General features: G+C 63.3%; 55 protein-coding genes and 1 pseudogene (2 of these 56 only partly in view). 27 read left to right on the top strand and 29 right to left on the bottom strand.

Translation table 11 applies throughout. The annotated features are described in order from the left end of the window. Positions 1-1376, top strand: partial view of an adenosylmethionine--8-amino-7-oxononanoate transaminase gene (locus J3P89_RS01640; protein ID WP_434627430.1) — the 3' portion only. Its footprint begins 31 nt before the window's first position; 1376 of the gene's 1407 nt are visible here — the last part of the coding sequence; its start codon lies beyond the left edge, outside the window; it ends in the stop codon at positions 1374-1376. A gap of 181 nt (positions 1377-1557) precedes the next feature. Next, complete coding sequence (locus tag J3P89_RS01635) at positions 1558-2277, top strand: 16S rRNA (uracil(1498)-N(3))-methyltransferase (protein ID WP_434696547.1); 720 nt, start codon at positions 1558-1560, stop codon at positions 2275-2277. Positions 2278-2403: 126 nt separating this feature from the next. On the opposite strand, the gene J3P89_RS01630 is transcribed toward J3P89_RS01635, so the two are convergent. Together J3P89_RS01630 and J3P89_RS01625 are read right to left on the bottom strand one after the other, a co-directional pair. Next, entirely contained in the window at positions 2404-3306 is a 903-nt protein-coding gene (locus J3P89_RS01630; protein WP_434696546.1) for a transporter substrate-binding domain-containing protein, read from the bottom strand. 23 nt (positions 3307-3329) lie between these two features. Next, positions 3330-4571, bottom strand: coding sequence for a D-amino acid dehydrogenase (locus tag J3P89_RS01625; RefSeq protein ID WP_434696544.1), 1242 nt, complete (start codon positions 4569-4571; stop codon positions 3330-3332). Positions 4572-4676: 105 nt separating this feature from the next. Here J3P89_RS01625 and J3P89_RS01620 point away from each other — a divergent pair, with 105 nt between their 5' ends. Further along, entirely contained in the window at positions 4677-5600 is a 924-nt protein-coding gene (locus tag J3P89_RS01620; RefSeq protein WP_434696542.1) for a LysR family transcriptional regulator, read from the top strand. On the opposite strand, the gene trhA is transcribed toward J3P89_RS01620, so the two are convergent. Then, positions 5588-6205 (bottom strand): PAQR family membrane homeostasis protein TrhA, encoded by a 618-nt coding sequence (trhA, locus tag J3P89_RS01615; RefSeq protein WP_305498208.1) that lies wholly within the window; start codon positions 6203-6205, stop codon positions 5588-5590. The genes J3P89_RS01620 and trhA overlap by 13 nt on opposite strands. Before the next feature lie 282 nt (positions 6206-6487). Here trhA and J3P89_RS01610 point away from each other — a divergent pair, with 282 nt between their 5' ends. Further along, positions 6488-7402, top strand: coding sequence for a LysR family transcriptional regulator (locus tag J3P89_RS01610; protein WP_434696541.1), 915 nt, complete (start codon positions 6488-6490; stop codon positions 7400-7402). 112 nt (positions 7403-7514) lie between these two features. On the opposite strand, the gene madM is transcribed toward J3P89_RS01610, so the two are convergent. The 15 genes and pseudogenes from madM to J3P89_RS01535 form a co-directional block, all read right to left on the bottom strand. Then, positions 7515-8279, bottom strand: coding sequence for a malonate transporter subunit MadM (gene madM / locus J3P89_RS01605; protein ID WP_434627413.1), 765 nt, complete (start codon positions 8277-8279; stop codon positions 7515-7517). 5 nt (positions 8280-8284) lie between these two features. Then, on the bottom strand, positions 8285-8677 hold the full coding sequence (gene madL, locus J3P89_RS01600) for a malonate transporter subunit MadL (RefSeq protein WP_434696540.1): 393 nt from the start codon (positions 8675-8677) through the stop codon (positions 8285-8287). A 66-nt stretch (positions 8678-8743) separates the two neighbouring features. Then, positions 8744-9664: a malonate decarboxylase subunit epsilon gene (gene mdcH / locus J3P89_RS01595; RefSeq protein ID WP_434696539.1), complete on the bottom strand. Its 921-nt coding sequence runs from the start codon at positions 9662-9664 to the stop codon at positions 8744-8746. Continuing rightward, complete coding sequence (locus tag J3P89_RS01590; RefSeq protein WP_434696538.1) at positions 9661-10284, bottom strand: malonate decarboxylase holo-ACP synthase; 624 nt, start codon at positions 10282-10284, stop codon at positions 9661-9663. The genes mdcH and J3P89_RS01590 overlap by 4 nt, the downstream gene beginning before the upstream one ends. Beyond that, positions 10278-11081 (bottom strand): biotin-independent malonate decarboxylase subunit gamma, encoded by an 804-nt coding sequence (mdcE, locus tag J3P89_RS01585; RefSeq protein WP_434696537.1) that lies wholly within the window; start codon positions 11079-11081, stop codon positions 10278-10280. Before mdcE ends, J3P89_RS01590 begins: the two co-directional genes overlap by 7 nt. Beyond that, complete coding sequence (locus tag J3P89_RS01580; RefSeq protein ID WP_434696536.1) at positions 11078-11929, bottom strand: biotin-independent malonate decarboxylase subunit beta; 852 nt, start codon at positions 11927-11929, stop codon at positions 11078-11080. The genes mdcE and J3P89_RS01580 overlap by 4 nt, the downstream gene beginning before the upstream one ends. Continuing rightward, positions 11922-12221, bottom strand: a complete 300-nt coding sequence (locus J3P89_RS01575) for a malonate decarboxylase subunit delta (RefSeq protein WP_434696535.1) — start codon at positions 12219-12221, stop codon at positions 11922-11924. The genes J3P89_RS01580 and J3P89_RS01575 overlap by 8 nt, the downstream gene beginning before the upstream one ends. Then, positions 12221-13096, bottom strand: a complete 876-nt coding sequence (locus J3P89_RS01570) for a triphosphoribosyl-dephospho-CoA synthase (protein ID WP_434696534.1) — start codon at positions 13094-13096, stop codon at positions 12221-12223. The genes J3P89_RS01575 and J3P89_RS01570 overlap by 1 nt, the downstream gene beginning before the upstream one ends. Beyond that, positions 13097-14768: pseudogene (mdcA, locus tag J3P89_RS01565) on the bottom strand (malonate decarboxylase subunit alpha). Positions 14769-14986: 218 nt separating this feature from the next. Next, entirely contained in the window at positions 14987-15460 is a 474-nt protein-coding gene (locus J3P89_RS01560; RefSeq protein ID WP_434627390.1) for a chemotaxis protein CheW, read from the bottom strand. After that, a complete protein-coding gene (locus J3P89_RS01555) occupies positions 15453-21374 on the bottom strand; it encodes an Hpt domain-containing protein (protein WP_434696533.1) in 5922 nt (1973 codons plus the stop codon). Before J3P89_RS01555 ends, J3P89_RS01560 begins: the two co-directional genes overlap by 8 nt. A 171-nt stretch (positions 21375-21545) precedes the next feature. After that, a complete protein-coding gene (locus J3P89_RS01550) occupies positions 21546-23606 on the bottom strand; it encodes a methyl-accepting chemotaxis protein (protein ID WP_305498193.1) in 2061 nt (686 codons plus the stop codon). A 156-nt stretch (positions 23607-23762) separates the two neighbouring features. After that, the gene (locus tag J3P89_RS01545) at positions 23763-24302 is read right to left on the bottom strand and encodes a chemotaxis protein CheW (protein WP_434571202.1); all 540 of its coding nucleotides are present in this window, start codon (positions 24300-24302) and stop codon (positions 23763-23765) included. 10 nt (positions 24303-24312) lie between these two features. Then, on the bottom strand, positions 24313-24678 hold the full coding sequence (gene pilH / locus J3P89_RS01540) for a twitching motility response regulator PilH (protein WP_186612056.1): 366 nt from the start codon (positions 24676-24678) through the stop codon (positions 24313-24315). A 48-nt stretch (positions 24679-24726) separates the two neighbouring features. Then, the gene (locus J3P89_RS01535; protein WP_434571200.1) at positions 24727-25155 is read right to left on the bottom strand and encodes a response regulator; all 429 of its coding nucleotides are present in this window, start codon (positions 25153-25155) and stop codon (positions 24727-24729) included. 225 nt (positions 25156-25380) lie between these two features. Here J3P89_RS01535 and gshB point away from each other — a divergent pair, with 225 nt between their 5' ends. The 7 genes from gshB to J3P89_RS01500 all read left to right on the top strand — a co-directional run bounded on the left by gshB (position 25381) and on the right by J3P89_RS01500 (position 31390). Continuing rightward, complete coding sequence (gene gshB / locus J3P89_RS01530; RefSeq protein ID WP_434627385.1) at positions 25381-26334, top strand: glutathione synthase; 954 nt, start codon at positions 25381-25383, stop codon at positions 26332-26334. A gap of 76 nt (positions 26335-26410) precedes the next feature. Continuing rightward, a complete protein-coding gene (locus J3P89_RS01525) occupies positions 26411-27307 on the top strand; it encodes a TonB family protein (protein ID WP_434571196.1) in 897 nt (298 codons plus the stop codon). 190 nt (positions 27308-27497) lie between these two features. Beyond that, positions 27498-28067: a YqgE/AlgH family protein gene (locus tag J3P89_RS01520; protein ID WP_305498183.1), complete on the top strand. Its 570-nt coding sequence runs from the start codon at positions 27498-27500 to the stop codon at positions 28065-28067. Beyond that, complete coding sequence (gene ruvX, locus J3P89_RS01515) at positions 28067-28504, top strand: Holliday junction resolvase RuvX (RefSeq protein WP_434696532.1); 438 nt, start codon at positions 28067-28069, stop codon at positions 28502-28504. Before J3P89_RS01520 ends, ruvX begins: the two co-directional genes overlap by 1 nt. A gap of 82 nt (positions 28505-28586) precedes the next feature. After that, entirely contained in the window at positions 28587-29093 is a 507-nt protein-coding gene (pyrR, locus tag J3P89_RS01510) for a bifunctional pyr operon transcriptional regulator/uracil phosphoribosyltransferase PyrR (protein WP_305498180.1), read from the top strand. Between the two features lie 24 nt (positions 29094-29117). Beyond that, positions 29118-30122 (top strand): aspartate carbamoyltransferase catalytic subunit, encoded by a 1005-nt coding sequence (locus J3P89_RS01505; protein WP_003177495.1) that lies wholly within the window; start codon positions 29118-29120, stop codon positions 30120-30122. Further along, on the top strand, positions 30119-31390 hold the full coding sequence (locus J3P89_RS01500; protein WP_434696531.1) for a dihydroorotase: 1272 nt from the start codon (positions 30119-30121) through the stop codon (positions 31388-31390). The genes J3P89_RS01505 and J3P89_RS01500 overlap by 4 nt, the downstream gene beginning before the upstream one ends. A 132-nt stretch (positions 31391-31522) precedes the next feature. Here the strand turns inward: J3P89_RS01500 and J3P89_RS01495 are convergent, their stop codons facing one another. After that, entirely contained in the window at positions 31523-31951 is a 429-nt protein-coding gene (locus J3P89_RS01495; RefSeq protein ID WP_434571190.1) for an NINE protein, read from the bottom strand. A 249-nt stretch (positions 31952-32200) separates the two neighbouring features. Here J3P89_RS01495 and J3P89_RS01490 point away from each other — a divergent pair, with 249 nt between their 5' ends. Beyond that, positions 32201-32812, top strand: coding sequence for a C40 family peptidase (locus J3P89_RS01490; RefSeq protein ID WP_305498175.1), 612 nt, complete (start codon positions 32201-32203; stop codon positions 32810-32812). Between the two features lie 152 nt (positions 32813-32964). On the opposite strand, the gene J3P89_RS01485 is transcribed toward J3P89_RS01490, so the two are convergent. Then, complete coding sequence (locus tag J3P89_RS01485) at positions 32965-33999, bottom strand: type IV pilus twitching motility protein PilT (RefSeq protein WP_434571187.1); 1035 nt, start codon at positions 33997-33999, stop codon at positions 32965-32967. Between the two features lie 55 nt (positions 34000-34054). On the opposite strand from J3P89_RS01485, the gene J3P89_RS01480 reads away from it, so the two are divergent. The 9 genes from J3P89_RS01480 (at position 34055) to J3P89_RS01440 (ending at position 40809) form a co-directional block, all read left to right on the top strand. Next, the gene (locus J3P89_RS01480; RefSeq protein WP_434696529.1) at positions 34055-34747 is read left to right on the top strand and encodes a YggS family pyridoxal phosphate-dependent enzyme; all 693 of its coding nucleotides are present in this window, start codon (positions 34055-34057) and stop codon (positions 34745-34747) included. Positions 34748-34775: 28 nt separating this feature from the next. Then, positions 34776-35594 (top strand): pyrroline-5-carboxylate reductase, encoded by an 819-nt coding sequence (gene proC, locus J3P89_RS01475; RefSeq protein WP_434571183.1) that lies wholly within the window; start codon positions 34776-34778, stop codon positions 35592-35594. Between the two features lie 10 nt (positions 35595-35604). After that, positions 35605-36195 carry a YggT family protein gene (locus J3P89_RS01470; RefSeq protein WP_434696528.1) on the top strand — a complete coding sequence of 197 codons (591 nt, stop codon included), beginning with the start codon at positions 35605-35607 and terminating at the stop codon, positions 36193-36195. A 254-nt stretch (positions 36196-36449) separates the two neighbouring features. After that, complete coding sequence (metX, locus tag J3P89_RS01465) at positions 36450-37589, top strand: homoserine O-succinyltransferase MetX (protein ID WP_434696527.1); 1140 nt, start codon at positions 36450-36452, stop codon at positions 37587-37589. Between the two features lie 7 nt (positions 37590-37596). Next, a complete protein-coding gene (metW, locus tag J3P89_RS01460; protein ID WP_305498166.1) occupies positions 37597-38217 on the top strand; it encodes a methionine biosynthesis protein MetW in 621 nt (206 codons plus the stop codon). Between the two features lie 26 nt (positions 38218-38243). Next, complete coding sequence (locus J3P89_RS01455; RefSeq protein ID WP_305498164.1) at positions 38244-38678, top strand: DUF4426 domain-containing protein; 435 nt, start codon at positions 38244-38246, stop codon at positions 38676-38678. After that, complete coding sequence (gene rdgB, locus J3P89_RS01450; RefSeq protein WP_186612071.1) at positions 38675-39271, top strand: RdgB/HAM1 family non-canonical purine NTP pyrophosphatase; 597 nt, start codon at positions 38675-38677, stop codon at positions 39269-39271. Before J3P89_RS01455 ends, rdgB begins: the two co-directional genes overlap by 4 nt. Continuing rightward, complete coding sequence (hemW, locus tag J3P89_RS01445) at positions 39268-40467, top strand: radical SAM family heme chaperone HemW (protein ID WP_434696526.1); 1200 nt, start codon at positions 39268-39270, stop codon at positions 40465-40467. The genes rdgB and hemW overlap by 4 nt, the downstream gene beginning before the upstream one ends. An 18-nt stretch (positions 40468-40485) precedes the next feature. After that, on the top strand, positions 40486-40809 hold the full coding sequence (locus tag J3P89_RS01440; RefSeq protein ID WP_014340681.1) for a DUF3392 domain-containing protein: 324 nt from the start codon (positions 40486-40488) through the stop codon (positions 40807-40809). Positions 40810-40956: 147 nt separating this feature from the next. Here J3P89_RS01440 and trmB read toward each other — a convergent pair whose 3' ends face one another. From trmB to thiS, 3 genes are read right to left on the bottom strand one after another with little or no spacing between them, the layout of a single operon-like run. Continuing rightward, positions 40957-41682 carry a tRNA (guanosine(46)-N7)-methyltransferase TrmB gene (gene trmB / locus J3P89_RS01435; RefSeq protein WP_434696524.1) on the bottom strand — a complete coding sequence of 242 codons (726 nt, stop codon included), beginning with the start codon at positions 41680-41682 and terminating at the stop codon, positions 40957-40959. Positions 41683-41691: 9 nt separating this feature from the next. Next, complete coding sequence (locus J3P89_RS01430; RefSeq protein ID WP_305498159.1) at positions 41692-42486, bottom strand: thiazole synthase; 795 nt, start codon at positions 42484-42486, stop codon at positions 41692-41694. A 54-nt stretch (positions 42487-42540) separates the two neighbouring features. After that, the gene (gene thiS, locus J3P89_RS01425) at positions 42541-42741 is read right to left on the bottom strand and encodes a sulfur carrier protein ThiS (RefSeq protein WP_434696522.1); all 201 of its coding nucleotides are present in this window, start codon (positions 42739-42741) and stop codon (positions 42541-42543) included. Between the two features lie 242 nt (positions 42742-42983). On the opposite strand from thiS, the gene J3P89_RS01420 reads away from it, so the two are divergent. Next, positions 42984-44969: an acyltransferase family protein gene (locus J3P89_RS01420; protein ID WP_434696521.1), complete on the top strand. Its 1986-nt coding sequence runs from the start codon at positions 42984-42986 to the stop codon at positions 44967-44969. 3 nt (positions 44970-44972) lie between these two features. On the opposite strand, the gene J3P89_RS01415 is transcribed toward J3P89_RS01420, so the two are convergent. After that, positions 44973-45344 carry a DUF423 domain-containing protein gene (locus J3P89_RS01415; protein ID WP_434654952.1) on the bottom strand — a complete coding sequence of 124 codons (372 nt, stop codon included), beginning with the start codon at positions 45342-45344 and terminating at the stop codon, positions 44973-44975. A gap of 73 nt (positions 45345-45417) precedes the next feature. Between J3P89_RS01415 and mtgA the strand changes: the two genes are divergently transcribed. Further along, on the top strand, positions 45418-46140 hold the full coding sequence (mtgA, locus tag J3P89_RS01410; RefSeq protein ID WP_434696520.1) for a monofunctional biosynthetic peptidoglycan transglycosylase: 723 nt from the start codon (positions 45418-45420) through the stop codon (positions 46138-46140). 194 nt (positions 46141-46334) lie between these two features. On the opposite strand, the gene rpoH is transcribed toward mtgA, so the two are convergent. From rpoH to ftsY, 4 genes are all read right to left on the bottom strand, one after another. Further along, a complete protein-coding gene (gene rpoH, locus J3P89_RS01405) occupies positions 46335-47189 on the bottom strand; it encodes an RNA polymerase sigma factor RpoH (protein ID WP_305498153.1) in 855 nt (284 codons plus the stop codon). A 112-nt stretch (positions 47190-47301) separates the two neighbouring features. Further along, a complete protein-coding gene (ftsX, locus tag J3P89_RS01400; protein ID WP_305498152.1) occupies positions 47302-48324 on the bottom strand; it encodes a permease-like cell division protein FtsX in 1023 nt (340 codons plus the stop codon). After that, positions 48321-48992, bottom strand: a complete 672-nt coding sequence (gene ftsE / locus J3P89_RS01395; protein ID WP_024778908.1) for a cell division ATP-binding protein FtsE — start codon at positions 48990-48992, stop codon at positions 48321-48323. Before ftsE ends, ftsX begins: the two co-directional genes overlap by 4 nt. Next, positions 48989-50422 carry a signal recognition particle-docking protein FtsY gene (gene ftsY / locus J3P89_RS01390; protein ID WP_434654949.1) on the bottom strand — a complete coding sequence of 478 codons (1434 nt, stop codon included), beginning with the start codon at positions 50420-50422 and terminating at the stop codon, positions 48989-48991. The genes ftsE and ftsY overlap by 4 nt, the downstream gene beginning before the upstream one ends. Before the next feature lie 343 nt (positions 50423-50765). Here ftsY and J3P89_RS01385 point away from each other — a divergent pair, with 343 nt between their 5' ends. The 4 genes from J3P89_RS01385 to J3P89_RS01370 are packed head-to-tail and all read left to right on the top strand — an operon-like array spanning position 50766 to position 55277. Beyond that, positions 50766-52121 (top strand): M16 family metallopeptidase, encoded by a 1356-nt coding sequence (locus tag J3P89_RS01385; protein WP_434696519.1) that lies wholly within the window; start codon positions 50766-50768, stop codon positions 52119-52121. Beyond that, positions 52114-53604 carry a M16 family metallopeptidase gene (locus J3P89_RS01380; protein ID WP_434696518.1) on the top strand — a complete coding sequence of 497 codons (1491 nt, stop codon included), beginning with the start codon at positions 52114-52116 and terminating at the stop codon, positions 53602-53604. Before J3P89_RS01385 ends, J3P89_RS01380 begins: the two co-directional genes overlap by 8 nt. Further along, positions 53604-54215, top strand: coding sequence for a 16S rRNA (guanine(966)-N(2))-methyltransferase RsmD (gene rsmD / locus J3P89_RS01375; RefSeq protein ID WP_434654940.1), 612 nt, complete (start codon positions 53604-53606; stop codon positions 54213-54215). The genes J3P89_RS01380 and rsmD overlap by 1 nt, the downstream gene beginning before the upstream one ends. Before the next feature lie 27 nt (positions 54216-54242). After that, the gene (locus J3P89_RS01370; protein ID WP_434696517.1) at positions 54243-55277 is read left to right on the top strand and encodes a hydrolase; all 1035 of its coding nucleotides are present in this window, start codon (positions 54243-54245) and stop codon (positions 55275-55277) included. A 62-nt stretch (positions 55278-55339) separates the two neighbouring features. Here the strand turns inward: J3P89_RS01370 and J3P89_RS01365 are convergent, their stop codons facing one another. Next, positions 55340-55681 carry the 3' end of a sulfurtransferase gene (locus J3P89_RS01365; RefSeq protein ID WP_434696516.1) on the bottom strand. The gene runs 513 nt beyond the window's last position, so 342 of the gene's 855 nt are visible here — the last part of the coding sequence; its start codon lies beyond the right edge, outside the window — the gene reads right to left on this strand; its stop codon occupies positions 55340-55342.

The following is a 55681-nucleotide window of genomic DNA, read 5'->3' as shown; positions in this document are numbered from 1 at the left end:
ATCTTGCCGTGCTATGGCACCCCTGCACCCAGATGAAAGATCACGAACAGCTGCCGCTGATTCCTATCCGGCGCGGCGAAGGCGTGTGGCTTGAGGACTTCGAAGGCAAGCGCTACCTCGATGCGGTGAGTTCCTGGTGGGTCAATGTGTTCGGCCACGCCAACCCGCGCATCAACCAGCGCATCAAGGATCAGGTCGATCAGCTTGAGCATGTGATCCTCGCCGGTTTCAGCCACCAGCCGGTGATCGAGTTGTCCGAACGCCTGGTGAAGATGACGCCCGAAGGCCTGACCCGGTGCTTCTATGCCGATAACGGCTCGTCCTGCATCGAAGTGGCGATGAAGATGAGCTTTCATTACTGGATCAATCGCGGCCGGCCCGACAAGAAACGCTTCGTTACCCTGAGCAACAGCTACCACGGCGAAACCATCGCGGCGATGTCGGTGGGCGATGTACCGCTGTTCACCGAAACCTACAAGGCGTTGTTGCTGGACACGCTCAAGGTGCCGAGCCCCGACTGCTACCACCGCCCCGAAGGCATGGGCTGGGAAGAACATTCGCGAAACATGTTCGCGGCCATGGAGCAAACCCTGGCCGAGCACCACGACACGGTGGCGGCGGTGATCGTCGAACCGCTGATCCAGGGCGCCGGCGGCATGCGCATGTACCACCCGGTGTACCTGAAGCTATTGCGTGAAGCCTGCGACCGCTATGGCGTGCACCTGATCCACGACGAAATCGCGGTCGGCTTCGGCCGCACCGGGACGATGTTTGCCTGCGAACAGGCCGGTATCACGCCAGACTTCCTTTGCCTGTCCAAAGCCCTGACCGGCGGCTACCTGCCGCTGGCGGCGTGCGTGACCACCGATGAGGTCTACAGCGCGTTCTACGACGACTACCCGACCCTGCGCGCCTTCCTGCATTCCCACAGCTACACGGGCAATCCGCTGGCTTGCGCGGCGGCGCTGGCGACCCTGGATATTTTCGAAGACGACAACGTCATCGAAACCAACAAGGCCCTGGCCCAGCGCATGGCCAGCGCCACCGCCCACCTGGTCGACCACCCGAACGTGGCCGAAGTGCGCCAGACCGGCATGGTCCTGGCCATCGAGATGGTCAAGGACAAGGCGAGCAAAACCGCGTACCCATGGCAGGAGCGGCGCGGCCTGACGGTCTTCCAGCATGCCCTGGAGCGCGGCGCCCTGCTGCGGCCGCTGGGCAGCGTTGTATATTTCCTGCCGCCGTATGTCATTACGCCGGAGCAGATCGATTTCCTCGCGGAAGTTGCCAGCGAAGGGATCGATATCGCCACCCGGGACAAGGTCAGCGTGGCGGTGCCGAAGGATTTCCACCCGGGGTATCGCGATCCGGGCTGATACGTCTGTGAACGAATTTCTCCGTGGCGAGGGAGCTTGCTCCCGCTCGATTGCGCAGCAATCGCAAGAATGGGGCCGCTTCGCAGCCCAGCGGGAGCAAGCTCCCTCGCCACAAAAGCTTGCTCACCGCAAAGCCCCCGACCACGCAGCAATGCGCAATCCGATTGTGTAGAGACCAAACATGAGACTCTCCCGCTTTTTCATCGACACGCCCCTGAGCCTCGGCGATCACGAGCTGCCCGAAGCCCAGGCCCACTACATCGGCCGGGTGCTGCGCATGGCCGAGGGCGACGCGGTGCAAGTATTCGACGGCTCCGGACAGGAGTTTCGCGGCACCCTGGCCGAGGTCGGCAAAAAGCGCGTGCGCGTGCAGCTCGACGAGCAATTTGCCGGACAGGCCGAGTCGCCCTTGCGCATTCATCTCGGTCAGGGCCTGTCCCGGGGCGAGCGCATGGACTGGGCGATCCAGAAGGCCACGGAACTGGGCGTCAGCGAGATCACCCCGATATTCACCGAGCGCTGTGAAGTGCGCCTCAAGGACGAACGCGCCGACAAGCGTCTGCTGCACTGGCGCCAGGTGGCGATCAGCGCTTGCGAGCAATGCGGGCGTTCCAGCGTGCCGGTGATCCACCCTCCGCTGTTGCTGGCCGACTGGTTGAAACAGACCGATGCCGAGCTGAAACTGGTCCTGCACCCGGTCGCCGAACCGCTGGTCAGTCATGCCAGGCCGTCGACCCTGGCGTTCCTGATCGGCCCCGAGGGCGGGTTGTCGGATGCAGAAGTCGAACAGGCCAGGACCGCCGACTACCACGCCGCCCGCCTCGGTCCCCGCGTGCTGCGTACCGAAACCGCGCCAGTGGTGGCGCTGGCGGTGGCGCAGCAGTTGTGGGGGGATTTCTAAGGCTCCGCGACCACTGAAGATCACCTGTGGGAGCGAACCTGCTCGCGAAGGCGATTCAACATTCAGCATCAATGCAAGCTGATCCACCGCATTCGCGAGCAGGCTCTCCCACAGGTCTCCCAAAGGCTACTGCACCGGCTCGCTGGTCGGCCTGGCGATGATCGCCTTCAACTCGCTGGTCATCGGAAATTCCAGATTCAGGCCCTTGGGCGGGATCGGCTTCTGGAACCAGCGATCGTAGATGGCATTGATTTCCCCTGACTTGTACAAGTCCGCCAGGGTCGCGTTGACCAGCGCCAGGAATTGCGGATCGTCCTTGCGCACCATGCAGCTGTAGATTTCCCGCGACTGCTCTTCTCCGACCACCACCCATTTATGCGGATCGCGCGCCTTGGCCCGTTCGCCGTAGAGCAGCGCGTCATCCATGTAGAACGCCGCCGCCCGGCCGGTCTCGAGCATCTGGAAGGCTTCGCCGTGGTCCTTGGCACTGATGACGAACATGTCGATTTTGTTGTCCTGGTTGTAGCTCTTCAGGAACCGCTCGTTGGTCGTGCCGGCGGTGGTCACCACGTTCTTGCCGCGCAGGTCGGCGAAGCTGTTGATGCCGCTGTCCCTGGCTGTCAGCAACTGGCCCTTCACGTAAATGAAACCGTAGGAAAACGCCACCTGCTTCTGCCGCTCGGCGGTCACGCCGGTGGAGCCGCATTCCAGATCCACGGTGCCGTTCTGCACCAGCGGGATCCGTGTCTGGGAAGTCACCAGGTTGTACTTCACGTTCAGTTGCGGCAGGGCCAGTTGCTGCTTGATGCGCTCGACGATCTTGCCCGCCAGCTCCACCGAATACCCCATCGGTTTGCCGCTGTTGTCCCCGACATAGGAAAACGGCACCGAGGCGTCACGATAGCCCAGCGTGACGCTTTTGTTGCTGGCGATCTTTTCCAGCGTGCCGGCCGGAGGCGCTTCATTGGCAAAAGCCTGGGCGCCGAGCAGCAGGCTCAAGGTACAGCCGATCAACGTGATTTTCTGCATTGTTGTTCTCCGTTGCGGGTGGGTCAGGCGGCGCGGGGCGTGAGGCCCTGCAGGTCGATGGAAGGTGTGCGTTGGCGGATCATTTCACTGAGCAAGCGACCGCTGCCGCAGGCCAGGGTAAAACCCAAGGCACCATGGCCGAGGTTGAGCCACAGGTTGCGGTAAGCGCTGGCACCGATCAGTGGCACGCCGCTAGGCGTCGCCGGGCGCATGCCCGCCCATTCCACAGCGCGATCGTAATCACCGGCCATGGGAAATGTTTCCATGGCCTGGCGCCGAATCAGAGCCAGGCGTCTGGGATCCGGCGCCGGGTCGAAGCCGACGATGTCGACCATGGCCGCCACCCGCAGCTGCTCACCGATGCGCGCGTAGACGACCTTGCGGTCGTAGTCGGTGATGCTCAGTTCCGGCGCCCGATGCCGGGCGTCGATCGGCACCGTCAGGCTGTAGCCCTTGAGCGGATACAGCGGCATCCGCACGCCTGGCAATGCCAGCGCAACGCTGCGGTGGCCGGCGGCGATTACCAGGTGCTCGACCTCCACACGCTGCTCGCCCAGGTTGATGGCGTGCACCGCGCCGTCGGCATGCTCGATAGCGGTCACCGCGCGCCCCAAGAGGAATTCGCAGCGCCCCGAAGCGCGCAGCCGCGCCGCGAGTTGCAGGCAGAAGCCATGGCAATCGGCGACTTCCTCATCAGGTGTGTAGATGCCGCCCACGAACGGCACGCCGGCCAGCGCAGGTTCCAGCGTCGTGCATTCGTTCGGGCCCAGTACCTGCTGATGAACAGCGTCGGCCACACGTTGCCGGGCATGCGCAAAATGGCTGGCACTGCGAAACGTCACCAGCTTGCCGTTGCGCCGCCACTCGAAGCCATCGAGATGATCCTCTTCGCGCCAGATCCGCAGCGTCGTCTGGCTCAACAGCGCCAGGCGCAACAGATGGGCGCCGTTGCGCCGGTTGACCGAAGTCCGGCATGCGGCGATGAACGCTGCCATCCAGCGCCACTGGGCCGGGTCCAGGCGCGGACGCAGCTTGAGCGGCGAATCGCCGCGCAACATCCAGCCCAAGGCCTGCCACGGCACCCCGGCGTCGGCCAGCGGCGTGACGTAGCGATAGGATAATTGGCCGCCGTTGGCGAAGCTGGTCTCGCTGCCCAATGCATCGCGCGCCTCCACCAGCGTGACGTCGATCCCATCGCGGACCAGCGCGTAAGCCGTCGCCAGGCCGACCACGCCGCCGCCAATGATGCATACCCGCTGAGCCATGTCCGCCTCACATCCGTTTCGAATGACCCGAGGTTAGGGCCAGGTGACAGCGTTCGAACAATGAATAAAGATGAGCTTCCTATAAACAAAGGTTATGGGCACGCCATGCGCCTTCGTCATATCGAGATTTTCCAGGCGATTCGCCAGACCGGCTCCATCAGCGGCGCCGCCCAGTTGCTGCACGTTTCCCAGCCGGCGGTGACCAAGGTGCTGCAGCATGCCGAGCAGCAATTGGGGTTTGCGTTGTTCCTGCGGGTGCGCGGCAAGTTGCAGGCCACGCCCGAAGCGCTGGAGCTAGAACGCGAGGTCGACAAGGTCAGCGAAAGCCTGCAAGGCGTGCGGCGCCTGGCCCAAAGCCTGCGCCGCGAGCCGGGGCACAGCTTGCGAATTGGCGCCACACCGGCCTTGGCCCTGTCGCTGCTGCCCACGGCTATCCACCAATGGACCCGACGCTACCCGGACATCGTCTGCGAGTTGTCGAGCGCCCACAGCCGCGAACTGACGCAAAACTTGCTGATGCGCGAGATCGATGTAGCCCTGAGCTTGCAATTGCCCGATCACCCTGGCCTCAAGGCCGAGCGCCTCGCCAGCGGCGTATTGGTAGCCCTGGCACCGAGCGGTCACTGGCCCGAAGCGGTAATCGGCACGCCTATGCCGTTGCAGGAGCTGGCCGGCGCGCCGTTGATCGGCTTGTCCAGCACCGACCCGCTGTCCGCCAGGCTGGACGGCTACCTCAAGTCAGTGGAGCCGCCGCCCCGAGTGAGCATTGCCGTACAGACGTATTCACTGGCCCGGGCCATGGTCGAATCCGGCGCCGGGCTGGCGGTCATCGACCCGTTTACCGCCTTGGGGGCTTCACGCGCCCGTACGGCCATCCGGCCATTGTCGCCGCCGTTGCCCATTGCCTTGTACGCCGTAACCCGCGCCAATGAAGCCCCGCCCCACACCGTGGGGGCCTTGCTGGAAATTGTCGCCAGCCAGGCCCAGGCGCAACTTGATCGCCTGTTTGCGACCGCTCAAAGCACGTAGAACAGAATCGCCACGAAATGCAAAAGGCTGCCGGCGATGACGAAAAGGTGCCAGATGCCATGGGCGTGGCGCAGGCGATGGTCGAGCGCGAAGAAGATGATGCCGACGGTATACAGCACGCCTCCCGAGGCCAGCCAGGCAAACCCGGCGCTGCCCAGCGCCGCCAGTAGCGGTTTGACCGCCACCAGAACGATCCAGCCCATCACCGCATAGATGACGATCGAGAGGATCCGCGCTTCGGAACGCGGCTTGATTTCCTGCAGGATACCGATCACCGCCAGCCCCCAGACGATCCCGAACAATGTCCAGCCCCACGGCCCGCGCAGCGTTACCAGGCAGAACGGCGTGTAGCTGCCGGCAATCAGCAGATAGATCGAAAAGTGATCGACCTTCTGCATGATCTCTTTCTTGCGCCCGCGCACGCTGTGATAAACCGTCGATGCGCTGTAGAGCACCAGCAAGGTGAACCCGTAGATCGCCACGCTGACGATCTTCCACGGATCGCCGGCCATCCCGGCAATCACCAGCAGCCACACCGCACCGATAAACGCGGCGACCGCGCCCACCAGGTGCGTCCAGGCGTTGAGCCGTTCCCCGTGATACATCCAGACCCACCCCCCTATTACGAATTTGGCGCCAAGGCTCAGGCCTGGCGCCTGAAAGTGCAATGTTTTGCTTTCAGCATCGAACACAACCCCCGTGGCGAGGGAGCTTGCTCCCGCTGGGTGGCGCAGCCGCCCCAAAGACTTTGTGAGCGCTACGCACTGGAGAGCCAGCCCGATCAAGCGGGAGCAAGCTCCCTCGCCACAAAAGCTCTCCAGCCACATAAATCGCGTCGCCAGGAAGACATGGGGCACAATCAGCCCATACGAACAAGAGTCCGCCCCATGCTCATCGACGAAGAATTGACCCTGAAGAAACTCGAGGTGTTCCTGGCGTTCATGCGCACCGGCAACCTGGCGCGGGCGGCGGTCGAGTTGCAGACCAGCAATGTCAGCGTGCATCGGGCCATTCACTCGCTGGAGAGCGCGTTGCGCTGTCCGTTGTTCAAGCACGAAGGCCGCAACCTCACGCCGCTGGAAAGCGCCTATGTGCTGGAGGAGCGCGCGCAGAAGCTGATTCAGGACGTGGTCGAAAGCGTACGCCTGACCCGCGAGGCGGCCGGCTTTTCCGCCGAGCGTTTCAAGCTGGGATCCTTGTATTCACTGACCGTCAAGACCGTGCCGCAACTGATCATGGGCCTGAAGATCCGGCGCAGCGAGCTCAACATCGATCTGATCATGGGCTCCAACATCGACCTGTTGTACAAGCTCAAGAACATGGAGGTCGATGCGATCCTGGTGTCGCTGGACGACAGCGTCAACGACCCGGATTGCGAGCAGATCGCGCTGTTTTCCGATGACATTTTCCTCGCCACGCCCGCCGACTCGCCCTTCGCCCAACGCAGCGAAGTCGACTTGGCCGAGGTCCGCGACGAGACCTTCATCACCCTGACCCAGGGCTTCGCCACGCATCAGGACGGTGTACGGGTGTTCAAGCAGGCGGGGTTCGAGCCGAAAGTGGCGATGCAGGTCAACGACATCTTCACCCTGCTGAGCATGGTCAGCTCCGGGGTGGGCTACGCCTTGCTGCCAGGCCGGATTGCGGCGGTGTATGAAAACCGGGTGAAGCTGATCCCGTTGCAGGAAAAGTACCGGTTGCAGCAGCACATCGGCGTGGTGTTCCTCAAGGCCAAGGAGCGCGACCCGAACCTGCTGGCGTTGTTGGCGGAATGCCGGATGTACGCCAATCGCCAGGCTTGAGACCGAGTCGCGCGTTTCGCGAGCAGGCTCGCTCCCACAAGGGTGAACCCAATCAATGTGGGAGCGAACCTGCTCGCGAAGGCGCCAGCGCGGTAAGCGAAAAGCCGAAGTCCTACCCCATCAGTCCCCGCATGATCAGGAACAACAGCGAAGGCCCGAGCAAGCAGCCAAGCGCGGTATAGAACGCCGCCGTCAGGCAACCATACGGAACGAGCTTGGGATCCGTCGCCGCCAGGCCGCCGGCAACGCCGCTGGAGGTGCCCATCAGCCCACCAAAGATCACCGCGCTACGTGGGTTGTTGAGACCGATGAATGGCGCCACGAACGGCGTCGCCACCATGACCAGGATCGCCTTGATCAACCCGGCGGCAATCGACAATGCCATCACCTCGGAACTGGCTCCGATGGCCGCCCCGGTCACCGGCCCGACGATATAGGTGACCGCTCCGGCACCGATCGTGGTCAGGCTCACCACATCGGTATAACCGAAGGCCATCGCCACGCCGACGCCGGCAATGAACGAGGTGCCGACTCCAACGAACAACGCCAGCACCCCGACGAAACCGGCGCGCTTGAGCTCCTCGACACTCACGCCGAACGCCGTGGCGACAATGGCGAAATCCCGCAGCATGGCGCCGCCCAGCAAACCAATCCCGGAAAGCAGTGGAATGTCCACCACACCTTTTTGCCCCCCGGTCATTGCGCCGCCGATATACGAGAGCACCAGCCCCAGCAGGATCGCGATGGCCGAACCATGCAGGCGACCTTTGGTGAAGGTATTGCTGATCCAGTAGGACACCCACATGGTGATGCCGACAATGGCAAACCCGCTGATCAGACCGTAACCGGTGATGACTTTCATCATGGATTCGTACATGGCAATCACCCGACCGTCTTGACGGAAACATCGGCCTGAGGGTCTTTGTTGCCGATGCGTACCAGCACCGGCACCAACGCAAAGGCAATCACCACCGCCAGGGTCCCGGCCAGGATCGCCATCGGCCCGCCTTTCAGTGCGCCATAGACGTTTTGCTGCGCCGCCATCGCCACCACGATCGGAATGTAGATGGCGCTCCAGAATTCCACGCCAGCTTCGGACTTGCCCTTGAACAAGCCGCGTTTGTTCAGGTAACTGCCCAGGCCGATCAGCAGCAGCATCGCAATGCCGACGCCGCCGACGTTGGCCGGCACGCCAATCAGCTTGCCCAGCAGCTCGCCGATGAAAATACCCGCCAGGGTACAAAAAGCCAGAAACGCCACACCATAGATAATCATTGTTGTAGTCCTCAAAGTGCATCGTCGAAGTTGTTGTTTTTGTGCTTCGCCAGCTTGAGTCGGTGTCTAGAGTCGGCGGCTTCCCTCCTCTTGCAACAGCGCTTGCAGGGTGTCGAGCCGCGCGCCGTCATAAGCCATAACGGTGCCCTGCTCGAATACCCGGCGCGCCAGCCCGGTCAATACCGCGCCGGGCGGCAACTCGATCTGCAGACGCACGCCACGCTCGTAGGCGCTTTGCACCGTGCCGCGCCAGTCGACGACGCGGCACATGTTGAAGGCCAGGTCGTCGCGCAGCGCGTCGGCCTTTATCACCGGTCGGGCGCGACTGCCGCTGAGATAGCCCAGCGCCGGAGTTTTCAAGGGTACTTCGGCAAAGGCCTGGGCCAACGTCCGCGCCGGAGCCTCCAGCAGCGGGCAGTGGGACGGTACGCTGACCGCCAACCGGCAGGCCTTGCCGGCACCTTGGTTGCGAGCCCGTTCGGCGACGCAGCCCATGGCTTCATCACTGCCGGCGATGACCACCTGGTTATCGGCGTTGATGTTGGCCAGGTACACCGGCGTTGTTGCGCTGTGCACCTGGGCGAGCAAGGTTTCCACGGCCGCGAGGTCCAGGCCGATGATTGCCGTCATGCCGTAGCCTTGCGGATACGCCTGCTGCATCAGTTCGCCGCGCAGGCTGACCAGCCGCAACGCGTCCTCGAACCCCAGCGCCTCGGCCACGACCGCCGCCGGGTACGCGCCGATGGACAGTCCCGCCACGTAATCCGGCGCGGGGGCCTGTTCCAGCAATCGACGGGAAGCGGCCACACCGGCGATCAACAGGCACAGCTGCACGGCGCGAGTCGATCGCAGCGCCTGGGCAGTGTCGAGCTGCAAGACATCCTCCCCGAGCACGTCACTCGCCTCGTCCAGAATCTGCGGCGCCAAGCCATGGAGCATGCCCACGCGCTGTGCACCCTGGCCGGGGAAAACCAGGAGGCTGCTCACGCGACCTGCTCCCACGATGGCTGCCATGGATCGCTGACCAATCGTGCCTGGATATCATCCTTGAGCAAGACCCGACGCGACGAACCCGCCCACTCGCGCAGGGCGACGGCGCCGCAGGGCGTCTGTAACTGCATGTCCACGCTGCAGACCGAGGCGTCCAGTTGCGCCAGCAGGTTCCTGGCCTGAAGGCGATCCAGGTGGTGCGGCGTCCTCAAGATCAAGTCCAGGTCGCTGCGCTCATGCAGCGCCTCGATGCCCGTGGCAAGCTCAAACCCGGCACTGCCGCTAACACCCCAGGCCCAGCCACTGGCGTCGAGCAACGGGCGCAACTCGGTCAGCGCTTGCAAGGCCGGCAGGTCGCGCGGGGATTGAACATGGCAGAGGTCCTCCGGGCGCACCCGACGCTGGATCGTCGCCACCGGCATTGATGCGGCGTAGCGCTGTTCGCGAGAGCGACCGCGCAAGCCTACGGCGATGTGTCCAGGCGAGGACAGCGCCCGGCGCACCACGACCGGTTGCCCGAGGTCGAGCGACTCGACAGCCCAGCCCGGCGCATCCGCAGGCAACTGCAGGGCAGTCATCCCCCAGAGCAGGTCATGGGCCAGGAGCGTGCTCACCATTGCGCCCTCAACAATTGCCGAACGTGGCTGGACGCTGCCCGGTGAACAGCGCCCAGGCGACCGCTGAGATCCCGAGGCATGCCCGCCACGTCGTTGATCGCCTGGAGCAAGCAGTCGCTCACCCGCGCCAGATCTGCCGCCGTCGGCTGCTCGATCTGTTCTACCGACAAGGTCTCCCAGAGCAGTCCCAGGCTGGCGAAGCTGTCAATGTCGTAGGCCATCGGCGGCACGCTGGCGGCCAGGGCTTCGAGTTCCTCGACGCTGCGCAGGGTGACCCGCGCTGCCGAAGCCTTGCCCATCGCATGGACCATCACGCCCGGGTCGCGCAAGGCGATCAACCGGTTGGCCTGGTAGCCGTGGGCGAGGAACGCACCGGACATCGCCTTGCCCACCAGCAAGCCGATCACTGGATGCCCGGCCAGTCGGGCCCGGGCATAACTGTCCGCCGCGCCGGCCAAAGCCTGATGAATGCCCAGCGCTTCTTCACGCCGACCGTAGGCCTGGCTCGGCACATCGACGATGGCGATCAGCACACGTTTGCTGGCCGCGTTGCGATCGGCCTCGATGGCGTCGTCCACGGCTTTGGCCAGGCCCCAGCCTTCGAGCAAACCGACTTCGCCATTGCGCGCCCGAGGGAAACGGTTGGCGGGATCGGCCACGACAGCCAATAGACGCGCGGTTTGTTCGCCGAGTTGGACATCGGCCACTTTCAGCGAAGCAGGCAAGCCTTCCAACGGTTTGACGCCACCGCTCAAGGCCTCGAACCAGCGCAGGCCCCTCAATGAATACGTATTCATGGACGTTCTCCCTGAAACAACTGGCGAACCGCTGCCGGTTCGATTTGCACCTCGGTGTCCAGGCGCGACAGGCGCTGGAGGAACAGTCTGGCTTGGCCACTGCGGTGTTCAGTGGGCACACCCAGATGCAACAGTTCGCTGACCTGACGACGAATCTGCGCCACGTCATCGGCGACGTAGCGGTCCACCAGCCCGGTCGCGAAACGTTGTTCGCCACCGGTCAGGCTCCAGATGAACGGACGGTCGCGGGAGTCGTACTCATCGATGCCGGCTTCCTGCTCGATCACCTGCGGACCGTTCAGCCCCAGCCGCGCTTCCTGCGTCACCAGCAGATAACTGCACAGCCCGGCGGCGATGGACATGCCGCCGAAACAGCCGACGCTGCCAGCGACTACGCCAACCACCGGCTGGTATTGGCGCAGGTCGATAATCGCCGAATGGATCTCGGCAATTGCCGCGAGCCCGAGGTTGGCTTCCTGTAAACGCACGCCGCCGGTCTCCAGCAGCAACACGGCCCGGGTCGGGATGCCTTTGCGATTGTCCTCGGCCGCCAGCTCCAGGGCACCGGCGATCTTTGCCCCGCCGACTTCACCGAGGCTGCCGCCCTGGAACGCGCCTTCAATGGCGGCGATGACCACCGGCAAACCGTCGAGCTCGCCCTTGGCGATCACTACGCCGTCGTCGCTTTGCGGGACCACGCCCTGGCGCAGCAACCACGGCGACATGATCCGCTGGAACGGGTCGAGCAGTTCGCGGAACGTACCGTCATCGAGCAAGGCCTTGGCCCGTTGCCGGGCACCGAGCTCGACGAAACTGTGCTTGTTGAGCAACGCAGCGCTGTCAGTCATGGCCGATCTCCTCGAAGCCTTGTTCCAGGCGCAGGCGCACCACGCCGGGGGTGGCGCCGAAATCATGGATGTCGATGCTCATCGCGGACGGTGTCTGACCATCGAACATCCGGGCAAACAGATGCCGCCAGCGCTGCTCGCTGCCGTTGACTGAGGTCTGCACCTGAATGGTCAGCCTGCCCGCCAGGCCAGGCTCGATCAGTACTTCCAGATCGCCCGAGCCGACACAGCCCACCAGCGCCCGGCCCCGTGGCGGCTGGCCGGCGGGGAATTCAAAGGATAAGGTTTCCATCAGCACACTCCTGGGAAGAAGCCATCGCCGCGCTCGATGCGATCGAGAAACAGGCAGGCGGCGAGCAGGTCGGCGGCGCCGCCGGGCGAGGCGTTCAAGGCAATCAGTTGTTGGTCCAGCACGTGCAGCTGGCGACGACCGCCCAGGCTCGCACTGCCGCCGGCGTCGAGCACCGCCCTGGCGCCCTGTTGCATCGCCTGCAAACCCGCTTCGCCGGCGCGATAGAGCACGCAGGTGTCGGCCAGGCGGGTCATGATCGCCAGCAAGGCGTCGAGGCGGGCGTTTTGTTCGCCGACGCCGGCCGCGCGGCTGCGCTTGAGTTGCGGCAGGCCCAGGGTTGTCACCGCCGGAAATGCCAGTTGCGCTTCCTCCCGGGCACCGCGGGCGCCGTAGCGCTGGGCCACTTGGGCACCGTGGCTCAAGGGTTGAGGCGTATGGCGGTCGTTGAGCAAGGCCAGGCGGGCGGCACGCAACGTGACGGCGCCAGCGCCACTGGACTTAGGTTCCAGCGCCGTCGCAGCGACCAACAGGCCCAAGGCCCAGATCGCGCCCCGGTGAGTATTCACACCGCCCGTGGTGGTGAGCATCGCGGCTTCACCTTCCCGGCCGATGCGCCCCAGGGCTTCACGCAGTGGCAAGCCGATCTCGCCACAGTCGAACGCGGCCTCGGCCATTTCCTTGAACGCCGGCCACAACGACAACGCCGAAGCGTGCATCAGGCCCAGGTGCAGATCGGTGTGGGCGCCGCTGCCGCGACGGTCCACCAGCGCGGGCTTGGGCGAGAGGTCGGCCTCGTCGATCAACGCGTCCACCGCCAGGTCGGCCAAACGTTCAGCCAGGGATAAGGTCTTCGGTTGCAGATTCAGGGCGCGCATTTACCAACTCCTGAACTTGGCGGGCGGGTTGTAGAGTCCTCCGGACCATTCCACCAGATCGGCCACGCTCTTGGCCGCGAGCAGTTCGCGGGTGGCGTCGGTGCGGCGGATGCCGAGGTCTTCGGGCAAGGCGATCAGCCCTTCGCGGCGCATCCGCGCGGTGTCTTTCGGGTCGTGGCGCAGGCCGATGGCGGTGACCCCGGCCACGGCGGCGATCATTGCCTGGCGTTCTTCCAGGGAGCGGGCCTTGTACAGGTAGGCGATGCCTTCTTCGGTCAGCAGATGGGTGACGTCGTCGCCGTAGATCATGATCGGCGCCAGGGGCATGCCGGCTTTCTTCGCCACGTCCACCGCGTCGAGGGTCTCGACGAAGGTCGGTTTGCCGCCCTCCTGGAACGTTTCGACCATCTGCACCACCAGTTTCTTGCCGCGTTCGAGCAGCGGCGCCTCGCCGTCGCCGTGGCGCATGTCGAGCCAGGCCGGCGTCCCGTGACGGCGACCGCGCGGGTCGTGGCCCATGTTCGGCGCGCCGCCGAAACCGGCCAGTCGGCCACGGGTCACGGTGGAGGAATGGCCGTCGCCGTCCACCTGCAATGTGGCGCCAATGAACAGGTCCACCGCGTACTGCCCGGCCAGTTGGCAAACCATTCGATTGGAACGCAGCGAACCGTCGTGCCCGGTAAAAAAACACATCAGGCCGGGCGGCGATGTAGTTTTCCATGCCCAGTTCGGTGCCGAAGCAATGCACGCTCTCGACCCAGCCGCTTTCGATGGCGGGGATCAGCGTCGGGTGCGGATTGAGCGTCCAGTTGCGGCAGATTTTGCCCTTCAGTCCGAGTGATTCGCCGTAGGTCGGCAGGATCAATTCGATGGCGGCGGTGTTGAAACCGATGCCGTGGTTGAGCGACTGGACGTTGTGTTTTTCGTAGATCCCGCGAATCGCCATCATTGCCATCAAGACATGCACGGGCTTGATGTGGCGCGGGTCGCGGGTAAACAGCGGCTCGATGTAGAACGGCTTGTCGGCCACCACCACGAAGTCGACCCAGGATGCTGGAATGTCTACGCGGCGCAGGTCGCTGACGTCGTCCACCAACTGATTGACCTGAACAATGACGATACCGTCGCTGAACGCCGCCGGTTCGATCAGCGCCGGGGTGTCTTCGGTGCTGGGACCGGTATAGATATTACCGGCGCGGTCGGCCATGAAACCGGCCGAAAGCACCACGTTGGGAATCAAGTCGACCACCAGCCGGGCGTAGAGCTCGATGTAGGTGTGGATCGCGCCGATTTCCAGCAGGCCGTCTTCCAGCAACTGGCTGATGCGCAGGCTCTGGGTGCCGGCAAAGGAGAAATCGAGCTTGCGGGCGATGCCGCGTTCGAACAGGTCCAAGTGCTCGGAACGACCGACGCTCGGCATGATCATGTGCAGGTCATGCAGCTTGCCCGGATCGGTCTTCGCCAGGGAACGGGACAGGAAATCCGCCTGCTTCTGGTTATTGCCCTCCAGCACCACACGGTCGCCAGGCAGAATCAACGCCTCCAGCGCCGCGACGATCTTGTCGGTGGGCAGCACCACACCGTCGGCAAGCCCCTTCACCAACGCCAGGCGCCGCTGCTTTTCGCTGCGCCGCCGCGTCCATCGCGAGTCGGGGGATATTGTTGTTGTCATGACCACTCCACGGGTTCGCTGTCGTGGAGCTCACCTTAGGAGTGTTTTGGCGTGGGCATCAATCAAGCTCGGCGGCGGATCGTTACGGTTGGCGTAATGGTTAGCCCGGATTGATACGAGCCTTTGTGGGAGCGGGCTTGCTCGCGATGGCAATGTAACAGCCAAAATCGATGCCGCCTGACCCACCGCTATCGCGAGCAGGCTCGCTCCTACATTAGTCAGTTGGCTGACTCAACTCTTACCAACCCCGCCGCAACCACCAGCTCTTCCAACGCCAGCAGATCCGGCACTTTCGCCACATGCTCGCCCACTTGCACGGCCGCCTGCTCCAATCCGCACAGCGGCACGTCGACGTAGCTCAACTGGGTGTCGAGCTTGCAGGAGCGCGGGATGCCCTGGACCAGCAGCGCGATGAAACGCAGTTCCGGGCGGCCGCCCAGGGCGTTGAGCACGACGATGCGAGCGCGCTCGCCGATCACGGTCTTCTGGCCGCAGGCTGACTCGAAGCTCAGCAGCGGGATCTGCCGTTCGCGCCAGCTTACCCAGCCCAGGAACCAGGGCGGGGTGTCCAGATCGAACACGCTGCTCTGGTAGTCGATCAACTCGGCCACGGCCACGTTCGGCAGGATCAGATGCCGGTCGGCAAGCGGCAGCAACAAACCTGTGAGATGGCTGGTGCGGTGCTCATGCATGGGTCTTGCTCCAGTGGGCGATGCTGTCGAGCAGCACCGACTCCTGGTACGGCTTGCCCAGGTAGTCGTTTACGCCGACGGCCATGGCGCGGTCGCGGTGTTTCTGGCCGGTGCGGGAGGTGATCATGATGATCGGCAGATGCGCCAGGCGCGGGTCGTTGCGCACTTGCGTCGCCACTTCGAAACCATCCATGCGGGGCATCTCGATGTCCAGCAGCATCAGGTCCGGCGAATGTTCGGCCAGCAATGCCATGGCGTCCACGCCGTCCTTGGCGGTGAGCACATGCATGCCGTGGCGTTCCAGCAGGCGACTGGTGACCTTGCGCACTGTTACCGAATCGTCCACCACCAGCACCAGCAAAGGCCGCTGCTGCTCGCCCTCGCCTTGCACCACGGCCGGACGGCGCGCCGCCTGGTTGGGCAAGGCGCGGATCGGCGCGAGCAGGTCGAGAATCAGCACCACCCGGCCGTCCCCCAGGATCGTTGCCCCGGACAAGCCCTGGACCGCCGAGAATTGCGGGCCGAGGCTCTTGACCACGATTTCCCGGGTGCCGGCGGTGGCGTCTACCTGCACGGCGACGTGTCGTTCGTTGCATTGCACCAGCAGCACCGGTAATGGCTGGCTCTGGCCGAGCAATTTCGGTCGGGCGCCGGTTTTCAGCAACTCGCCCAGGTAGCACAACTCATAACGTTGCCCGGCGTAGGTGTAGGTCGGCGGATCGAGCTGGTAGTAGCCATCCAGTTCGGCGGGCAATACCCGGACGATGCTCTCGATGGTGTTGAGCGGGATGGCGTATTGATCGTCGTGACACTGCACCATCAGCGCCCGGTTGACCGCCACGGTGAATGGCAGCCGGATACGAAAATGCACGCCCTTGCCCGGCGTCGAATCGATGACCATGCTGCCGCCCAGTTGCCGCACTTCTTCGTGGACCACGTCCATACCGACGCCGCGCCCGGAGATCTGGGTGATTTTTTCCGCCGTGGAAAAACCTGGCTGCAGGATGAACTGCAGCACGTCGCGGTCGCTGATATCGCTGTCGGGCGCCAGCAGCCCACGCTTTATCGCCTTGCGCCGCACCGCGTCCAATGGCACCCCGGCGCCGTCGTCACGGATGTCGAAAATGATGTCGCCGCCTTCGCGGGACAGGTCCAGGCTGATGCGTCCCCGCGCCGGTTTGCCGGCTGCGATGCGTACATCGGCGGGCTCCAGGCCATGATCAACGGCATTGCGCAACATATGCTCCAGAGGCGCCGCCATGCGTTCGAGCACGTTGCGGTCCATCTCGCCTTCGGCATTGTCGACCACGAACTCGACGTCCTTGCCCAGCTCCTGCGCCACCTGCCGGACGATGCGCTTGAGGCGCGGCAGCATGCGCTCGAACGGCACCATGCGCGTACGCATCAGGCCCTCCTGGAGCTCGGTGTTGATGCGCCCCTGCTGTTGCAGCAGGTTTTCGGCGTCGTGGTTGCTGCGGTCTAGCGTTTCCTTGAGGTCAAGCAGGTCCGAGGCAGACTCGAACAGCGCCCGAGACAGTTGCTGCAGCTGGGAATGGCGATCCATTTCCAGTGGGTCGAATTCTTCGTAGCCCAGTCGTTCTGCGTCCACCTGCTGGCGGCTGAGAATCCGCCCCTGGGTTTCGGTATCCAGGCGTCGCAGTTGATCGCGCATGCGCTCGATGGTGGTTTCCATCTCGTTCAGGGCGATGCGCGCGTCGTTGACCTGTTGCTCGATGCGCCCACGGAAAATCGAAGTTTCCCCGGCCAGGTTGACCAGATCGTCGAGCAGTTCGGCGGAGACCTTGACCATGTCCGCGCCATCGCCCGGCGCGGCGGGCTCGGCTCGCATCGGCGGCGCGGCCTGGGCCGGTGCCGGCTCGACCGGCGTAACGATCTGGGGCGCCTCGTTGTGCTGCGGATGATTGACCGCCTGGATCTGCGCGATCAGCCGGTCGGCCGGCGGGCACGGCTGCCCGGCACGGACGGCGTCGAGCATGTGGGCCAGCCGGTCATGGCTGCCTTGCAGCAAGGCAAAAAGCGCCGGGCTCGGTTGTAACAGGCCCGCCGACAGCCCTTCGTAAAGGTTCTCCAGTTCATGGGCAAGGTCGCCGATGGGCCCGATCTCCACCATCCGCGCGCCACCCTTGAGGGTGTGCAGATCGCGCAGCAGGGTTTCCACCGCCTGACGGTTCGACGGCTCTTCCTGCCAGCGTTGCAACGCCGCCCCGGAACTGTCGAGGATATCGAAACCTTCCTCTAGAAAGATTTCCAGCAACTCCGGATCATGGCCCGCCGTGTCATTTTGCCGATGCCCCGCCACCTCGATGGCGTTCGGCTTGTCCTGGCGGAAACGATGAATGGCGTCGATCAACGCCACGGGATCGCCCAGCGGTTGGCCTTGTTGCAGTTGCCCGAGCAACAGATCGAGGCGTTCATGACTGCTGTTGAGCAGTTGCGCCAGCTCCTCGCTGTAACTGTAGCGGCGATCCACCAGCCCTTCGTATAGGGTTTCGAGCTCCCCGGCCAGGTCGCTCACCGGCCGCACATCCGCCATGCGTGCGCCGCCCTTGAGGGTGTGCAAGTCACGCTGCAGCGAGGACAACGGCGCGCCGTTCTCCGGGTCGGCGAGCCAGCGCTGCAAGGCCTGTGCGGCGCTTTCAAGAATATCCTGGGCCTCTTCGAGAAAGATCGCGGCGATATCGTCGTCCACCGAAACAGCCGCCGGCGAACTGCGCTCCATCTCAGCCGTCGCATGACCCAGCTCGCGGATGCTCAACGTGCGGCTGCCGTCACTGCGGATCAGTCCCGTGGCTGTCGGGTCTAGGCCTTCCTGGAGCAGGCTGCGCAGGGCCTGCACCCGGGCAGGTTGCGCACGCACGTGCTGGCCGGCAGCCAATTCGTCGAGCATGTCGATCAACGCTTCGTGAGCAAGCTGCGCCTCATGGAAAAACCTGTCGCTGACCGCCAGGCTGCTTTCCTCGACGGCACCATACAAGTCCAGCAAGGCTTCGCAGAGCTCGTCCACCGGGTGCAGGTCGGCCAGATGCGCGCCTTCGCCAAGGGTGGTCAACTCATCGAGCAGCGCGCTCAGCTCCTGGCCCTCGCCGGGGTGTTGCTGCCAGCGCCGCAGCAGGTTCTCCGCGTCCAGCAGGATATCCATGCCCTGGGCGAGAAAATTGTTGATCAATTGCGGGTCGCGCTTGGTTCGCACGCCCTGGTCCGGCGTGTTGAGAGCCGTTTGCAGGCGTTCGACGGACAGTGCCTGGGTTCGCTGGATCAGGTCCGCGGCGCCGGGAATCGCTGCCAGCGGCTCGTTATGCAGCTGGCGCAGACCGCGGCGCAGCAACCCTTCAGCCTCCAGCAGCAGCTCGATCTCATCCAGGTCGAAAGCGATCAGGTGCGCCTTGTATTCCCGGGCCATCTCGTCCATCGCCCCGGCCAGTTCGGCGATCGGCAGCACACCGGCCATCGATGCACTGCCCTTGAGCGTGTGCAAGGCCCTTTGCAGCTCGTCGCTGGCCTGCAATGGCAGATGTTCGGCGGCCTGGTCGAGGAATCGATCAAGCGCGGCCAGATGCCCCTGGGCTTCGTTGTCGAAGATTTTCAGCAGCAAGGGGTCGAGAGCGGCCACGTCCTGCTGGTCGTCATCTTCCTCATCGCCACCCTTGGCCAGGGCATGGGCGCGAGCGGCCAGACGGTCGACGTCGTCGCGCTGGCATTGGCGCTGGGCAGCGAATTCGGCGACCAGTTCCGGCAGCAATCGCACCGCGTCCTCAAGCAATTGCCGAACCGAAGCGCCCGGCTCGACGCTGCGCTCCAGCACGCGGTTGAGCAGGTTTTCCACCGCCCAGGCCAACTCACCCAGCACCAGTGCCCGAACCATCCGGCCGCTGCCCTTGAGGGTATGGAAGGCCCGGCGCAGCTCAGTGAGCGCGCCTTGGTCGTCGGGCTGCGCAGCCCAGCGCGGCAGGTATTCGCGCAGGACATCGAGCACCTCGTCGGTTTCCTCGAGGAAGACCTCCCGCAGCTCGTCGTCCACCGGATGCTCATCCACGGGCGGCGGCAGCAGGCTACCGGGCATGCCTTTGGCCGGCGGGTTGACCGCCGAGACCGGGCTGGCCAGAACATCAGCGAGCGATTGCACGGTCTGTGGGTCGTCCAGTTCCTGCAAATCCTGCATGACCTGGGCCTCGTTCGGGCTCAGCCGGTCATCGAGCAAGGGCACGCGGGCTTCGTCGGGAAAGTAGCCGAGGGCGCCCAGGCTCCGCTCAACGCCGTCGAGCAGATTCTCGGCGGGCATCAACGGGTCTTCGCTCAAACGCTCCAGGTAATATTCCAGGCCGGTAATCACATCGGCCAGGTGATCGAGTGCTTCCCACCCCGGCTGGGCAAGGTCGAGCAGCAGGTGTTCACGGATGAAATCGTTGCAAGCCTCCACCAGGCGGGCGGCGCGGCTCAGGGGAATCATCGCCAGCGCCCCGCGGACCTGGGTCAGCAGCGCCGGCAATGGCTCAAGCTGCGCGCTGTTCCAGTGTGCGTCGATGTAGTCGACGATCATGTCCTTGGCCTGTTGCAGGCAGGTATGGGCTTCCTTGATGACGATCTGATGGATCTGGGTCAGGTCGGTCGTCGGCAGGCGATTGTCTTCGCGGCTTTCAGGCTCGACGGTGCCGACCATTCCGGCCAGGGTTGCCTCGACGTACAGCAAGGCTCCGGCAACGTCCATGAGCGTCGCGTCATCAGGCTCGCGCTGGCCCTGGGCGAGGCTCAGTACGACGGCCAGTTGATCGATGATGACCTTGCGCGGCTGGCCGAAACCCAGCACCGCCAGGGTGTCGGCAATCTGCCGCAGGGGCGCCAGCAGGCTGTCCAGCTCCGAGGCATGCTGGCGGTCGCTGCGCACGAACAGGTCCAGGCGTTCCTTGACCCGCACCAGCTCCTCGCAGAGCGCTGCCAGTACCGAGCGCATGGCATCGCGGTCGGGCCCGGCCAGGCGCGCGCGTTCTTCATCGACCATGGCGCTGTCGGGCAGCGCGTCGTCCAGTGAGTAGCGTTCTTTCATGATCTGCATCTGCCCGCTGGGATGTTCGGCCTTGGCAATATAGAACAACAGACTCTTGAGCAGGTGTGGCGGGGCCGCTTGGTTGATGCCCGGCATGCCTTGCTCCAGCAAGCGCTTGAGTTCCTTGTCAGCATCCTTGAACAGGCTGCGCAGCGCCGGGCTGTTGGCGATACGCCCCTCGCGCATGCCTTCGACCAATGCCGAAGCGACCTGCCACAACGCATTGAGCGGCGCTGCGGCGCAAAGCGCTTCAAGGCGCTGAAAGACTTTGGCCAGGTAACCGAGGTGAGTCGCGTCGTCCTGCTCGCGCAACAGGCCCACCAGGGCCACCTGCAGGGTCTGGCGCAATTTGCGTAAGGTGCCCGGCAGGTCCGCCGGCGCGAGCCGCTTCAAGGCGTCCTCGCCCAGCGGCGCGATATCGGGCAGTTCCGGGCTGAACAGGCTGGTCTCCGACAACAGGCTCTCGCCCCGCGCACTGCGCAGATCGTTGAGCAAGGGCAGCACCGCCAGCGGCAGGTCGCGACGAGCACCCTGCACCCGTTCGAGGTAGACCGGCAACTGGCCCAGGGCCTGGCGCAACAGGCTGATCGCTTCCTCGCGGTGGGCGATGCGGTTGTCCTGCAGCGCGCTGCACAGTTGCTCCATTTCCTCGGCCAGCAACGCCGCGCCGTAGAACTCGATCATCTGCAGGCCGCCATGGACCTGGTGAATGCAGGCCAGGCATTGGGCAAGCGCATCCGACGCCTGGGGGTCGTCCACCAGGCGATTGAGGGCCAGGTGGGCCTGCTTCAGCGTTTCGGCAATCTCGCCCTTGACCCATTCCAGGGCCACGTAGTCGTGCCGATCACCCATAACGACTCCAAATCATATGCAGCGCGTCAGGCCTTGTGGCGAGGGAGCTTGCTCCCGCTTGAGTGCGCAGCGCTCACAAAATCTTTGGGGCGGCTACGCCCCCCAGCGGGAGCAAGCTCCCTCGCCACAAAAGCGCCCTTGCCACAGGGACATATCCTCCCAGCAGCCCAGTCACACCTTATCCTCATCCGCCACAGGTGCCGCGGGCAAGGTGAACCCGGACACCGAGCGACGCAGCTGACTGGCCATCTTTGCCAGGTTGCCGATGCTCTCGGCCGTGGCGGTTGAGCCGGACGAGGTCTGGCTGGTGATCTGCTGGATCACGTTCATGGTCAGCGAAATCTGTCCCGCCGAGGTGGTCTGTTGCTGCGCCGCGTTGGAGATGCTCTGGATCAGCGCCGCCAGGGTCTTGGAAACGCCCTCGATTTCTTCCAGGGCGACGCCGGCATCCTGGGCCAGTCGGGCACCGCGCACCACCTCGGTGGTGGTCTGCTCCATGGAGATCACCGCTTCGTTGGTGTCGGCCTGGATCGCCCGCACCAGCGTCTCGATCTGCCGGGTGGCCGCCGAGGAGCGCTCGGCCAAGCGCTGCACTTCGTCGGCCACCACCGCAAAACCCCGACCGGCATCGCCCGCCATGGACGCCTGGATCGCCGCGTTGAGCGCAAGGATGTTGGTCTGGTCGGCGATGTCATCGATCAGGCTGACAATGTCGCCGATTTCCTGTGACGACTCACCGAGGCGCTTGATGCGCTTGGCGGTGTCCTGGATCTGCTCGCGAATGTTGTCCATGCCATGAATGGTGTTGTGCACCACCTCGTTGCCCTTGTTGGCGATTTCCACGGAGCGCTCGGCCACCGCCGACGACTCGGCCGCGTTGGCCGATACCTGGTCGATGGACTGGGCCATTTCATTGATTGAAGTCGACGCTTCGGAAATTTGCTGGGCCTGGTGTTCCGACGCCTGGGCCAGATGCATCGCCGTGGCCTGGGTTTCCTGCACGGCGGCGGCCACCTGGCCGGCCGTGAGGTTGATGGTCGCCACCAGATCGCGCAACTGGTCCACCGAATAGTTGATGGAATCGGCGATGGTCCCGGTGAAGTCCTCGGTGACCGAGGCGGTGACGGTCAGGTCGCCATCGGCCAGGTCCTCGATTTCGTCCAGCAGGCGCATGATCGCGTTCTGGTTGCGCTCGTTCTTTTCCGCGGTTTCGCGCAGTTGACGGTTGGTTTCACGCACCATCACCAGGCCGATGAGGATGATCGACATCAGTGCCAGCAGGCCCAGCACATACCCGCCGATGCTGTTGACGGAACGGCCGCCGGCCAGGTTCTCGAAAGCTGTGGCCAGGTGAGAGGCTTCGTCGAGCAGGGTCTGCGACAGGTTGAAGATGTTGCCCGCCGACTCGCGGACCTTGAACAGCTCCGGTGAGGTCTCGAGGATTTCGTCCACCGAGCCCGAGACAAATTCGAACAACTCGCTGATTTCCGTCAGGCGCGCCCGGGCGTCACGATCCTGGACCTGGGGGATCTTCAAGGTCGGGTCGCCTTGCAGCATGCCATTGAGCACCTGGCCAAAACGCGCGGCGTCACGACCGAAGGTGTCGGCAGCCTGGCTGGCGTTCTCGTCGCCGGCCAATACGGTATTCACCGCGCCGAGAATACGCTCGGCCAGCAGTGACTGGCGCTGGGCCATGGCCACCTGTGAGGCCGGGGCGCCCCGCTGCAAGAGGATTTCGACGACTTTTTCGTATTCGACCTGCAGTTGCGGCACGGTTTCGGCGAGGGTCGCGGCAACCTGGTGCAGCGACAGGACGGTCTGCTCGCTGGAGAGAATCGCATCGGTGTTCTTCAGCAGGCGCTCCCAGTCCAGCTGTACCGCGCGCATCTGCGGGCGCAGGGTGGCGGGCGCGGGAGGCAGGCCGGTCACCGGGTCGCCTTGCTTCAGGTATCCCCAACGCTGGGCAAAATCGTTGCGCGCATCACTCAGCAACTTGAACGCGGCGGCCTTGCCGGCCGCGGCTTCGGTGGCGTTCTTGGCAATGCGCTGGGACAGCACCCGCAGCTCACCGGCGTGGCCGATGTACTGTTTGTCATAGGTGGACTGGGTGTTGAGGTACGCGAAGTTGGCGAACAACAGCATGATGAAGACAATCAGCGCGACGAACAGCACGATGATCTGCGACCGACTGCGCGACGCTTCCAGAGGCTTGCCTGTTTTTGCTTTGATCATCGGTACTCGCCTGTCCTGCTCAATCCGGCCTCTCACCACAGCCCTCCTGTGGGAGCGAGCCTGCTCGCGAATAGCGATGGAACAGCCAGCATCGATGCAGCTGATCCATCGCTTTCGCGAGCAGGCTCGCTCCCACAGAGGCCGCGCTGCGGCCTGTTAAACCGCCACATTCATGAACCCTGGCGAACGCGTCACGGCAAAAGGGCTGAACACCTGCCACTGCCGATCGCCAGGAAAACGGCCCTGGACGAAGGCCGATTCCGGGCCATCGAGGTAGCCAGGCAAAACCGGTTCCAGGCTGCCCTGGGCGAAATGCTGCAGCCCGAGGACTTCGTCCACCAGCAAGCCGGCGAAGACTTCTTCGTTATCGACCACCAGCACCCGCCGCTGCTTGCGCACACTGGACAGCTCGTGACCGAAAAAACCGCACAGGTCCATCAGCGGCAATAAACGTCCGCGCAGGTTAGCCACTCCGCGAACCCATGGCTTGACCCCGGGCAACGACGTGTAGCGCGGCTCGTGCAGCACTTCGCTGACCTCGCCCATGGGCGCCACGTACCAATGCTCGCCGAGGCGAAAGCCGATCCCGCTCCAACTGTCGCGATGGGTTGGCTGGGACGGCAGGTCCGCGCCCAGCAGCCGACAGCGCCGATCGATCTGAAGCAACAGTTCGAATGCGGTCAGGGAGTGGCTCATGGCCGCGCGTTCAACCCGCCAGTACTTTGTTCAAGGTCGCGATCAGGGTTTCTTCGTCCACCGGTTTGGTCAGGTAGTCCTTCGCCCCTTGGCGGGTCCCCCAGACCTTGTCGGTTTCCTGGTCCTTGGTGGTGATGATGATGACCGGGATATGCCCCGTGTCCGGGTCCTTGGTCAGCTGGCGCGTGGCCTGGAAACCGTTGAGGCCGGGCATGACGATGTCCATCAGCACCGCGTCGGGCTTTTCCTGGCGGGCCAGGGCCACGCCGTCGGCGCCATTCTCGGCTTTCAAGACCTGATGGCCGTGCTTTTCCAGCATGCCGGTCAATTTGTACATTTCAGTCGGCGAATCATCGACGATCAGAACTCGTGCCATGGTGTTCCCCATTTCTTCTGTAGACCCCAGGCCGAAGGCCGAGCGTCATTAATGTGCCTGGTGCGGCTGGACAGCGGCAAAACCCGGAACATGGGCCTGTATCGCGCCCAGCAATTCTTCCTTGCTGAAAGGCTTGGTCAGAAACTGATCGGAGCCGACGATGCGCCCCTTGGCCTTGTCGAACAGACCGTCGCGGGACGACAGCATGATCACCGGCGTCGCCTTGAAGGCGCTGTTGTTCTTGATCAGGGCACAGGTCTGGTAACCGTCCAGGCGCGGCATCATGATGTCGACAAAGATGATGCCCGGATGGTGGTCGACGATCTTGGCCATGGCGTCGAAGCCGTCGACCGCCGTGATGACCTCGCAGCCAACGTTGCGCAGCAAGGTCTCGGCGGTGCGGCGGATGGTCTTCGAGTCGTCGATGACCATGACCTTCAAGGCGCTGGGTTGCTGCTGCGTGAGATGCTCTGCCATTGCCACTGCAAACCGGTTTTTAACGCGTAAGTGTGATCGACAGCGCAAACCCTTGATGTTCAAGGCCCGCACGTCACATGGCAGCCTTTTTAGCACAGTCTCCATCGCCGATCTATCAGCCGCTCGGCACGGCGGTTTTTTCCTTGACCGCCAAACTTCGGGGCGCCACTCTGACGCCACTTTTTCAAGCCATTCGTGCCCACCCCATTTTCGAGGAACCAAGCCATGAGCGTACGCGTCGGCATTGTCATGGACCCAATCGCCAGCATTTCCTATAAGAAGGATAGCTCGCTGGCCATGCTGCTGGCCGCTCAGAAGCGCGGCTGGGAGCTGTTCTACATGGAACAGCGCGACCTTTACCAGGCCGAGGGCCAGGCGCGCGCGCGAATGAAGCCGCTGAAGGTCTTCGCCAACCCTGAGAAGTGGTTCGAACTGGGCGCGGAAAGCGACGCGCTGCTGAGCGACCTGGACGTGATCCTGATGCGCAAGGATCCGCCGTTCGACATGGAGTTCGTCTACTCCACCTACCTGCTGGAGCAGGCCGAAAGCGCCGGTGTGCTGGTGGTCAACAAGCCCCAGAGCCTGCGCGACTGCAACGAGAAGCTGTTCGCCACGCTGTTCCCGCAGTGCACGCCGCCGACCATCGTCAGCCGTCGCCCGGACGTTCTGCGCGAATTCGCCGATCACCACGGCGATGTGATCCTCAAGCCGCTGGACGGCATGGGCGGCTCGTCGATCTTCCGTCACACCGCCGGCCATCCGAACCTGTCGGTGATCCTCGAAACCCTGACCTTGCATGGCAAGCAGCAGATCATGATCCAGGGTTACCTGCCGGCCATCGTCGACGGCGACAAGCGCATCCTGATGATCGACGGCGAGCCGGTGGACTATTGCCTGGCGCGCATCCCGGCGGCCGGTGAAACCCGTGGCAACCTGGCGGCTGGCGGCCGTGGCGAAGCCCGCCCGCTGACCGACAAGGACCGCTGGATCGCCGCCCAGGTCGGCCCGACGCTACGCGAGAAAGGCCTGCTGTTCGTCGGCCTGGACGTGATCGGCGAGCACCTGACGGAGATCAACGTCACCAGCCCGACCTGCATCCGCGAGATCGACAATGCCTTTGGCACCGACATCGGCGGGATGCTGATGGATGCCATCGATCAGAAGCTCAAGGCGCGTTGATCCAGATCCTGATGAAGGAAACCCACATTGCGTTATCATGCCCGGCCTGAAAAAACGTGATGCTGGTTTCCTTGTCATGACACTCCCGTCCGATCTGCCCCAAGAGCTCGCCCATCGTGGCGTGCGCCCGGCTGATCGCCTCGGTTTTACGCTGTTCCTGGCGGCACTGATCCACCTGGCGGTGCTGCTGGGCGTCGGGTTTGCCACGGTCGAACCCAAGCAGATCAGCCAGACCCTGGAGATCACCCTGGCGACCTTCAAGAGCGAAACCAAGCCTCAGAAGGCCGATTTCCTTGCTCAGGAAAACCAGCAGGGCAGCGGCACCCTGGAAAAGAAAGCGATTCCCAAGACGACCGAAATCGCGCCATTCCAGGACAACAAGGTCCAGAAGATCACCCCACCGCCGGCCGCCAAGCCGGAAGTTCAGGAAACTGCGCCCAAGGCCGCCGTGACCACTACCGCGCCGAAGCCGAAAAAGGCCCCGGTCAAGGAAGAGGTCAAGCCCGACCCCAAGCCCAAGGCGCCGGAACCGACCTTCGACAGCTCCCAGCTGTCCAGCGACATCGCCAGCCTGGAGGCCGAACTGGCCCAGGAACAGCAGTTGTACGCCAAGCGCCCGCGCATCCACCGCCTGAGCGCCGCGTCGACCATGCGCGACAAGGGCGCCTGGTACAAGGATGAATGGCGCAAGAAGGTCGAGCGTATAGGCAACCTGAACTACCCCGAGGAAGCCCGGCGCAAACAGATCTACGGCAATTTGCGGCTGATGGTTTCGATCAACCGCGACGGCTCGCTGTATGAAGTGCTGGTGCTTGAGTCCTCCGGCCAGCCGCTGCTGGACCAGGCCGCCCAGCGGATCGTGCGCCTGGCCGCGCCGTTCGCGCCGTTCACCGGGGACCTGTCGGACATCGACCGCCTGGAAATCATCCGCACCTGGAAATTTGCCCGGGGTGATCGGCTGTCCAGTAACTGATCTTCAGGCAGTAACAATACCCTGTGGGAGCGAGCCTGCTCGCGAAAGCCATTGGTCACTCGGCATGGATGGCGACTGGTACACCGCATCGCGAGCAGGCTCGCTCCCACAAGGGAATTTGCGTGCGCCGGACCATTTGCAGCACATCCCCGGCTTGTCAGTTCGGCCATGCGCCGCCACACTAGCGCCTATGAAAAACGTCAGCCCCACCTACCTCAAGCATCACTTCCTGATTGCCATGCCGCACATGGCCGATCCGAACTTTGCCCATACCTTGACCTACATCGTCGAGCACACGGCCAATGGGGCCATGGGATTGGTGGTAAACCGCCCGCAGGAGCTGAACCTGGCGGATATCCTTGAGCAGCTGCGTCCCGAGGTCGAGCCGCCACTCCTGTGCCAGCACGTACCGATTTTCATCGGCGGCCCGGTGCAGACCGATCGCGGTTTCGTGCTCCATCCGTCGGGTCCCAAATTCCAGGCCACCGTTGATCTGAACGGCGTGTCGCTGTCCACTTCCCAGGACGTGCTGTTTGCCATCGCCGACGGCGTCGGCCCGGAAAAAAGCCTGATCGCCCTGGGTTATGCCGGTTGGGAACCCGGACAGCTGGAAGCCGAGCTGGCCGACAACGCCTGGCTGACGTGCCCGTTCGATGCCGACATCCTGTTCAACACCAGCAGCGAATTGCGCCTGGAAGCGGCGGCCAGCCGATTGGGCGTGAACCTGGGCCTGCTTACCAGCCAGGCGGGCCACGCCTGATGGCCCTGCGCCTGCTGCTGGGTTTTGATTACGGCACCAAACAGATCGGCGTCGCGGTCGGCCAGGTCATTACCGGCCAGGCCCGCGAGCTGTGCACATTAAAAGCGCAGAACGGCGTTCCGGACTGGAACCAGGTCGAAGCGCTGATCAAGGAATGGAAACCCGACGCCGTGGTGGTCGGCCTGCCATTGAACATGGACGGCACGCCCAGCGACATGTGCCTGCGTGCGGAAAAATTCGCTCGCCGGCTCAATGGCCGCTTCAATCTGCCCTTCTATACCCATGACGAACGCCTGACCACCTTCGAGGCCAAGGGCGAGCGCCTGATGCGCGGCGGGCAGAAAGGCAGTTACCGCGACAACCCGGTGGACGCCATGGCCGCCGCCCTGCTGCTGCAAGGCTGGCTTGATGCCAACTCCGCCCTGTTCGAAACCTGATTTTTGAAAGCGCCGCCAAGGCGCTTTCTTCTAGCGACAAGCCGAGTCATGAGCACCGACCCGCAAACCTGAAGGAGCCAGCATGAGCCTGCCCAATCCTGCCGAACTGATCAGCCAGATGGCGATCCGTCTCACGGCGCACCTGGAACAACGTGGCATCAGCGAACCGCGCTACATCGGCATTCGCACCGGCGGCGTCTGGGTTGCCCAGGCCTTGCTCGATGAACTGGGCAGCGACTCGCCGCTGGGCACCCTGGACGTGTCCTTCTACCGCGACGACTTCAGCCAGAACGGCCTGCACCCGCAAGTACGCCCTTCGGCGCTGCCGTTCGAGATCGAAGGCCAGCACCTGGTGCTGATCGACGACGTGCTGATGAGCGGGCGGACCATCCGCGCCGCCATGAATGAGTTGTTCGACTACGGTCGCCCGGCCAGCGTTACGCTGGTCTGCCTGCTCGACCTGGACGCCGCCGAACTGCCGATCCGCCCTAACGTGGTCGGCGCGACGCTGGCGCTGGCGGCCCATGAACGGGTCAAGCTTTCCGGCCCGGCGCCGCTGCAACTCGAACTGCAAGACCTCGCCCTTTAACTGCCCTTGCCAGAGTCCATCGCGATGACGCCTCTCGAAACCAAGCGCCCGCTGCAGCTCAACGATCAGGGCCAGCTGCGGCACTTCCTGTCCCTCGACGGCCTGCGCCGCGAGCTGCTGACAGAAATCCTCGACACCGCCGACTCGTTCCTCGAAGTCGGCGCCCGGGCGGTGAAAAAAGTCCCGTTGCTGCGCGGCAAGACCGTGTGCAACGTGTTCTTCGAAAACTCCACCCGCACCCGCACCACCTTCGAACTGGCGGCCCAGCGGCTGTCGGCGGACGTGATCACCCTGAACGTGTCGACATCCTCGGCGAGCAAGGGCGAAACCCTGCTCGACACGCTGCGCAACCTCGAAGCCATGGCCGCCGACATGTTCGTCGTGCGCCACGGCGACTCCGGCGCGGCGCATTTCATTGCCGAGCACGTGTGCCCGCAAGTGGCGATCATCAACGGTGGCGACGGCCGTCACGCTCATCCGACCCAGGGCATGCTGGACATGCTGACCATCCGTCGGCACAAGGGCAGCTTCGAGAACCTGTCGGTGGCCATCGTCGGCGACATCCTGCACTCGCGGGTGGCCCGCTCGAACATGCTCGCGCTCAAGACCCTCGGCTGTCCGGACATCCGCGTGATCGCACCGAAAACCCTGCTGCCCATCGGCGTCGAGCAATACGGCGTGAAGGTCTACACCGACATGACCGAAGGCCTGAAGGATGTGGACGTGGTGATCATGCTGCGGCTGCAACGCGAGCGCATGACCGGCGGCCTGCTGCCCAGCGAAGGCGAGTTCTACCGCCTGTTCGGCCTGACCACCGCGCGCCTGGCCGGCGCCAAGCCGGACGCCATCGTCATGCACCCGGGGCCGATCAATCGCGGCGTGGAGATCGAGTCGGCGGTGGCCGACGGGCCGCACTCGGTGATCCTCAACCAGGTGACCTACGGCATCGCCATCCGCATGGCCGTGCTGTCCATGGCCATGAGCGGGCAAACGGCCCAGCGCCAATTCGACCAGGAGAACGCCCAGTGAAGCTCAGCATTCTCGGCGCACGCGTGATCGATCCGGCCAGCGGCCTGGATCAAGTGACTGACATTCATATCGATGCCTGCAAGATCGTCGCCCTCGGCGCCGCACCGACAGGCTTCGTGGCGGCCGAGGTCCTCGACGCCCAAGGCCTGGTGGCCGCGCCCGGCCTGGTGGACCTGAACGTTGCCCTGCGCGAGCCGGGCTACAGCCGCAAAGGCAGCATCGTCAGCGAAACCCGCGCCGCCGCCGCTGGTGGCGTGACCAGCCTGTGCTGCCCGCCGCAGACCAAGCCGGTGCTGGACACCTCGGCCGTGGCCGAACTGATCCTCGACCGCGCCCGCGAGGCCGGCAACACCAAGGTCTTCCCGATTGGCGCACTGAGCAAAGGCCTGGAAGGCGAACAACTGGCCGAACTCATCGCGCTGCGTGACGCCGGTTGCGTGGCGTTCGGCAACGGCCTCAACAGTTTCCGCAATACCCGGACCCTGTGCCGCGCCCTCGAATACGCGGCGACTTTCGGCCTGACGGTGATCTTCAACTCCCAGGACCACGACCTGGCCGAAGGTGGCCTGGCCCATGAAGGCCCGACCGCCAGCTTCCTCGGCTTGCCAGGCATCCCGGAAACCGCCGAGACCGTGGCCCTGGCCCGGGACCTGCTGTTGGTCGAGCAGAGCGGTGTACGCGCGCACTTCAGCCAACTGACCAGTGCCCGTGGCGCCGCGCTGATCGCCCAGGCCCAGGCCCGAGGCTTGCCGGTGACCGCCGATGTGGCGCTGTATCAGCTGATCCTGACCGACGAAGCGCTGATCGATTTCAACAGCGTCTATCACGTCCAGCCGCCGCTGCGCACCCGCGCCGACCGCGAGGGCTTGCGCGAGGCGGTGAAGTCCGGGGTGATCTCGGCCATTTCCAGCCATCACCAACCCCACGAGCGCGATGCCAAGCTGGCACCGTTCGGCGCCACCGAGCCGGGCATCAGCAGCGTCGAACTGCTGTTGCCGCTGGCCATGACGCTGGTGGAGGACGGTTTGCTGGACCTGCCGACTCTGCTCGCACGCCTGAGCGCCGGCCCGGCCCAGGCGCTGCAGCTGCCAGCCGGGAAACTGGCGGTGGGCGCGCCGGCGGACCTGGTGCTGTTCGACCCGGCCGCCTCCACCGTGGCCGGCGAAGCCTGGCGTTCCAAGGGTGACAACTGCCCATTCCTCGGCCACAGCCTGCCGGGCGTGGTGCGCTACACCTTGATGGATGGGCGGATTACCCACCAGGCCTGACAAACCGCGTCGCCCTTTTCGCGAGCAGGCTCGCTCCCACAGGGATCTTCAGTGAACACATGACCTGTGGACACCTCGATCCAATGTGGGAGCGAGCCTGCTCGCGAATGCAGGCACCTCGATCTGACTGTCTTACTGGAAAGCCCCACGCTTCTGCGCATTACGAATCGAGACCTGATCGTTCAGCGTCCAGAAGTCATACAGCACCCCTAGAAAAAACACCCCGCCAGTCAGCAGGTAGATGATCCCGCTGAGCCACTTGCCTTGATACATGCGATGCACGCCCAGCACCCCGAGAAACGTCAGCAGAATCCACGCCACGCTGTACTCGATCGGCCCTGGGGTAAAGCGCAGGTCGGCTTCGCGGTCCATGGCCGGGATCAGGAACAGGTCGATCAACCAACCGATGCCCAGCAGCCCGAAGGTGAAGAACCAGATCGTGCCGGTGACCGGCTTGCCGTAATAGAAACGGTGAGCGCCGGTAAAACCGAGAATCCACAGCAGATACCCGATGACTTTGCTGTGGGTATCGCGGATTGCGCCCTGTTGATAGCTGTTCATGAATGGTCTCTTTTGCCTCGATAGAAAAATTTGTTCGGATCTTTTGTGACTTTTACATGTCTCGCCGACAAGCGGTCATGAGCGACTCGCGTCGGGGAAACGCCCGGATTACGGGGACCCTGTCGGACAATCGGGTCAAATTGTCGCAATTATGCGGCGTTCACGCTGGGTTCCGGATCGACAAACGGCCTCGGAAAGGCGAAAAAAGCTGTTATAAAGTTGCGCGCTAACCTTTATGAGCCCTGCCTAATGCGTCCATTTTTCAAGACATGGCTGACCATTTGCCTATTATTGCCACTGGCCGCCCACGCCACCAATCGTGAGCAACGTCTTCCGAACATCAACGGCTATACGCCCAAATCCCACGTTTCTGCCCCATCGAGCAAAAACAGGCAAAGCGTCCAGCGTGTGAGTAACGCTCACAGCCGGCTGGTGCCGCCCATGGCGACCAAGACGACCAGCAATGTGCTGAGCCGCGCCGTGAATGTACTGGGCACACCTTACCGTTGGGGCGGCAGTAGCCCAAGTAAAGGTTTCGATTGCAGTGGCCTGGTGAAATACGCGTTCAATGACGCCACGTTCGACCTGCCGCGTACCTCCAATGCGATGGCTGCCGGCCATGGCGAGAAAGTCGAGCGCAAGGACCTCAAGCCCGGCGACCTGATTTTCTTCAAGCTCAAGAGCCGTCGGGTCAACCACGTGGCCATCTACCTGGGCAACGACCGCTTCATCCACGCCCCGCGCCGGGGCAAGTCGGTGACCATCGACACCCTGAACAAGCCGTACTGGAACACCCATTACGTGGTTGCCAAGCGCGTGCTGCCGAAAGAGCCGGGGGCGATGCGGGTCGTTCAGCGCTGATCACCGACCTTTGTGGCGAGGGAGCTTGCTCCCGCTGGGTGGCGCAGCCGCCCCAAACAGACCGATGATTTGTGTGGGGTCCAATCATTTTGGGTCCGCTTCGCGGCCCAGCGGGAGCAAGCTCCCTCGCCACAGAAGCGGCACATCCCTGTTTAGAAATTATCCGGCGTACGCGCCCGCTCTCGCGCGTGCTCGCGGCTGATCAGGCCCTTGCTCACCAGATCCTTCAGGCACATGTCCAGCGTCTGCATCCCCAGCGAGCCGCCGGTCTGGATGGATGAATACATCTGCGCGATCTTGTCTTCGCGGATCAGGTTGCGGATCGCCGAAGTGCCCAGCATGATTTCGTGCGCCGCGATGCGGCCGCCGCCAATCTTCTTGACCAGCGTCTGGGAAATTACCGCCTGAAGCGACTCCGACAGCATCGAGCGGACCATCGACTTCTCGTCGCCGGGAAACACGTCCACTACCCGGTCAATGGTCTTGGCCGCCGACGTGGTGTGCAGGGTGCCAAACACCAAGTGCCCGGTTTCGGCGGCGGTCAGCGCCAGCCGGATGGTCTCCAGGTCGCGCATCTCCCCCACCAGGATCACGTCCGGGTCCTCCCGCAGGGCCGAACGCAGCGCCGTGGAGAAACCCTGGGTATCGCGATGCACCTCACGCTGGTTGATCAGACACTTGCGCGGTTCATGCACGAATTCGATGGGGTCTTCGATGGTGAGGATGTGATGGTGCTTGTGGCTGTTCAGATAGTCGATCATGGCCGCCAGGGTGGTGGACTTGCCCGAGCCGGTCGGCCCGGTTACCAACACCAGCCCGCGAGGAACCTCGGTGATCTTGCGAAACACCTCGCCCATCCCCAGGTCTTCCATGGTCAGGACTTTTGAGGGAATAGTCCGGAACACTGCTCCCGCGCCCCGATTCTGGTTGAAGGCATTGACCCGAAATCGCGCCACGCCGGGTACATCGAAGGAAAAATCGGTTTCCAGAAACTTCTCGTAATCCACTCGTTGGCGGTCGTTCATGATGTCGTAGATCAGTTCATGAACCTGCTTGTGGTCCAGCGCCGGCAGGTTGATCCGCCGTACATCGCCGTCCACGCGGATCATCGGCGGCAGCCCGGCGGACAGGTGCAGGTCCGACGCCCCCTGTTTGGCGCTGAACGCCAGCAATTCAGTGATATCCATAGCGCTCCTCAATTCCAGTAGAATGCCGCGAACCTCAGACCGCTGGCCTCTCTTTATGACCACCATAGCAGACAACATTGCTCAGGTTAGATCGCGCATCCATGCCGCGGAGCAGGCCGCCCAGCGCCCAGGACACAGCGTCCAGCTGCTGGCGGTGAGCAAGACCAAGCCGGCCCAGGCCCTGCGCGAAGCCCATGCCGCAGGCCTGCGGGATTTCGGCGAGAACTACCTGCAGGAAGCGCTGGGCAAGCAGGCCGAACTGACCGACCTGCCCTTGATCTGGCACTTCATCGGCCCCATTCAATCGAACAAGACGCGCGCTATTGCCGAACATTTCGACTGGGTGCACTCCGTGGATCGCCTGAAAATTGCCCAACGCCTGTCCGAGCAGCGCCCGGCCGACCTGCCGCCGCTGAACATCTGCATCCAGGTCAACGTCAGCGGTGAAGCCAGCAAGTCCGGCTGCACGCCAGCGGACCTGCCCGCCCTCGCCAATGCCATCAGCACGCTGCCTCATCTCAAGTTGCGTGGGTTGATGGCGATTCCCGAACCAACCGACGATCGCGCCGAACAGGATGCAGCTTTCGCCAAGGTTCAACAGCTGCAAGCCAGCCTGGACCTGCCGCTGGACACGTTGTCCATGGGCATGAGCCATGACCTTGAATCCGCCATTGCCCAAGGCGCCACCTGGGTGCGCATCGGCACAGCGCTGTTTGGGGCGCGTGACTACGGCCAAGCGCCCAGCTGACTCACTTATCTCTTTATAAGGACCTGTCATGAGTAACACGCGTATTGCCTTCATCGGCGCCGGCAACATGGCCGCCAGCCTGATCGGCGGCCTGCGGGCCAAGGGCCTGGACGCATCCATGATCCGCGCCAGCGATCCGGGTGAAGAGACCCGCAAGCGGGTGAGCGCCGAGCACGGCGTCGAAACCTTCGCCGACAATGCCCAGGCCATCGAGGGTGTGGACGTCATCGTGCTGGCCGTCAAGCCGCAAGCAATGAAGTCCGTGTGCGAGGCACTTCGGCCGCACCTCAAGCCTCATCAATTGGTGGTGTCGATCGCCGCCGGCATTACCTGCGCCAGCATGAATAACTGGCTCGGCGCCCAGCCGATCGTGCGCTGCATGCCCAACACCCCGGCACTGCTGCGCCAGGGCGTCAGCGGCCTGTTCGCCACCGCACAGGTGAGCGCCGAACAACGCCAGCAGGCTGAACAGCTGCTGTCCGCCGTCGGCCTGGCGCTGTGGCTGGACACCGAGCAGCAACTGGACGCGGTCACCGCTGTCTCCGGCTCGGGCCCGGCGTATTTTTTCCTGCTGATCGAAGCCATGACCGCCGCCGGAGAAAAACTCGGTCTGAGCCGCGAGATCGCTGCCCAACTGACCTTGCAGACTGCTCTCGGCGCCGCTCACATGGCGGTGTCCAGCGATGTCGATGCAGCGGAATTGCGTCGCCGCGTGACCTCGCCGGCCGGCACCACCGAAGCGGCCATCAAATCATTCCAGGCCGGGGGCTTCGAAGCCCTGGTGGAAAAAGCACTCGGCGCCGCCGCGCACCGCTCGGCCGAAATGGCCGAACAACTGGGCCAATAAGGAGCCATTCATGATTGGATTGAACACTGCAGCGGTCTACGTCCTGCAAACCCTCGGCAGCCTGTACCTGCTGATCGTACTGATGCGCTTCGTGCTGCAACTGGTGCGCGCCAACTTTTACAACCCGCTGTGCCAGTTCATCGTCAAGGCGACCCAACCGCTGCTCAAGCCCCTGCGCCGGATCATCCCGAGCCTGTTCGGCCTGGACATGTCATCGCTGGTGCTGGCGATCCTCGTGCAACTGGCGCTGATGGCCCTGACTCTGCTGCTGACCTACGGCACCACCGGCAACCCGCTGCAACTGCTGATCTGGTCGCTCATTGGCGTCGCCGCGCTGTTTTTGAACATCTTCTTCTTTGCCATGATCATCAGTGTGATCCTGTCCTGGGTCGCGCCGGGCAGCCACAACCCGGGCGCCGAGCTGGTGAACCAGATCTGCGAGCCGGCCCTGGCGCCGTTCCGCCGCATCGTGCCGAACCTCGGCGGCCTGGATATCTCGCCGATACTGGCATTCATGGTGATCAAGCTGATCGACATGCTGGTAATCAACAACCTGGCGGCAATGACCATGATGCCGGAGATCTTGCGGGTGTTAATCTGACTTGCACCGCAACCGTGGCGAGGGAGCTTGCTCCCGCTGGGCTGCGTGAAGCAGCCCCAAACCAGGCGCCACCGTCTGCCAGACAGTCCCGGGCAGCGGTTTCAGGGCCGCTTCGCGCTGGAGCGCCAGCCCGGCCCAGCGGGAGCTTGCTCCCTCGCCACGGGATTAATCGGCGGTAATCTACCCCGCCCTTTGCTTGCCGCTAACCCCAGCGGTCTTTAGACTTACGCCTCATTTCAACGAGAGCAGGGTCGATGCCAGCTGCCTTTCCCCCCGATTCCGTTGGTCTGGTGACGCCGCAAATGGCGCATTTCAGCGAGCCCCTGGCCCTGGCCTGCGGTCGTTCGTTGCCAGCCTATGACCTGATCTACGAAACCTATGGCACCCTCAATGCCACGGCGAGCAATGCCGTGCTGATCTGCCACGCCCTGTCGGGGCATCACCACGCCGCCGGCTACCACAGCGTCGACGACCGCAAGCCCGGCTGGTGGGACAGCTGCATCGGACCGGGCAAGCCCATCGACACCAACCGGTTCTTCGTGGTCAGCCTCAATAACCTTGGCGGCTGCAACGGCTCCACCGGTCCCAGCAGTATCAACCCGGACACCGGCAAGCCGTTCGGCGCCGATTTCCCGGTGCTGACCGTGGAAGACTGGGTCCACAGCCAGGCGCGCCTGGCCGACCGCCTCGGTATCGCGCAATGGGCGGCGGTGATCGGCGGCAGCCTCGGCGGCATGCAGGCGCTGCAATGGACCATCACTTACCCGGACCGCGTGCGCCACTGCCTGGCGATCGCCTCGGCGCCCAAGCTGTCGGCGCAGAACATCGCATTCAACGAAGTGGCGCGCCAGGCGATCCTCACCGACCCCGAATTCCATGGCGGTTCGTTCCAGGAGCACGGCGTGATTCCCAAGCGCGGGCTGATGCTGGCGCGGATGGTCGGACACATCACCTACCTGTCCGATGATTCCATGGGCGAGAAATTCGGCCGCGGGCTCAAGAGCGAGAAGCTCAACTACGACTTCCACAGCGTCGAGTTCCAGGTGGAAAGCTACCTGCGCTACCAGGGCGAGGAGTTCTCCGGGCGCTTCGACGCCAACACCTACCTGCTGATGACCAAAGCGCTGGATTACTTCGATCCGGCGGCGAACTTCGACGATAACCTGGCGAAAACCTTCGCCAACGCCACCGCCAGGTTCTGCGTGATGTCGTTCACCACCGACTGGCGTTTCTCCCCGGCCCGCTCCCGGGAACTGGTGGACGCGCTGATGGCCGCGCGCAAGGACGTCTGCTACCTGGAAATCGACGCGCCCCAGGGCCACGACGCCTTTCTGATTCCGATCCCGCGCTACCTGCAGGCGTTCGGCAACTACATGAACCGTATTACGCTGTGAGGACGCCATGAGAGCCGATCTGGACATCATCCAGGAATGGATCCCCGCCGGCAGCCGCGTGCTCGACCTGGGCTGCGGCAACGGCGAACTGCTGACCTGGCTGCGCGACAACAAGCAAGTCACCGGCTACGGGCTGGAAAACGACCCGGACAACATCGCCGAGTGCGTGGCCAAGGGCATCAATGTCATCGAGCAGGACCTGGACAAGGGCCTGGGCAACTTCGCCAGCAACAGCTTCGACATCGTGGTCATGACCCAGGCCCTGCAAGCCGTGCATTATCCGGACAAGATCCTCGACGAAATGCTCCGTGTCGGCCGCCAGTGCATCATCACCTTCCCCAATTTCGGCCATTGGCGCTGCCGCTGGTACCTGGCGAGCAAGGGGCGGATGCCGGTCTCCGAATTCCTGCCGTACACCTGGTACAACACGCCGAACATCCATTTCTGCACCTTCGAAGACTTCGAAGAACTGTGCCGCGAACGCAAGGCCAAGGTCATCGATCGCCTGGCGGTGGACCAGCAGCACCGCCACGGGTGGGCCAGCAAGCTATGGCCTAATCTGTTAGGTGAAATAGGCATCTATCGGGTCAGCAGCCCGGGCCTCGCCGACCACAAGGTCGCGGTATAAGCACCGGCCTTTTTCAGGAGCACGACATGAAGCGTCTAGCGTTGTTCTTAATCACCACCTGCCTGAGCGTGGGCGCCATGGCTGCCGACGTCATCAAGGCCGAGCGCAAGGAAGTGTTCGGTGACGTGACCGTGCACTACAACACGTTCAATTCCACCTTCCTGACACCCGACATCGCCAAGGCCGCCGAGCTGATCCGCAGCAAGAACCAGGGCGTGATCAATGTCTCGGTGCTCAAGGGTGGCAAGCCACTGATCGCCCAGGTCAGCGGCACGGTGAAGGACCTGACCAGCAAGACAGTCACCCTCACCTTCCGCCAGGTTACCGAACCAGGCGCGATCTATTACATCGCCCAGTATCCGGTGGACCAGCAGGAAACCCGGACTTTCGAGATCAAGGTTCAGACCGGCGACAAGATCAACACCATCAACTTCAACCAGGAACTGTTCCCGGGCCAATGATGAACCTCACCCAACTCGTGCTGGCCAGCCACAACGCCGGCAAACTCAAGGAACTCCAGGCCATGCTCGGCGGATCGGTGCAACTGCGCTCGATCGGGGAATTCAGCCAGGTCGAGCCGGAAGAAACCGGCCTGTCGTTCGTCGAGAATGCCATCCTCAAGGCCCGCAATGCCGCGCGCATTTCCGGGCTGCCGGCGCTGGCCGATGACTCCGGTCTGGCGGTTGATTTCCTCGGCGGCGCGCCGGGCATCTACTCGGCCCGTTACGCCGATGGCAAAGGTGATGCGGCAAACAACGCCAAGCTGCTTGAAGCCCTCAAGGATGTGCCCGAGGCCGAACGCGGCGCACAGTTCGTCTGTGTGCTGGCCCTGGTGCGCCACGCCGACGACCCGTTGCCGATCCTCTGCGAAGGCTTGTGGCACGGGCGCATCCTTACCGAGGCCAGCGGCGAGCACGGCTTTGGCTATGACCCATTGTTCTGGGTACCCGAACGCAACTGTTCCAGCGCCGAGCTGGGGCCGGTGGAGAAAAATCAACTGAGCCACCGCGCCCGCGCCATGGCCCTGCTGCGTCAACGCCTGGGCCTGCAATGATCGACGACGCTCCCGCACCGCTGATTCATGGCGGTGTACAAACGCCCCGGGCCCCGCTACCGGAGCTGCCGCCCCTGGCGCTGTATATCCACATCCCGTGGTGCGTGCGCAAATGCCCGTATTGCGATTTCAACTCCCACACCGCAAGCCCGCAGTTGCCGGAAGAGGAGTATGTCGACGCTCTGCTGGCCGACCTCGACCAGGATCTGCACGCGGTTCATGGCCGGCCGTTGAGCTCGATCTTTTTTGGTGGCGGTACCCCGAGCTTGTTCAGCGCCCGGGCCCTGGGCCGATTGCTCAAGGGTGTCGAGGCGCGGATAGCGTTCGCCCACGACATTGAAATCACCCTGGAAGCCAACCCCGGCACGTTCGAGCAGGAAAAATTCGTCGCCTACCGGGCGTTGGGCATCAATCGCCTGTCCATCGGTATCCAGAGCTTCCAACAGGCCAAGCTTGAGGCCCTGGGGCGGATCCATAACGGTGACGAGGCGGTGCGCGCCGCCGGTATGGCTCGCCAGGCCGGCTTCGACAACTTCAACCTGGACCTGATGCATGGCCTACCCGACCAGTCTCTCGACGACGCTTTGAGCGACCTGCGCCAGGCCATCGCCTTGAAGCCAACCCACCTGTCCTGGTACCAACTGACGCTGGAGCCGAACACGGTGTTCTGGAACCAGCCGCCGACCTTGCCGGAAGACGATACGCTGTGGGACATCCAGGAAGCCGGGCAAGCGCTGCTCGCCGAGCATGGCTACGCCCAGTACGAAGTCTCGGCCTATGCCCAGCCCGGACGGGCGGCGCGACATAATCTCAACTATTGGAGCTTCGGCGACTTCATCGGTATCGGTGCCGGTGCCCACGGCAAGCTCAGCCATCCGGACGGGCGCATCGTACGCACCTGGAAGACCCGTTTGCCGAAGGATTATCTCAACCCGGCCAAGCGCTTCCTGGCCGGGGAAAAGAGCCTCGCCAACGAAGAGCTGCCTTTCGAGTTCCTGATGAACGCGCTGCGCCTCACTGAAGGCGTGCCGTCGCGGCTGTATCCGCAGCGCACCGGGCTGACCCTGGAAAGCCTGGCCGAAGGCCGGCGCGAAGCCGAACAAAGCGGGTTGTTACAGGTCGAACCGTCACGTCTGGCGGCGACCGAGCGCGGACAGCTGTTTCTCAACGACCTGCTGCAAAAATTTCTGAGCTGATCAAAACAAGGAAATCGAATGGATCTGGTACTCGACCTGCTCGCCACCGTGTCCCGCTGGAGCCGCAGCAACCTGTCGGAAATCTCCCTGGCACTGGTAGGCTGCCTGCTGGTGTTGTTTGGCGCTGACATCAAGGGCTGGGTCGAACAACGCCTGGGCAGCATCGCCGGCGCCTTGCGCGTCCCGCTGATCGCCCTGCTGTGCATGATCGGCAGCGGCGCCGCGCTGATCTACGCCACGCCGTGGATCGTCCGGGGCTTGAGCCAGTTCAACAACTACAGCCTCGCGCCGGTGTTGCTGGTGGTTTTGGTGCTGATCGGCGTCGTGGCGGATCGGCGCTGAACCCCGCCAACACTGCAAAATAAATGTGGGAGCGAGCCTGCTCGCGATGAGGCCATAACATTCAACATTATGGTTGACTGCCAGGCCGCCATCGCGAGCAAGCTCGCTCCCACAGGGGGTCCCATTTCACCATGGGTCTTCTAGTGTTTACGCCACCTTCTCGAACTTCAAATCCCAGACCCCATGCCCGAGCCGTTCGCCACGGCGTTCGAACTTGGTAATCGGCCGTTCCGCCGGACGCGGGACGTAGCGACCATCTTCGGCCAGGTTGCGGTAGCCCGGCGCGACGCTCATCACTTCCAGCATGTATTCGGCGTACGGCTCCCAGTCGGTGGCCATGTGCAGCACACCGCCGACCTTCAACTTGCTGCGCACCAGTTCAGCGAACGATGCCTGGACGATCCGGCGCTTGTGGTGGCGACTCTTGTGCCACGGGTCCGGGAAAAACAGCATCAGCCGGTCGAGACTGTTGTCGGCCACGCAGCGGTTGAGCACTTCGATGGCGTCGCAATCGTAGACCCGCAGGTTGGTCAGACCTTGGGTCAGTACGCCGTTGAGCAACGCACCGACACCCGGACGGTGCACTTCCACGCCGATGAAATCCTGGTCCGGCGCGGCCGCGGCCATTTCCAGCAGCGAATGGCCCATGCCGAAGCCGATTTCCAGCGAGCGTGGCGCCGAGCGGCCGAATACCTGGTCGAAGTCCACCGGCGCGTCGGCCAGCGGCAGGACATACAACGGCGCACCCTGCTCCAGGCCGCGTTGCTGGCCTTCAGTCATGCGCCCGGCGCGCATCACGAAACTCTTGATGCGGCGGTGCTGGCGCTCTTCGCCTTCTTCCGGCAGGACCGGCGTGTCGTTCGATTCAGTCATCAATGGCTCTTACTTGATCAGACCATCCAGCGGCGAGGATGCGCTGGCATAAAGTTTTTTCGGCATGCGCCCGGCCAGGTAGGCCAGGCGACCGGCAACGATGGCGTGTTTCATGGCTTCGGCCATCAGCACCGGCTGCTGGGCGTGGGCGATGGCGGAGTTCATCAGCACCGCTTCACAACCCAGTTCCATGGCGATGGTGGCATCGGAGGCGGTGCCGACACCGGCATCCACCAGCACCGGGATCTTCGCTTCTTCAAGGATGATCTGCAGATTGTACGGGTTGCAGATCCCCAGGCCCGTGCCGATCAGCCCGGCCAGCGGCATGACCGCGATGCAGCCGATTTCCGCCAGCTGACGAGCGATGATAGGGTCATCGCTGGTGTAGACCATCACGTCGAAACCTTCCTTGACCAGGGTTTCTGCGGCCTTGAGGGTTTCGATCACGTTGGGGAACAGGGTCTTCTGGTCCGCCAGCACTTCCAGCTTCACCAGGTTGTGACCGTCGAGCAGCTCACGGGCCAGGCGGCAGGTGCGCACAGCCTCGATGGCGTCGAAGCAACCGGCGGTGTTCGGCAGGATGGTGTAGCGATCCGGCGGCAGGATATCCAGCAGGTTCGGTTCGCCCGGATTCTGGCCAATGTTGGTCCGACGCACGGCGACGGTCACAATTTCGGCACCCGAAGCTTCAATGGCCTGGCGGGTCTCTTCCATGTCGCGGTACTTGCCGGTGCCTACCAGCAGACGCGACTGGTAAGTACGACCGGCCAGGACGAAGGGCTTGTCGCTACGAACGATGCTCATGGGAAATCCTCTGTTGGGGTGAGGTTCTTGCGAAATACTGCGAAGCCGGGGCGACTAACCACCACCGATGGCGTGGACCACTTCGACACTGTCGCCGTCGTTCAACGTGGTGTCGGCGTGCTGGCTGCGCGGAACGATATCCAGGTTGAGCTCCACCGCGACGCGGCGTCCGGTGAGTTCCAGACGGGTCAGCAGGGCCGCGACGGTTTCGCCGTCGGGCAGTTCAAGGGGTTCGCCGTTCAACTGAATGCGCATGCCGGATGCCGCCATCATTTTTAGGGGCTGGCATTCTAGCCCGATCAGTCTGGACGACCCAAGCCATTCGTCATGAAATGGACCAGCCGGTCAGCCCGGCCGCCAGGCGGCGTCCGTGCGAAGAGCCGTGGGCGTTTGAAGCCTCGGACTGATTCCGCAACAAATGCGCCGCCCAGGCAGCGCTGGTCCGGTCTATATTTCCGGTCCCGCATGGACGCATCTATCAAGCACAAGGAGGACCTGTGCCCAGCGTCCATACAATGCCAAACATCCCCGCTATCGATGGCCTGCGCGCCGTCGCTGTCCTGAGCGTGATCATTTTCCATGCCGATTTCCTGAAACTGCCCGGAGGTTTCACCGGGGTCGACATGTTCTTCGTCATCTCGGGCTACGTCATCAGCCAATCGTTATACACCCGCTCCGACATGAGCTTTTCGGCTTACCTGGCGGACTTCTACCGGCGACGCTTCCTGCGCATCGTCCCGGCCCTGCTGGTGGTTCTGGTGGCGTGCGCCCTGGTCTCGGCGATGTTCGTACCCCAGGCCTGGCTCAGTGCGCAGAATGATCAAACCGGACTGGCGGCCTACTTCGGCCTGAGCAACTTCACGCTGGCGTGGAACACCGACACCTACTTCTCGCCGGCCGCCCAGCTCAATCCCTATACCCACACCTGGACGCTGGCCGTCGAAGAGCAGTTCTACCTGGTTTTTCCCCTGGTCTACTTCGTCTGGCTGCGTTTTCGCCAACGGTACAGTCTCGCCTGGGCCTTGCTGCCCTTGCTCGCGCTGGCCTCGCTGGCATTCAGCGTGGTGCAGACAGAGCAAAGCCCTCTCGAAGCGTTTTACCTGTTACCCAGCCGATTCTGGGAGCTGGCATCCGGGGCGGTCCTCTTTCAACTGGTGGCCACAGGACGCTTGCAACTGACCTCTGCGGCGACGCCTGCCGTGCTGTTCGCTGGGCTCGCCCTGGTGTCAGGCGGGTTGATTTTCGCCGACGCGAAACACTTTCCGTTTCCCTGGGCCGTCCTGACCGTCGCTGGCACCCTGCTGACCCTGGCGGCCGTAGTCCAGAAAACCAATACCCCCTCGCTGCTGCTGCGTCTTTTGCAATCGACACCCGCCACCTATGTCGGTCGGTTGTCCTACTCGCTTTACCTTTGGCATTGGCCGGTGCTGGTGTTCCTGCGCTGGACCATTGGCCTGGAGCAACTCGCCATACAGCTGGCCTATCCCGTGATCGTCGCGGCACTCGCTGCCGCCTCCTATCACTGGGTCGAGACACCGCTGCGCACCGGCCGGTCGCTTTTTCAACGCCGCGCCTGGATCACCATTGCCTCATGCCTGGCGGCGCTCGGCCTGTCCTGGTCAGGTGCTCGCTGGATGAGTGAAAATCCTGAGGTACTGTCGCTGAGCCAGACCAGCGACACCTACACCTGGTTTTCCAGGAAATTACCGCAAGGACCGGCCAGCGAGCCGATCAGCGACCCATCGCTGCAAGGCCGCCAGCTGTTCGTGTTTGGCGATTCGCACGCGGCGGCATACCGCACCCTGCTGAGCCTCGTCTCGCGACAGCTGGGTATCAGCGTTGTGGAATACGAGCGCGGCGGCTGCGCGGTGGTCAGCCTCATGGCACCCGACCCACAAGGCGCCTGCACCCGAGCCAGGAATGAAGCCCTGCGTGACATCGAAGCGCGGGCAAAACCCGGCGATATCGTTTTCCTCGCCTCCCTGCGGATGCCGGAACTCGCAGGGCGCGACTGGGTACGTGGCGATGAAAGCGTGCTAAGCGAGGCCCTCGCCGAACTGTCCCCCGAGCAGGTCGACGGAGCCCGCCGCAGCGCAGAAGCAACGCTGAAGCGGCTTATGAATGCCGAGGTGCGGGTACTGATCGATGCCCCCATGCCGCTGTTCAAGGCGCCAGCCTACCGCTGCTCGGACTGGTTCAACCGGATGAATCCGATCTGCGCGCCTGGTTTCACCGTCGAGCGGAATCAGATCGAGCAGCTGCGAGCGCCACAAATGGCTTTGCTGAAGCATTTAACCCTTGAGTATCCGCTGCTTCGCGTCTGGGATCCGCTGCCGCTGCTGTGCCCAGGCTCCACTTGCTCGGCTTACGACGACGGTCAACCACTTTTCCGCGACGGCGATCACCTTAGCGGATACGGTAACCGCCTCCTCGCGCCATCGTTCATCCAGGTCCTGCTCAATGGCTGGAGGCGCGCGACGTGACCGTCAGGCCAGACGCCAGGCGGCAAGACCGAGGAAAAGCCAACCCAGCAGAAACGCCACACCACCGAACGGCGTGATGATGCCCAGCTTGCTGATGCCCGTGAGCGTCAACAGATACAGGCTGCCAGAGAACAACAGGATACCGATGACAAAGGAAATACCGGCCCAGGTGACGATACGCCCGGGAATGTGCGTGGCCAGCAATGCGACGCCGAACAGCGCCAGGGTGTGCACCAGTTGGTAGGTGACGCCAGTGTGGAAAATCGCCAGGTAATCGGCGCTCAGGCGGCTTTTCAGACCATGGGCGGCGAATGCTCCCAGCGCTACGCCGGTGAAACCGAAAAAAGCCGCCAGCATCAGAAAGCTACGCAACATGGGAACTCCAGTCAGACTCGGGGGACAGGGTCTGTATAATGGCCCGCTCGACGGGTTCGGCCAAGCCATCTCTATGCTGCGTATATTGTTTCGACGATTCGTTAAAGCCCTGCTCTGGTTCGCCGTCGGCAGCGTTGCGCTGGTGCTGCTGTTTCGCGTGGTACCGCCACCGTTCACCGCGCTGATGATCGAGCGCAAGGTGGAATCCTGGTTCGGTGGCGAGCCGATCGACCTGCAGCGCGACTGGCAGCCCTGGGACCAGATCTCCAATAACCTCAAGATTGCGGTGATTGCCGGCGAGGATCAGAAGTTTCCCGAGCACTGGGGCTTTGACATCGGCGCGATCCAGGCGGCGTTTGCCCATAACGGGCGCGGCGGCTCGATTCGCGGCGCCAGTACCCTCAGCCAGCAAGTCTCCAAGAACCTGTTCCTGTGGTCGGGCCGCAGCTGGCTGCGCAAAGGGCTGGAGGCGTGGTTCACCGCGCTGATCGAAGTGTTCTGGCCCAAGCAACGGATTCTCGAGGTGTACCTCAACAGTGTCGAGTGGGACGACGGCGTGTTCGGGGCTGAAGCGGCCGCGCGGCATCATTTTCGTGTAGGCGCCGGGGCCTTGTCCCGGCAACAGGCCAGCCTGCTGGCGGCGGTACTGCCCAACCCGCGGGTCTGGAGCGCCAGCCGGCCGAGCCCCTACATACTGCGACGCGCCAGCTGGATCCGGCAGCAGATGAGCCAGTTGGGCGGTGATGGTTATCTGCTGGAGCTTGACCGCGCGCGCCGCGCGCCGTGGGCTCGGTAGTCAAGAACGCTGAAGATCCACTGTGGGAGCGAGCCTGCTCGCGAATGCTGGGTATCAGAACAAAAATGTAGGCTGACACACCGCATTCGCGAGCAGGCTCGCTCCCACAATAGGGCGCATCGAGTCCAGCATCACACAAACAAAAACGCCCCGATCATCACTGGTCGGGGCGTTTTACATGCCGGTAACGCGAGTCAAGCCGCGATCGACACCTTGAGCTTGTTCATCGCACTTTTCTCAAGCTGGCGAATTCGCTCGGCCGACACGTTGTACTTCTGCGCCAGGTCGTGCAGCGTGGCTTTCTCTTCAGCCAGCCAGCGCTGATAAAGAATGTCACGGCTGCGCGCGTCCAGCACTTCCAGCGCTTCGTGCAGGTTGGTGTTGGAGTTGTCGCTCCAATCAGCGTCTTCCAGTTGACGCGCCGGGTCGTACCGGTGGTCTTCCAGGTAGTTGGCCGGCGATTGGAAAGCGCTGTCGTCGTCGGCCTCGGCGGCCGGGTCGAAGGCCATGTCATGGCCGGTCAGGCGGCTTTCCATCTCGCGCACTTCCCGGGGCTCAACGCCCAGGCTTTCAGCCACGCGATTGACTTCTTCGTTGTTCAGCCAGGCCAGACGTTTCTTCTGGCTGCGCAGGTTGAAGAACAGCTTGCGCTGGGCCTTGGTGGTCGCGACTTTCACGATGCGCCAGTTGCGCAGGATGAACTCGTGGATTTCCGCCTTGATCCAGTGCACGGCGAACGACACCAGCCGCACGCCCATTTCAGGGTTGAACCGCTTGACCGCCTTCATCAGGCCGACGTTGCCTTCCTGGATCAGGTCGGCCTGGGCCAGCCCGTAGCCGGAATAGCTGCGGGCGATATGTACGACAAAACGCAGGTGGGCGAGCACCATCTGCCGAGCCGCCTCAAGATCCTGCTCATAATAGAGACTCTCGGCCAGTTCACGCTCCTGCTCGGGCGTCAGCAATGGAATGCTGTTCACCGTGTGCACATAGGCCTCAAGGTTCGCACCCGGGACTAGAGCATAAGCAGGTTGCAAAGAAGTGGTCATACGAAAAAACCTCCGACTCACATAACTCGTGCAGTTCAGCACTGCGAAAATTGACCGGGAACCGTAGGACAAGTTCCCACAAAAACTGAAAGGTCAATACGCGCAAAAAATACTATTTTGGAGCAAGCTCACGCAGGTGGCGTGCTACCGCAATCCATGCACCGATATAACCCAACAGCACCGCGCCAAGCAAGAGCGACACGCCGTCGGCGACTGGCACACCGGCCAGTGAAAAATCACTGCCGTACAAACCGGCCAATCCCACTACCGCATCGTTCAGCCAATCCAGGCCGAACGCCAATACCCCCCAGGACAGGATCCCGGCACCGAAGCCATACAGCGCCCCCATGTAGAGGAAGGGCCTGCGAACATAACTGTCCGTACCGCCGACGAGTTTAATCACTTCTATCTCTGTGCGGCGGTTTTCAATATGAAGACGAATGGTATTGCCTATCACCAAAAGTAATGCAGAAACCAGAAGCACCGTCAGACCAAAGACAAACCGGTCGCCGAGCTTGAGTATCGCCGCAAGACGCTCGACCCAGACTAGATCAAGTTGGGCCTGTTGTACCTTGGGCAATTCCGAAAGTCTTTGTCTTAATGCTTCAAGGGTGGGCTTGTCGACCTCGTTCGGGGTCACCAGCACCACGCCCGGCAGCGGGTTTTCCGGGAGTTCCTTGAGGGCCTCGCCCAGGCCGGACTGCTGCTGGAACTCTTCGAGCGCCTGCTCGCGCCCGACGTATTCGGCGTCGGCTACGCCCGGCATGGCCTTGATCTGCTCACGCAACGCCTGGCCTTCGCCTGGTGTCGCGTCCAGTTGCAGATAAAGGGAAATCTGCGCCGCGCGCTGCCAGGAGCCGCCCAGGCGCTCGACATTATTAAGCAGTAATGACAGGCCCATGGGCAGGCTCAGGGCCACGGCCATCACCATGCAGGTAAAGAAGCTGCCGATGGGCTGCTTGCCCAGGCGCCGCAGGCTGTCGACCAGGCTGGCGCGATGGCTTTCGATCCAGGCGTGCAGCAGCGTGGCGAAATCCGGGCCGTCGTCATCGTCGCGTTTCTTTTTCTGCGGCTGCGGGTCGGAGGCCTTGGGAGCCACGCGCTCGGCCACTTTCGGACTACGGGTTGCGCTCATACACCCGCCTCCCCGTCGCCGATCAGTCGACCACGCTGCAAGGTGAGCATGCGATGACGCATACGTGCGATCAGCGCCAGGTCGTGACTGGCGATCAGCACGCTGGTGCCCAAACGGTTGATATCTTCGAATACGCCCATGATTTCCGCCGCCAGTCGCGGGTCGAGGTTACCGGTGGGTTCATCCGCCAGCAGCAAGGCCGGGCGGTGGACGATCGCGCGGGCGATACCGACGCGCTGTTGCTGGCCGGTGGACAGGTCGCCCGGATACAGGTCGGTCTTGTCCGAAAGCGCTACACGCTCCAGTGCCGAGTCCACGCGCTTGTTGATCTCGGCCTTGGACAGCCCGAGGATCTGCAACGGCAGCGCCACGTTGTTGAACACTGTGCGATCGAACAGCAATTGGTGGTTCTGGAACACCACACCGATCTGCCGTCGCAGGTAGGGAATCTGGGCATTGCTGATGGTGCTCAGGTCCTGGCCGGCCAGCAGCAGCTTGCCGGTGGTGGGCCGTTCCATCGCCAGCAGCAGGCGCAGCAAAGTACTTTTACCGGCGCCGGAATGGCCGGTGACAAACAGAAACTCGCCCCGACGGACCCGAAAGCTCAGCTCATGCAGGCCGACGTGACCGTTCGGATAGCGTTTACCGACCTGTTCGAAACGAATCATGAATGCTCCCGCTCGGCAAACAGTGCCTGGACAAAAGGCTCGGCTTCAAAGGTGCGCAAGTCGTCGATGCCTTCGCCCACGCCGATGTAACGAATCGGCAAGCCGAATTGCTTGGCCAGGGCGAAGATCACCCCGCCCTTGGCGGTGCCGTCCAGCTTGGTCAGGGCCAGCCCGGTCAGTTCGACGGTCTGGTTGAACTGTTTGGCCTGGTTGATGGCGTTCTGGCCGGTGCCAGCATCCAGCACCAGCAGCACCTCGTGAGGCGCCTCGGCGTCGAGCTTGCCGATGACCCGGCGGACCTTCTTCAATTCTTCCATCAGGTTGTCTTTGGTGTGCAGGCGACCGGCCGTGTCGGCGATCAACACGTCGATGCCACGGGCCTTGGCGGCCTGCACGGCGTCGAAAATCACCGAGGCGGAGTCCGCACCCGTGTGCTGGGCAATGACCGGGATCTTGTTGCGCTCACCCCACACCTGCAACTGTTCTACCGCGGCGGCGCGGAAGGTGTCGCCAGCGGCGAGCATGACTTTTTTGCCTTCGAGCTGAAGCTTCTTCGCCAGTTTGCCGATGGTGGTGGTCTTGCCGGCGCCGTTGACGCCGACGACCAGGATCACGAACGGCTTGTTCTGCGAAGCAATCACCAGCGGTTTTTCTACCGGCTTGAGCAGGCTGGTCAGTTCGCCTTGCAGGGATTTGTACAACGCGTCGGCATCGGTGAGCTGCTTGCGGGCGACCTTCTGGGTCAGGCTCTGGATGATGACGGAAGTGGCCTCGACGCCGACATCGGCGGTCAGCAGGCGGGTCTCGATGTCTTCCAGCAATTCGTCATCGATGACCTTCTTGCCGAGGAACAGGCTGGCCATGCCTTCGCCAATGCTGGCGCTGGTCTTGGACAGGCCCTGCTTGAGGCGGGCGAAGAAGCCGACTTTGTTTTCTTCGGCGCTGCGCGGCGGCTCGACCAGAGCCGGAACCTCAGCTGTTATAGCCTCTGGCTCAGGGGCGGGCTCGGGGGTGGCAGGCGCAACGACAACCGGTGTCTCGGTAATGGGCGCCTCGACCGGTTGCGTCGATGCCGGAATCGGTGGGGTGACATGCGCAGCCTGCTCATCTTCGACCAGCGCGACCGGTTCTTCGGCCACGGGCAAGGTCAGCCAGGGCGTTTGCCCGGCGGGCGGGGTCAGTGGCTGCTCGGCAACCGGCTCGGCGGCAACCTCAGGCTCGACCGGCTGCAGCACCGGTTCGGCAATCGGCAGGACGATCGGCGCGGTCTCTTCTACCGCGGTCTCGGCCACAGTCTCGGCGGCCGGCTCAGGCGGCAGTTGCGGCTGCTCGACGACGGTTTCCTGCGGCTTCTTGCGCAGCCATCCGAACAGGCCTTTTTTCTCGCCAGCCGCAGCTGGGGTCTTCTTGTCGTCGTTGGAACCAAACATGGAGGACGGCTATCTCACGGTAGCGACGCGCCAGGCAGGCGCCTCGGTGATAAATATTCGATGCTGAACAGACTGCGTTTCATCCAGCTTGTTCACGCGCAACATTTTGTAGAGTTGTCTCGCGGACAACTCAAGTCGCTTTTTTCGAAGGACTGGTGGGACATTTTCGGCGAAAACATCGGGAACAGCAGATAAACCCGAGGCTTCTTCCGCAAATCCAAACAGCCTCGCGCCGATAAAAGGCCCGATAGGCGTGGCCGCCAGTAAAACGGATCAGTATCCTAGCACCTCCTCGCCCGCCGAGGCTAAGGCCAAGCGGGCAGTCCAACAGGTTTAAACACGAATGAATGCTCTTGCCCGCCGCGCCGCTGGCCTGCTGCTCAGCACAGTTTGTCTGCCCTTTTCCGCCCTTGCTGCCGACCCGCAACCCACCCATGAATTTACCCTCGACAACGGTTTGAAGGTCGTCGTGCGCGAGGATCACCGGGCTCCGGTGGTCGTTTCCCAGGTCTGGTACAAGGTGGGCTCCAGCTATGAAACGCCGGGCCAGACCGGCCTGTCTCACGCCCTGGAACACATGATGTTCAAGGGCAGCGAAAAAGTCGGTCCCGGCGAAGCGTCGTTGATCCTGCGCGACCTTGGCGCCGAGGAGAACGCTTTCACCAGCGATGACTTCACCGCCTATTACCAGGTACTGGCCCGGGATCGCCTGGGCGTGGCCTTCGAGCTTGAAGCCGATCGCATGGCCAGCCTGCGCTTGCCGCCGGAGGAGTTCAGTCGCGAGATCGAGGTCATCAAGGAAGAGCGCCGCATGCGCACCGATGACAAGCCCATGTCCAAGGCCTACGAGCGATTCAAGGCCATGGCCTACCCGGCCAGCGGCTACCACACGCCGACCATCGGCTGGATGGCCGACCTGGACCGGATGAAGGTCGAGGAGCTGCGCCACTGGTACGAATCCTGGTATGCACCGAACAATGCGACCCTGGTAGTTGTCGGCGACGTGACACCAGACGAGGTCAAGACCCTGGCCCAGCGCTATTTCGGCCCGATTGCCCGGCGCGCCGTGCCGGCGGCGAAAATCCCGCTGGAGCTGGCCGAACCCGGTGAGCGCAAGATCGCCCTGCATGTACAGACCCAACTGCCGAGCGTCATGCTGGCGTTCAACGTGCCGAGCATCGCCACGGCCACCGACAAAGTCCCGGTCAACGCCTTGCGGCTGATTTCCGCGCTGCTGGATGGCGGTTACAGCGGCCGGATCCCGGCCCAGCTGGAGCGCGGCGAAGAATTGGTGTCCGGCGGCTCGTCGAACTACGACGCCTACACCCGTGGCGATACCCTGTTCACCCTGTCGGCGACACCCAACACGCAGAAAAACAAGACCCTCGCCGAGGCCGAAGCCGGCCTGTGGCGCTTGCTCGAACAACTGAAGACCACCGCTCCCACCGCCGAGGAACTGGAGCGCGTCCGCGCCCAGGTGATCGCCGGCCTGGTGTATGAGCGCGACTCCATCACCAGCCAGGCCACCGCCATCGGCCAGCTGGAAACGGTCGGCCTGTCCTGGAAGCTGATGGACACCGAGCTGGCCGAACTGCAAAGCGTGACCCCGCAGGATATCCAGAAGGCAGCCCAGTTGTATTTCACCCGCTCGCGCCTGAGCGTCGCGCACATCCTGCCCGAGGAGAAAGCTCATGAGTGAGCGCAAATCACCGCGCCTGGTGCTGATCGGCCTGGTATTGATCGCCGTGGTCGGCGCGCTGACCTTTTACCTGTCGCCATCGACCAGCTCCAACGCCAGCCAGGCACTGGACAACGCCAAGTCCGGCAACAAGCTGCAATCGCTGGCTGAACTGGACGGCAAGGCGCCCAGCCATCGCCAGCTCGACGTGCAGACCTGGAAAACCGCCGACGGCGCCAAGGTGCTGTTCGTCGAAGCTCGCGAATTACCGATGTTCGACCTGCGCCTGACCTTCGCCGCCGGCAGCAGCCAGGACGGCGACGCACCGGGCCTGGCGCAGTTGACCAACGCGATGCTTAATGAAGGCGTGGCCGGCAAGGACGTCAGTGCCATTGCCGAAGGCTTTGAAAGCCTCGGCGCCGATTTTGGCAACGGCGCCTTCCGGGACATGGCCGTGGCTTCGCTGCGCAGTCTCAGCGCAGCCGACAAGCGCGAGCCGGCGCTGAAGCTGTTTGTCGAAGTTGTCGGCCAACCGACCTTCCCCGCCGACTCCTTCGCGCGCATCAAGAACCAGATGCTCGCCGGTTTCGAGTACCAGAAGCAGAACCCCGGCAAACTGGCAGGCCTGGAACTGATGAAGCGCCTGTACGGCGACCATCCGTATGCGCACTCCAGCGACGGCACCGCACAGAGCATCCCGCCGATTACCCTGGCCCAGGCCCGGGCCTTTCATGCCAAGGCCTATGCCGCCGGCAACGCGGTGATCGCCCTGGTGGGGGACCTGTCCCGTGCCGAGGCCGAAGCCATTGCCAACCAGATATCCGCCGCACTGCCCAAGGGCCAAGCCCTGGCGAAAACGCCGCCACCGGTGGAGCCGAAAGCGAGCGTCCACCATATCGAGTTCCCCTCCAAGCAGACCAACCTGATGCTCGCGCAACTGGGCGTCGACCGCGACGATCCGGACTATGCCGCCGTGTCCATGGGCAACCAGATCCTCGGCGGCGGTGGCTTCGGCACGCGGCTGATGACCGAGGTCCGGGAAAAACGCGGCCTGACCTATGGCGTCTATTCCGGCTTCACGGCGATGCAGGCTCGCGGCCCGTTCATGATCAGTCTGCAGACCCGTGCCGAGATGAGCGAAGGCACGTTGAAGCTGGTACAGGATGTGTTCGCCGATTATCTCAAGAACGGCCCGACCCAGAAGGAGCTCGACGACGCCAAGCGCGAGCTGGCCGGCAGCTTCCCGCTGTCGACCGCGAGTAACGCCGACATCGTCGGTCAGCTCGGCGCCATGGGCTTTTATGACTTGCCGCTGAGCTACCTGGAGGATTTCATGCGCCAGTCCCAGGCGCTGACGGTCGAGCAAGTCAGGACCGCGCTGAACAAACACCTGAGCACGGACAAGATGGTCATCGTCACCGCTGGCCCGACCGTGCCGCAAAAGCCGTTGCCGGCCCCCACTGACAAACCTGCCGAGCAGCCGCTCGGGGTTCCGGAGCATTAATGGCCCGTCCATCCAATTCCAGCAAGAAACCCGCGCACAACGGGGTTAACCAGTTGCGCATCATCGGCGGTGAGTGGCGCAGCCGGCGCTTGAGCTTCCCCGATGCCCCGGGCCTGCGGCCGACGCCGGACCGGGTGCGCGAAACCCTGTTCAACTGGCTCGCGCCGTATGTAGCGGGTGCCCGGGTACTCGACCCGTTCGCCGGCAGTGGCGCGCTGTTTCTCGAGGCCTTGTCCCGTGGCGCCGCCATGGGCCAGGCGCTGGACGCCAGCAGCCTGGCGGTCTCGAGCCTGAAAGAACACCTGGGCACGCTGCGTTGCACCGTCGGCCAGGTGCAGACGGCGGATGCGCTACGCTATCTCGACAGCCAGCCCGCGACACCTTTCGACCTGGTGTTCCTCGACCCGCCGTTCAACCAGAACCTGTTGCCGGCCGTCTGCGCGTTGCTTGAGGAACGGCAATGGCTGGCCGACGATGCCTGGGTCTACACTGAAAGCGAGACCGCCCCTTCGACCCTGGGCTTGCCGGCCAATTGGCGCCTGCATCGCGAGCAGAGATCCGGGCGGGTGTATTACGCATTGTGGCAACGTACGGCAGAGGCCGTTGGCTGAACCGCTGACCGTGCACCGAGAATGATCGTGTCCTGCGCACCTGAACGCTTCATACCCGCCCCGGGCCTTGGCAATCCACACTTGCAGACCTTGTGGGGCCCATTGTGGCGTAAAACCGTTCACATCGATCGCGAACGTGAGCGCCTCTGGCTGGACGATGGTGATTTCCTCGACCTCGACTGGCATGGCCCGCATAGCGCCGAAGCACCGCTGGTGCTGGTGCTTCATGGGCTGACCGGTTCCTCCAACTCACCCTACGTTGCCGGCCTGCAACGCGCGCTCAATGCTCAAGGCTGGGCCAGCGTCGCCCTGAACTGGCGTGGTTGCTCGGGCGAGCCGAACCTGCTGGCCCGCAGTTATCATTCCGGCGCCAGCGAAGATCTCGCCGCGGCTATCGAACATCTGCGGGCCCGACGCCCCTTGGCACCGCTGTTTGCGGTGGGCTATTCGCTGGGCGGAAATGTGCTGCTCAAGCATTTGGGGGAAGCCGGCAACGACAGCCAGCTGCAGGGCGCAGTGGCGGTCTCGGTACCGTTTCGCCTGGACCAGTGCGCCGACCGCATCGGACAGGGCTTTTCCAGGTTCTATCAGGCGCACTTCATGCGGGAAATGGTCGCCTACGTGCGCAACAAGCAACGCCAGTTCCAGCATGACGGACGCGACGAAGGGCTCGCGACCCTGGCAGCCCTGGGCTCGCTGGACAACATGCGCACCTTCTGGGATTTTGACGGCCGGGTGACAGCGCCGCTGCACGGCTTTTCCGACGCAGCGGATTACTACCGGCGCGCGTCCAGCCGCTATTTCATGGCGGGAATCAGTACACCGACGCTGGTCATCCAGGCCGCCGACGACCCATTTGTATTCCCCCACAGCCTGCCCGAACCTGGCGAGTTATCGGCCTCGACCCACCTGGAACTGCACCTGCGGGGCGGGCATGTGGGATTTGTCGACGGAACCCTGCGCCGCCCAGGGTATTACCTGGAACGCCGCATTCCCGGTTGGCTGGCCAGCCTGGGCTGTGGGAGCGAGCCTGCTCGCGATAGCGCTGGATCAGCAACATAAGGTTTGACTGACCCACCGCCATCGCGAGCAGGCTCGCTCCCACATTGATTTGAGGTGTAGTGTTATTCGCCCTTCGCCACGCCCCGCTGGGGATCGTTGATCCACTCGCTCCACGAGCCGGCATACAACCGTCCCAGCGGATAGCCCGCCAGGCACAAGGCAAACAGGTTATGGCACGCCGTCACGCCGGAGCCACAGTAGGCCACCAGCTCGGTGGGCGGACGCTCGCCCAGTTTTTCAGCGAAACGCAGCTTGAGTTGATCGGCCGGCAAGAAGCGTCCATCGGTCCCCAGGTTGTCGGTGAATGCTGCGCATGACGCGCCCGGGATATGCCCCGCCACCGGGTCGATCGGCTCGACTTCGCCCTTGAAACGCGGCAGCGCCCTGGCATCCAACAGGGTCAT

The sequence above is a fragment of the Pseudomonas sp. Z1-14 genome (genome assembly GCF_051132005.1).
In the GTDB taxonomy this organism is placed as follows: domain Bacteria; phylum Pseudomonadota; class Gammaproteobacteria; order Pseudomonadales; family Pseudomonadaceae; genus Aquipseudomonas.
Note: the sequence above shows the minus strand (reverse complement) of the source record. Positions and strands in the feature narration are given on the sequence as shown.

What these genes read in the sequence shown, in the direction of transcription:
- J3P89_RS01490 (WP_305498175.1), top strand. Translation starts at nt 32,201, where the DNA reads ATGCGTCCATTTTTCAAGACATGGCTGACCATTTGCCTATTATTGCCA.
- J3P89_RS01580 (WP_434696536.1), bottom strand. Translation starts at nt 11,929, where the DNA reads ATGACTGACAGCGCTGCGTTGCTCAACAAGCACAGTTTCGTCGAGCTC.
- madM (WP_434627413.1), bottom strand. Translation starts at nt 8,279, where the DNA reads ATGTACGAATCCATGATGAAAGTCATCACCGGTTACGGTCTGATCAGC.
- J3P89_RS01440 (WP_014340681.1), top strand. Translation starts at nt 40,486, where the DNA reads ATGGATCTGGTACTCGACCTGCTCGCCACCGTGTCCCGCTGGAGCCGC.
- trmB (WP_434696524.1), bottom strand. Translation starts at nt 41,682, where the DNA reads ATGACTGAATCGAACGACACGCCGGTCCTGCCGGAAGAAGGCGAAGAG.
- J3P89_RS01610 (WP_434696541.1), top strand. Translation starts at nt 6,488, where the DNA reads ATGCTCATCGACGAAGAATTGACCCTGAAGAAACTCGAGGTGTTCCTG.
- J3P89_RS01385 (WP_434696519.1), top strand. Translation starts at nt 50,766, where the DNA reads ATGAATGCTCTTGCCCGCCGCGCCGCTGGCCTGCTGCTCAGCACAGTT.
- ftsX (WP_305498152.1), bottom strand. Translation starts at nt 48,324, where the DNA reads ATGAGCGCAACCCGTAGTCCGAAAGTGGCCGAGCGCGTGGCTCCCAAG.
- J3P89_RS01545 (WP_434571202.1), bottom strand. Translation starts at nt 24,302, where the DNA reads ATGAGCCACTCCCTGACCGCATTCGAACTGTTGCTTCAGATCGATCGG.
- J3P89_RS01525 (WP_434571196.1), top strand. Translation starts at nt 26,411, where the DNA reads ATGACACTCCCGTCCGATCTGCCCCAAGAGCTCGCCCATCGTGGCGTG.
- rdgB (WP_186612071.1), top strand. Translation starts at nt 38,675, where the DNA reads ATGATGAACCTCACCCAACTCGTGCTGGCCAGCCACAACGCCGGCAAA.
- J3P89_RS01415 (WP_434654952.1), bottom strand. Translation starts at nt 45,344, where the DNA reads ATGTTGCGTAGCTTTCTGATGCTGGCGGCTTTTTTCGGTTTCACCGGC.
- J3P89_RS01505 (WP_003177495.1), top strand. Translation starts at nt 29,118, where the DNA reads ATGACGCCTCTCGAAACCAAGCGCCCGCTGCAGCTCAACGATCAGGGC.
- J3P89_RS01555 (WP_434696533.1), bottom strand. Translation starts at nt 21,374, where the DNA reads ATGGGTGATCGGCACGACTACGTGGCCCTGGAATGGGTCAAGGGCGAG.
- proC (WP_434571183.1), top strand. Translation starts at nt 34,776, where the DNA reads ATGAGTAACACGCGTATTGCCTTCATCGGCGCCGGCAACATGGCCGCC.
- ruvX (WP_434696532.1), top strand. Translation starts at nt 28,067, where the DNA reads ATGGCCCTGCGCCTGCTGCTGGGTTTTGATTACGGCACCAAACAGATC.
- J3P89_RS01380 (WP_434696518.1), top strand. Translation starts at nt 52,114, where the DNA reads ATGAGTGAGCGCAAATCACCGCGCCTGGTGCTGATCGGCCTGGTATTG.
- J3P89_RS01620 (WP_434696542.1), top strand. Translation starts at nt 4,677, where the DNA reads ATGCGCCTTCGTCATATCGAGATTTTCCAGGCGATTCGCCAGACCGGC.
- gshB (WP_434627385.1), top strand. Translation starts at nt 25,381, where the DNA reads ATGAGCGTACGCGTCGGCATTGTCATGGACCCAATCGCCAGCATTTCC.
- pyrR (WP_305498180.1), top strand. Translation starts at nt 28,587, where the DNA reads ATGAGCCTGCCCAATCCTGCCGAACTGATCAGCCAGATGGCGATCCGT.
- metX (WP_434696527.1), top strand. Translation starts at nt 36,450, where the DNA reads ATGCCAGCTGCCTTTCCCCCCGATTCCGTTGGTCTGGTGACGCCGCAA.
- J3P89_RS01520 (WP_305498183.1), top strand. Translation starts at nt 27,498, where the DNA reads ATGAAAAACGTCAGCCCCACCTACCTCAAGCATCACTTCCTGATTGCC.
- J3P89_RS01635 (WP_434696547.1), top strand. Translation starts at nt 1,558, where the DNA reads ATGAGACTCTCCCGCTTTTTCATCGACACGCCCCTGAGCCTCGGCGAT.
- J3P89_RS01570 (WP_434696534.1), bottom strand. Translation starts at nt 13,096, where the DNA reads ATGCGCGCCCTGAATCTGCAACCGAAGACCTTATCCCTGGCTGAACGT.
- J3P89_RS01550 (WP_305498193.1), bottom strand. Translation starts at nt 23,606, where the DNA reads ATGATCAAAGCAAAAACAGGCAAGCCTCTGGAAGCGTCGCGCAGTCGG.
- pilH (WP_186612056.1), bottom strand. Translation starts at nt 24,678, where the DNA reads ATGGCACGAGTTCTGATCGTCGATGATTCGCCGACTGAAATGTACAAA.
- metW (WP_305498166.1), top strand. Translation starts at nt 37,597, where the DNA reads ATGAGAGCCGATCTGGACATCATCCAGGAATGGATCCCCGCCGGCAGC.
- mdcE (WP_434696537.1), bottom strand. Translation starts at nt 11,081, where the DNA reads ATGAATACGTATTCATTGAGGGGCCTGCGCTGGTTCGAGGCCTTGAGC.
- rsmD (WP_434654940.1), top strand. Translation starts at nt 53,604, where the DNA reads ATGGCCCGTCCATCCAATTCCAGCAAGAAACCCGCGCACAACGGGGTT.
- J3P89_RS01430 (WP_305498159.1), bottom strand. Translation starts at nt 42,486, where the DNA reads ATGAGCATCGTTCGTAGCGACAAGCCCTTCGTCCTGGCCGGTCGTACT.
- J3P89_RS01630 (WP_434696546.1), bottom strand. Translation starts at nt 3,306, where the DNA reads ATGCAGAAAATCACGTTGATCGGCTGTACCTTGAGCCTGCTGCTCGGC.
- mtgA (WP_434696520.1), top strand. Translation starts at nt 45,418, where the DNA reads ATGCTGCGTATATTGTTTCGACGATTCGTTAAAGCCCTGCTCTGGTTC.
- J3P89_RS01535 (WP_434571200.1), bottom strand. Translation starts at nt 25,155, where the DNA reads ATGGCAGAGCATCTCACGCAGCAGCAACCCAGCGCCTTGAAGGTCATG.
- thiS (WP_434696522.1), bottom strand. Translation starts at nt 42,741, where the DNA reads ATGCGCATTCAGTTGAACGGCGAACCCCTTGAACTGCCCGACGGCGAA.
- J3P89_RS01480 (WP_434696529.1), top strand. Translation starts at nt 34,055, where the DNA reads ATGACCACCATAGCAGACAACATTGCTCAGGTTAGATCGCGCATCCAT.
- J3P89_RS01485 (WP_434571187.1), bottom strand. Translation starts at nt 33,999, where the DNA reads ATGGATATCACTGAATTGCTGGCGTTCAGCGCCAAACAGGGGGCGTCG.
- madL (WP_434696540.1), bottom strand. Translation starts at nt 8,677, where the DNA reads ATGATTATCTATGGTGTGGCGTTTCTGGCTTTTTGTACCCTGGCGGGT.
- ftsY (WP_434654949.1), bottom strand. Translation starts at nt 50,422, where the DNA reads ATGTTTGGTTCCAACGACGACAAGAAGACCCCAGCTGCGGCTGGCGAG.
- J3P89_RS01575 (WP_434696535.1), bottom strand. Translation starts at nt 12,221, where the DNA reads ATGGAAACCTTATCCTTTGAATTCCCCGCCGGCCAGCCGCCACGGGGC.
- trhA (WP_305498208.1), bottom strand. Translation starts at nt 6,205, where the DNA reads ATGTATCACGGGGAACGGCTCAACGCCTGGACGCACCTGGTGGGCGCG.
- J3P89_RS01495 (WP_434571190.1), bottom strand. Translation starts at nt 31,951, where the DNA reads ATGAACAGCTATCAACAGGGCGCAATCCGCGATACCCACAGCAAAGTC.
- J3P89_RS01455 (WP_305498164.1), top strand. Translation starts at nt 38,244, where the DNA reads ATGAAGCGTCTAGCGTTGTTCTTAATCACCACCTGCCTGAGCGTGGGC.
- J3P89_RS01470 (WP_434696528.1), top strand. Translation starts at nt 35,605, where the DNA reads ATGATTGGATTGAACACTGCAGCGGTCTACGTCCTGCAAACCCTCGGC.
- J3P89_RS01590 (WP_434696538.1), bottom strand. Translation starts at nt 10,284, where the DNA reads ATGGTGAGCACGCTCCTGGCCCATGACCTGCTCTGGGGGATGACTGCC.
- hemW (WP_434696526.1), top strand. Translation starts at nt 39,268, where the DNA reads ATGATCGACGACGCTCCCGCACCGCTGATTCATGGCGGTGTACAAACG.
- rpoH (WP_305498153.1), bottom strand. Translation starts at nt 47,189, where the DNA reads ATGACCACTTCTTTGCAACCTGCTTATGCTCTAGTCCCGGGTGCGAAC.
- ftsE (WP_024778908.1), bottom strand. Translation starts at nt 48,992, where the DNA reads ATGATTCGTTTCGAACAGGTCGGTAAACGCTATCCGAACGGTCACGTC.
- J3P89_RS01625 (WP_434696544.1), bottom strand. Translation starts at nt 4,571, where the DNA reads ATGGCTCAGCGGGTATGCATCATTGGCGGCGGCGTGGTCGGCCTGGCG.
- J3P89_RS01560 (WP_434627390.1), bottom strand. Translation starts at nt 15,460, where the DNA reads ATGCATGAGCACCGCACCAGCCATCTCACAGGTTTGTTGCTGCCGCTT.